The sequence below is a fragment of the Flavobacterium artemisiae genome (genome assembly GCF_042678225.1).
GTDB lineage: Bacteria > Bacteroidota > Bacteroidia > Flavobacteriales > Flavobacteriaceae > Flavobacterium > Flavobacterium artemisiae.
The window spans coordinates 57,672-115,342 of sequence record NZ_JBHUDZ010000003.1 but is presented as its reverse complement, the minus strand read 5'-3'; the positions used below and the strand labels follow the sequence as shown (position 1 = coordinate 115,342).

At 34.2% G+C, this 57,671-nt stretch carries 56 protein-coding genes (2 of these 56 cut by a window edge); 34 read left to right on the top strand and 22 right to left on the bottom strand.

Going from position 1 to position 57,671, the window contains the following annotated elements; all coding sequences use genetic code 11:
• The 8 genes from rsmA to ACFSC2_RS04705 all read right to left on the bottom strand — a co-directional run.
• A protein-coding gene (rsmA, locus tag ACFSC2_RS04740) for a 16S rRNA (adenine(1518)-N(6)/adenine(1519)-N(6))-dimethyltransferase RsmA (protein WP_379817559.1) crosses the window boundary here: on the bottom strand, positions 1-381 show its 5' end (the start). 405 nt of this gene lie to the left of the window's left edge; only the first 381 of its 786 coding nucleotides appear in the window; it begins with the start codon at positions 379-381; its stop codon lies beyond the left edge, outside the window.
• 104 nt (positions 382-485) lie between these two features.
• Positions 486-674, bottom strand: a complete 189-nt coding sequence (locus ACFSC2_RS04735; RefSeq protein WP_379817560.1) for a hypothetical protein — start codon at positions 672-674, stop codon at positions 486-488.
• A gap of 40 nt (positions 675-714) precedes the next feature.
• Entirely contained in the window at positions 715-1,026 is a 312-nt protein-coding gene (locus tag ACFSC2_RS04730; protein ID WP_289878987.1) for a DUF4286 family protein, read from the bottom strand.
• An 83-nt stretch (positions 1,027-1,109) separates the two neighbouring features.
• Positions 1,110-2,891 carry a tetratricopeptide repeat protein gene (locus ACFSC2_RS04725; protein ID WP_379817561.1) on the bottom strand — a complete coding sequence of 594 codons (1,782 nt, stop codon included), beginning with the start codon at positions 2,889-2,891 and terminating at the stop codon, positions 1,110-1,112.
• A gap of 55 nt (positions 2,892-2,946) precedes the next feature.
• Complete coding sequence (gene lgt / locus ACFSC2_RS04720) at positions 2,947-3,780, bottom strand: prolipoprotein diacylglyceryl transferase (RefSeq protein WP_379817562.1); 834 nt, start codon at positions 3,778-3,780, stop codon at positions 2,947-2,949.
• A 68-nt stretch (positions 3,781-3,848) separates the two neighbouring features.
• Entirely contained in the window at positions 3,849-5,120 is a 1,272-nt protein-coding gene (gene serS / locus ACFSC2_RS04715; protein ID WP_379817563.1) for a serine--tRNA ligase, read from the bottom strand.
• Between the two features lie 166 nt (positions 5,121-5,286).
• The gene (locus ACFSC2_RS04710) at positions 5,287-6,198 is read right to left on the bottom strand and encodes a hypothetical protein (protein WP_379817564.1); all 912 of its coding nucleotides are present in this window, start codon (positions 6,196-6,198) and stop codon (positions 5,287-5,289) included.
• 171 nt (positions 6,199-6,369) lie between these two features.
• Entirely contained in the window at positions 6,370-6,909 is a 540-nt protein-coding gene (locus ACFSC2_RS04705; protein ID WP_379817565.1) for a DMP19 family protein, read from the bottom strand.
• A gap of 167 nt (positions 6,910-7,076) precedes the next feature.
• Between ACFSC2_RS04705 and ACFSC2_RS04700 the strand changes: the two genes are divergently transcribed.
• Together ACFSC2_RS04700 and ACFSC2_RS04695 are read left to right on the top strand one after the other, a co-directional pair.
• Positions 7,077-7,466, top strand: coding sequence for a hypothetical protein (locus ACFSC2_RS04700; RefSeq protein WP_379817566.1), 390 nt, complete (start codon positions 7,077-7,079; stop codon positions 7,464-7,466).
• Between the two features lie 203 nt (positions 7,467-7,669).
• The gene (locus tag ACFSC2_RS04695) at positions 7,670-8,572 is read left to right on the top strand and encodes a PhzF family phenazine biosynthesis protein (protein ID WP_379817567.1); all 903 of its coding nucleotides are present in this window, start codon (positions 7,670-7,672) and stop codon (positions 8,570-8,572) included.
• A gap of 36 nt (positions 8,573-8,608) precedes the next feature.
• Here the strand turns inward: ACFSC2_RS04695 and ACFSC2_RS04690 are convergent, their stop codons facing one another.
• The 3 genes from ACFSC2_RS04690 to ACFSC2_RS04680 form a co-directional block, all read right to left on the bottom strand.
• Positions 8,609-9,742 carry a DinB family protein gene (locus tag ACFSC2_RS04690; protein WP_379817568.1) on the bottom strand — a complete coding sequence of 378 codons (1,134 nt, stop codon included), beginning with the start codon at positions 9,740-9,742 and terminating at the stop codon, positions 8,609-8,611.
• Positions 9,743-9,862: 120 nt separating this feature from the next.
• Entirely contained in the window at positions 9,863-10,090 is a 228-nt protein-coding gene (locus tag ACFSC2_RS04685) for a CDGSH iron-sulfur domain-containing protein (RefSeq protein WP_071635631.1), read from the bottom strand.
• A gap of 239 nt (positions 10,091-10,329) precedes the next feature.
• Complete coding sequence (locus ACFSC2_RS04680) at positions 10,330-11,829, bottom strand: family 43 glycosylhydrolase (RefSeq protein WP_379817569.1); 1,500 nt, start codon at positions 11,827-11,829, stop codon at positions 10,330-10,332.
• A gap of 501 nt (positions 11,830-12,330) precedes the next feature.
• On the opposite strand from ACFSC2_RS04680, the gene metG reads away from it, so the two are divergent.
• From metG to ACFSC2_RS04620, 12 genes are all read left to right on the top strand, one after another.
• Complete coding sequence (gene metG, locus ACFSC2_RS04675; RefSeq protein ID WP_379817570.1) at positions 12,331-14,394, top strand: methionine--tRNA ligase; 2,064 nt, start codon at positions 12,331-12,333, stop codon at positions 14,392-14,394.
• A 341-nt stretch (positions 14,395-14,735) separates the two neighbouring features.
• A complete protein-coding gene (locus ACFSC2_RS04670) occupies positions 14,736-15,011 on the top strand; it encodes a hypothetical protein (RefSeq protein WP_379817571.1) in 276 nt (91 codons plus the stop codon).
• 115 nt (positions 15,012-15,126) lie between these two features.
• Positions 15,127-15,702, top strand: a complete 576-nt coding sequence (locus ACFSC2_RS04665) for an NfeD family protein (RefSeq protein ID WP_379817572.1) — start codon at positions 15,127-15,129, stop codon at positions 15,700-15,702.
• Between the two features lie 138 nt (positions 15,703-15,840).
• Entirely contained in the window at positions 15,841-16,728 is an 888-nt protein-coding gene (locus tag ACFSC2_RS04660) for a DMT family transporter (RefSeq protein WP_379817573.1), read from the top strand.
• A 156-nt stretch (positions 16,729-16,884) separates the two neighbouring features.
• Entirely contained in the window at positions 16,885-17,592 is a 708-nt protein-coding gene (locus ACFSC2_RS04655; protein WP_379817574.1) for an HAD family hydrolase, read from the top strand.
• Entirely contained in the window at positions 17,592-18,224 is a 633-nt protein-coding gene (locus ACFSC2_RS04650; protein WP_379817575.1) for a CatA-like O-acetyltransferase, read from the top strand. The genes ACFSC2_RS04655 and ACFSC2_RS04650 overlap by 1 nt, the downstream gene beginning before the upstream one ends.
• Before the next feature lie 107 nt (positions 18,225-18,331).
• Positions 18,332-19,462 carry an OmpA family protein gene (locus ACFSC2_RS04645; protein ID WP_379817576.1) on the top strand — a complete coding sequence of 377 codons (1,131 nt, stop codon included), beginning with the start codon at positions 18,332-18,334 and terminating at the stop codon, positions 19,460-19,462.
• A 152-nt stretch (positions 19,463-19,614) separates the two neighbouring features.
• On the top strand, positions 19,615-21,069 hold the full coding sequence (locus ACFSC2_RS04640) for a hypothetical protein (protein ID WP_379817577.1): 1,455 nt from the start codon (positions 19,615-19,617) through the stop codon (positions 21,067-21,069).
• Positions 21,070-21,251: 182 nt separating this feature from the next.
• Positions 21,252-22,721: a hypothetical protein gene (locus ACFSC2_RS04635; RefSeq protein ID WP_379817578.1), complete on the top strand. Its 1,470-nt coding sequence runs from the start codon at positions 21,252-21,254 to the stop codon at positions 22,719-22,721.
• 95 nt (positions 22,722-22,816) lie between these two features.
• Positions 22,817-23,335: a ferritin gene (locus tag ACFSC2_RS04630; RefSeq protein WP_111284914.1), complete on the top strand. Its 519-nt coding sequence runs from the start codon at positions 22,817-22,819 to the stop codon at positions 23,333-23,335.
• Positions 23,336-23,416: 81 nt separating this feature from the next.
• Complete coding sequence (locus ACFSC2_RS04625; protein WP_379817579.1) at positions 23,417-23,602, top strand: hypothetical protein; 186 nt, start codon at positions 23,417-23,419, stop codon at positions 23,600-23,602.
• Positions 23,603-23,685: 83 nt separating this feature from the next.
• On the top strand, positions 23,686-24,378 hold the full coding sequence (locus ACFSC2_RS04620; RefSeq protein ID WP_379817580.1) for a DUF2461 domain-containing protein: 693 nt from the start codon (positions 23,686-23,688) through the stop codon (positions 24,376-24,378).
• Between the two features lie 78 nt (positions 24,379-24,456).
• On the opposite strand, the gene ACFSC2_RS04615 is transcribed toward ACFSC2_RS04620, so the two are convergent.
• Positions 24,457-24,783: a single-stranded DNA-binding protein gene (locus tag ACFSC2_RS04615; RefSeq protein ID WP_379817581.1), complete on the bottom strand. Its 327-nt coding sequence runs from the start codon at positions 24,781-24,783 to the stop codon at positions 24,457-24,459.
• 426 nt (positions 24,784-25,209) lie between these two features.
• Here ACFSC2_RS04615 and ACFSC2_RS04610 point away from each other — a divergent pair, with 426 nt between their 5' ends.
• From ACFSC2_RS04610 to ACFSC2_RS04595, 4 genes are read left to right on the top strand one after another with little or no spacing between them, the layout of a single operon-like run.
• A complete protein-coding gene (locus ACFSC2_RS04610; protein WP_379817582.1) occupies positions 25,210-26,739 on the top strand; it encodes a GNAT family N-acetyltransferase in 1,530 nt (509 codons plus the stop codon).
• Positions 26,736-27,083: a hypothetical protein gene (locus tag ACFSC2_RS04605; protein ID WP_379817583.1), complete on the top strand. Its 348-nt coding sequence runs from the start codon at positions 26,736-26,738 to the stop codon at positions 27,081-27,083. The genes ACFSC2_RS04610 and ACFSC2_RS04605 overlap by 4 nt, the downstream gene beginning before the upstream one ends.
• 12 nt (positions 27,084-27,095) lie before the next feature.
• A complete protein-coding gene (locus ACFSC2_RS04600) occupies positions 27,096-29,489 on the top strand; it encodes a M28 family peptidase (protein ID WP_379817584.1) in 2,394 nt (797 codons plus the stop codon).
• A gap of 11 nt (positions 29,490-29,500) precedes the next feature.
• A complete protein-coding gene (locus ACFSC2_RS04595; RefSeq protein WP_379817585.1) occupies positions 29,501-29,926 on the top strand; it encodes an SRPBCC family protein in 426 nt (141 codons plus the stop codon).
• Positions 29,927-30,115: 189 nt separating this feature from the next.
• Here the strand turns inward: ACFSC2_RS04595 and ACFSC2_RS04590 are convergent, their stop codons facing one another.
• On the bottom strand, positions 30,116-30,511 hold the full coding sequence (locus tag ACFSC2_RS04590; protein WP_379817586.1) for a rhodanese-like domain-containing protein: 396 nt from the start codon (positions 30,509-30,511) through the stop codon (positions 30,116-30,118).
• Positions 30,512-30,660: 149 nt separating this feature from the next.
• On the opposite strand from ACFSC2_RS04590, the gene ACFSC2_RS04585 reads away from it, so the two are divergent.
• The 9 genes from ACFSC2_RS04585 to ACFSC2_RS04545 all read left to right on the top strand — a co-directional run bounded on the left by ACFSC2_RS04585 (position 30,661) and on the right by ACFSC2_RS04545 (position 40,016).
• On the top strand, positions 30,661-31,560 hold the full coding sequence (locus ACFSC2_RS04585) for a LysR family transcriptional regulator (RefSeq protein WP_379817587.1): 900 nt from the start codon (positions 30,661-30,663) through the stop codon (positions 31,558-31,560).
• A complete protein-coding gene (locus ACFSC2_RS04580) occupies positions 31,548-31,997 on the top strand; it encodes a GNAT family N-acetyltransferase (protein ID WP_379817588.1) in 450 nt (149 codons plus the stop codon). Before ACFSC2_RS04585 ends, ACFSC2_RS04580 begins: the two co-directional genes overlap by 13 nt.
• A 149-nt stretch (positions 31,998-32,146) precedes the next feature.
• The gene (locus ACFSC2_RS04575) at positions 32,147-32,962 is read left to right on the top strand and encodes a Rossmann-fold NAD(P)-binding domain-containing protein (RefSeq protein ID WP_379817589.1); all 816 of its coding nucleotides are present in this window, start codon (positions 32,147-32,149) and stop codon (positions 32,960-32,962) included.
• Positions 32,963-33,271: 309 nt separating this feature from the next.
• Positions 33,272-33,748, top strand: a complete 477-nt coding sequence (locus tag ACFSC2_RS04570) for a methylated-DNA--[protein]-cysteine S-methyltransferase (protein WP_379817590.1) — start codon at positions 33,272-33,274, stop codon at positions 33,746-33,748.
• Between the two features lie 149 nt (positions 33,749-33,897).
• Positions 33,898-34,611, top strand: a complete 714-nt coding sequence (locus ACFSC2_RS04565; RefSeq protein ID WP_379817591.1) for a 3'-5' exonuclease — start codon at positions 33,898-33,900, stop codon at positions 34,609-34,611.
• 69 nt (positions 34,612-34,680) lie between these two features.
• Positions 34,681-35,751 (top strand): winged helix DNA-binding domain-containing protein, encoded by a 1,071-nt coding sequence (locus ACFSC2_RS04560; protein ID WP_379817592.1) that lies wholly within the window; start codon positions 34,681-34,683, stop codon positions 35,749-35,751.
• A 281-nt stretch (positions 35,752-36,032) separates the two neighbouring features.
• On the top strand, positions 36,033-37,472 hold the full coding sequence (locus tag ACFSC2_RS04555) for a nucleoside recognition domain-containing protein (RefSeq protein ID WP_379817593.1): 1,440 nt from the start codon (positions 36,033-36,035) through the stop codon (positions 37,470-37,472).
• A gap of 132 nt (positions 37,473-37,604) precedes the next feature.
• On the top strand, positions 37,605-38,342 hold the full coding sequence (locus tag ACFSC2_RS04550; RefSeq protein WP_379817594.1) for a hypothetical protein: 738 nt from the start codon (positions 37,605-37,607) through the stop codon (positions 38,340-38,342).
• 69 nt (positions 38,343-38,411) lie between these two features.
• A complete protein-coding gene (locus ACFSC2_RS04545; protein ID WP_379817595.1) occupies positions 38,412-40,016 on the top strand; it encodes a fumarate hydratase in 1,605 nt (534 codons plus the stop codon).
• A 177-nt stretch (positions 40,017-40,193) separates the two neighbouring features.
• Here the strand turns inward: ACFSC2_RS04545 and ACFSC2_RS04540 are convergent, their stop codons facing one another.
• Both ACFSC2_RS04540 and dinB read right to left on the bottom strand, forming a co-directional pair.
• Entirely contained in the window at positions 40,194-40,694 is a 501-nt protein-coding gene (locus ACFSC2_RS04540; RefSeq protein ID WP_379817597.1) for a PAS domain-containing protein, read from the bottom strand.
• Between the two features lie 99 nt (positions 40,695-40,793).
• Complete coding sequence (dinB, locus tag ACFSC2_RS04535; RefSeq protein WP_379817598.1) at positions 40,794-41,876, bottom strand: DNA polymerase IV; 1,083 nt, start codon at positions 41,874-41,876, stop codon at positions 40,794-40,796.
• A 139-nt stretch (positions 41,877-42,015) separates the two neighbouring features.
• Between dinB and ACFSC2_RS04530 the strand changes: the two genes are divergently transcribed.
• Both ACFSC2_RS04530 and ACFSC2_RS04525 read left to right on the top strand, forming a co-directional pair.
• The gene (locus tag ACFSC2_RS04530) at positions 42,016-42,750 is read left to right on the top strand and encodes a metallophosphoesterase family protein (RefSeq protein WP_379817599.1); all 735 of its coding nucleotides are present in this window, start codon (positions 42,016-42,018) and stop codon (positions 42,748-42,750) included.
• Positions 42,751-42,801: 51 nt separating this feature from the next.
• Entirely contained in the window at positions 42,802-43,329 is a 528-nt protein-coding gene (locus tag ACFSC2_RS04525; protein WP_379817600.1) for a DUF6646 family protein, read from the top strand.
• Positions 43,330-43,401: 72 nt separating this feature from the next.
• Here the strand turns inward: ACFSC2_RS04525 and ACFSC2_RS04520 are convergent, their stop codons facing one another.
• The 7 genes from ACFSC2_RS04520 to ACFSC2_RS04490 all read right to left on the bottom strand — a co-directional run bounded on the left by ACFSC2_RS04520 (position 43,402) and on the right by ACFSC2_RS04490 (position 53,332).
• Complete coding sequence (locus ACFSC2_RS04520; protein WP_379817601.1) at positions 43,402-46,179, bottom strand: M4 family metallopeptidase; 2,778 nt, start codon at positions 46,177-46,179, stop codon at positions 43,402-43,404.
• A 350-nt stretch (positions 46,180-46,529) separates the two neighbouring features.
• Complete coding sequence (locus tag ACFSC2_RS04515) at positions 46,530-47,183, bottom strand: CoA transferase subunit B (RefSeq protein WP_379817602.1); 654 nt, start codon at positions 47,181-47,183, stop codon at positions 46,530-46,532.
• Between the two features lie 107 nt (positions 47,184-47,290).
• On the bottom strand, positions 47,291-48,181 hold the full coding sequence (gene bla, locus ACFSC2_RS04510; RefSeq protein WP_379817603.1) for a class A beta-lactamase, subclass A2: 891 nt from the start codon (positions 48,179-48,181) through the stop codon (positions 47,291-47,293).
• A gap of 106 nt (positions 48,182-48,287) precedes the next feature.
• The gene (locus ACFSC2_RS04505) at positions 48,288-48,986 is read right to left on the bottom strand and encodes a CoA transferase subunit A (RefSeq protein WP_379817604.1); all 699 of its coding nucleotides are present in this window, start codon (positions 48,984-48,986) and stop codon (positions 48,288-48,290) included.
• 166 nt (positions 48,987-49,152) lie between these two features.
• Positions 49,153-51,459, bottom strand: coding sequence for a penicillin-binding protein 1A (locus ACFSC2_RS04500; protein ID WP_379817605.1), 2,307 nt, complete (start codon positions 51,457-51,459; stop codon positions 49,153-49,155).
• Positions 51,460-51,468: 9 nt separating this feature from the next.
• A complete protein-coding gene (locus ACFSC2_RS04495; protein WP_379817606.1) occupies positions 51,469-51,948 on the bottom strand; it encodes a gliding motility lipoprotein GldH in 480 nt (159 codons plus the stop codon).
• Positions 51,932-53,332 carry a PSP1 domain-containing protein gene (locus ACFSC2_RS04490; protein WP_379817607.1) on the bottom strand — a complete coding sequence of 467 codons (1,401 nt, stop codon included), beginning with the start codon at positions 53,330-53,332 and terminating at the stop codon, positions 51,932-51,934. The genes ACFSC2_RS04495 and ACFSC2_RS04490 overlap by 17 nt, the downstream gene beginning before the upstream one ends.
• 315 nt (positions 53,333-53,647) lie before the next feature.
• Here ACFSC2_RS04490 and ACFSC2_RS04485 point away from each other — a divergent pair, with 315 nt between their 5' ends.
• The 5 genes from ACFSC2_RS04485 to ACFSC2_RS04465 form a co-directional block, all read left to right on the top strand.
• Complete coding sequence (locus ACFSC2_RS04485) at positions 53,648-54,829, top strand: ankyrin repeat domain-containing protein (RefSeq protein WP_379817608.1); 1,182 nt, start codon at positions 53,648-53,650, stop codon at positions 54,827-54,829.
• Between the two features lie 33 nt (positions 54,830-54,862).
• Entirely contained in the window at positions 54,863-56,209 is a 1,347-nt protein-coding gene (locus tag ACFSC2_RS04480; RefSeq protein WP_379817609.1) for an ankyrin repeat domain-containing protein, read from the top strand.
• A gap of 20 nt (positions 56,210-56,229) precedes the next feature.
• Entirely contained in the window at positions 56,230-56,772 is a 543-nt protein-coding gene (locus ACFSC2_RS04475; RefSeq protein WP_379817610.1) for a hypothetical protein, read from the top strand.
• 86 nt (positions 56,773-56,858) lie between these two features.
• Positions 56,859-57,575 (top strand): hypothetical protein, encoded by a 717-nt coding sequence (locus ACFSC2_RS04470; protein WP_379817611.1) that lies wholly within the window; start codon positions 56,859-56,861, stop codon positions 57,573-57,575.
• A gap of 82 nt (positions 57,576-57,657) precedes the next feature.
• On the top strand, positions 57,658-57,671 hold the beginning of the coding sequence (locus ACFSC2_RS04465) for a hypothetical protein (RefSeq protein WP_379817612.1). 646 nt of this gene lie beyond the right edge of the window; 14 of the gene's 660 nt are visible here — the first part of the coding sequence; the start codon lies at positions 57,658-57,660; its stop codon lies beyond the right edge, outside the window.

Here is a 57,671-nt window from a genome sequence, read left to right as displayed (position 1 = left end):
CTCTGGAATCTGATCTCTAAATTCTAATGTTCTAAAAACAATTTGTGTAGAGATATTATAAGGGAAGTTACCAATAATAGCGAACTGCTTATTTTCGTAAACTTGGTTTATATCATATTTCAGGAAGTCTTCTGAAATAATTTTGTCTTTTAACTTTGGATAGTTAGCATCCAAATACGCAACAGATTCCGTATCAATCTCGATTACTCGAGTTATAATTGGCTTTTCAAGTAAGTATTTAGTAAGCACACCCATTCCTGGTCCTATTTCTAAAACCTCTTCATATCCTTTTAGACTTAAAGTATCTGCAATAGCTTTTGCGATACTTTCGTCTTTAAGAAAGTGCTGTCCTAAATGTTTTTTGGCTTTTACTTTTTCCATTTTCTTCCTTGTTTGCCACGAGGCTGCAAAAGTATTGTTTTTTATTGGAAAGGCTTGAAGACTTTTAATTTTTTTTGCCGCAAAGGCTCAAAGAGGCAAAGTTTTTATTCTTTTCTCTCGATTACAATAATAAAATTATCCTTATTCTTATCAACTCGATTCTTTACAGGAAATCTACTGATTCGCTCACTAAGCTTAAGAAAACTACGCACACGTTCAGCGCCAGACAACTTCAAAAAGTCTTCTTGTTGCTGTCTATTACTCTCTTCTTTTGTTTGAAATCGAATTTCCATAGATTTTCATTTTTTTAATTTAACGCTGAACGTTAAAAAATCAGTGTTCAGAAATAACCTCTAATTCCGTTCTAAAAGAAAGCATTTTATCAGCAAATAAACCTAAAGCTTCTCTGTGAAATTCTGGTTCGTCTTCAATATAAAACTTGTCTAAAGTTTCTTTGCTGTCTGTAACGTATTGTGTAGAATACGTAATCCCTCCCATTTCTTCTTCAACTAGAACTTTTACAATTCGTGCTGATGAAAATTTCTGAGTTGCCAGAATTTCTGGAATATGTTTTTCCTGCATCCATTTTAACCATTGGTCGTGAACGCTTTCGTGTATATTGGTGGTAACGTTGTATATAATCATTTTTTTTGATTTTAGATTTTAGATTTTAGATTTCAGACTTTAGATTTCAACAAGAATCTAAAATCTAAAGTCTGAAATCTGAATTATAAATTCTTATCCCCTCTCAATTCTCTGTATTTTTTTCTCGCATCCACAAAATAAATACTGTCTTGATGGTTGAAGATTACTTTTTCATAAAGTGGTTTTGCTTTTTCAACTTCTTTTAATTCGTCGTTGTAAATTTCTGCTGAGAAAAATAGTGCTTCATCTACATAAATTCCGTCACTGTGATGATCGATAATTTGTTGGTATTGGCTTAAAGCCGAAGCAAAATCCTTCTGGCTTTCGTACACTTTTCCTAAACGCAAGAATGTTACGGCTTCGATTTCCTGACCTTTATAAGTCTTCAAAATATTCTGAAACTGCGTAATTGCTTCTTGTTTTTTATTCTGATAAATTAAAAAATCACCTTTTGCAAATGCTTTCAAAGCAACTTGAGTCGAATCTGCTGCGGTATTATCATTAATTAATAAAAAATATTCCAGCGCATCATTCGCAATCAATTGGGTGTTTGCCGCTTTTAGTTCTTTAAACTGTTTGTTTGCCCATTCAAAATCGCCTTTGTAATAACTTGTTTTTGCCGCTTTTAAACTCGCTTCGTGTGCCATGACATCATTCTTCAAATCCAATTGAATCTGCGAATAATAAATAAGCGCCTGATTGAATTTTTCTTCCAAAAGCAAAATATCTGCCAATTCCATTTTTGCGTCGGCTTTTTGATATTCGTTTAAATTTAAGTCTAATGCTTTTTTCATAACCGCTTTTCCTTCTTCAATCTTTTTTAAATTGAAAGCCAGAAAATGAGCCTGAATGATTTGCAAAGATAAAGTATAGGGACTGATTTCGTAAGTGGTCAGCAATTGCTGTAATTCTTGACCAATCACAGGATAATCTTTTTCTTGTGCGTTTTTGATTTTAATTTCCATCAAATAAGCATTTGACTGAATCAGTAAATCTAAATCTTTAGTATTTTGAAGAATAAAATTCAGAATTTCAACAGCCGTTTCATCATCATCTTCGTTCATTGCAAACTGACTCAAATTGACAATGCTCATCAACGACTCCGGCTCACGTTTGTAAATCGCTTTTTCCTGAATAAAGGCTTTTCCGAATTCTTTTTGCTGTACATAAAACCAGCTCAAATAATGATTCCAGAAAACGTCTTGGTCTTTTTGTGTTTTTAAGATTAATGCTTTTCGCATCGCATCTTTAAAAGCAGTATTATCCGTTTCACCATTCATAAAACGAGATAATTGTGTTTGGATCAAATTCGTATTTTGCGGATTTTTGAACGATTCTGTCAAAAGAAGATCAATCATCAAATCGGTTTGCCCTAATTGACCGTACAACATTCCGATCTGGAAATTAAAATTGTAATTCGGCTGTACCTGCATTGCGGTTTGATACGATTTTAAAGCATATTCCAGCAATACTTTTTTCTCAAACGAATTGGCAACGCCGTAAACATCATTCGGATTTGTTTTTATTTTTTCGACCGCTTCTTCGTAATACTTTTTAGCTTTTGATTCTTCTTTTTGAAGTTGGAAATTATATCCCAATTCAACTAAAAAAACACCTTGTTTGTAGCGATTGTATCTTTCTTGAATTGCTTTTTCTGCGTTCGCAAATTGCTGTAACTGCTGATAACAATCTACCGTGCGTAAAAAATATTGTGTATTGGAAGGAGCACTTCTTAAAAGTTCTTCGTAGCTTATTTTTGCTTTTTCAAAATCACCTTTATCATAGTAATATTGCGCTAACTGCTCGTTTTGACTGAATGCAAAACCAGAAAATAAGAGAACGATACAGATTAATAGCTTTTTCATATTTTAGTTATAAAGTTGAAGTTTTGAATGCGGGTTAAAAAAACCAAATCAAATCTTATGAAATGCTGTATTCTTGCTTTTTTGTTTTCCAAATAATGAGCGCTAAGCCAATCAAAATAAACGGAATACTTAAAATTTGCCCCATATTAATCAACATATTATTTTCGAAGCTTTCTTGGTTTTCTTTGAAAAATTCGATTATAAAACGTGCTGAGAATAATAAAGTTAAGAAAGTTCCGAAAATTAATCCTTGTGCATTTCTATTTTTTTCTGATTTGTACATGTAAAACAAAATTCCGAAAATCAATAAATAGGCAAATGCTTCATACAATTGTGTTGGATGTCTTGGGATTAAATCGTCTCTTTGAAAAACAACGCCCCAATTTCCATTAGTCGGCTTTCCGTAGATTTCAGAATTCATAAAGTTTCCCATTCTAATAAATGCGCCCGTTACAGGAACTGCGACAGCCATTTTATCCAAAAGACCTAAAAAGTTTACTTTATATTTTCGACAGTATATTATCAATGCCGTAAGAACTCCTATTGAGCCTCCGTGACTTGCCAGACCTTGATAACCGACAAATTCATAAACACCTTTTATTTTCTGAATCGGCAAAAGAATCTCAATCGGATGTTTGAAGAAATAATCGGGTTCGTAAAAGAAACAATGTCCTAAACGCGCACCCAAAACGGTTCCGATGATTACGTAAATCAATAAAGAATCAAGATTTTCTAACGAAAGGTTTTCTCTTTTATAAATCCTTCTTACGATATAATAGCCGAGAAGAAGTCCGCAGGCAAACAGCGCTCCGTAATATTTTAACGGAAAACTTTTTGTGACCCAAAAAATAACTGGATCAACGTTCCAATTTAATATTCCGTTCTCCATCAGTTGAAGTATTATGTTTTTAAAGAAACCCGACAGTTTTTACAAAGCTGTCGGGTTTAACTTTAAATTTAATTTATAATATCAAATCCGCAGTAAGGACGTAAAACTTCTGGAATTACGATTCCTTCCGGAGTTTGGTAATTTTCGATAATTCCGGCCAAAACTCTAGGCAGCGCTAATGAACTTCCGTTTAATGTATGAGCCAATTGGTTCTTTCCGTCTTTGTCTTTGAAACGTAATTTTAAACGATTTGCCTGGAAAGTTTCAAAGTTAGAAACAGAACTGATTTCTAACCAACGATCTTGTGCCGTAGAAAACACTTCAAAATCGTACGTTAATGCAGATGTGAATCCCATGTCGCCTCCGCAAAGACGTAAAACTCTATAAGGTAATTTTAATTCTTGAAGAATCTCTTTTACATGTTCTACCATTCCGTCAAGAGCAGCATAAGAATTATCAGGATGCTCTACACGAACGATTTCTACTTTATCAAATTGGTGTAAACGGTTTAATCCGCGAACGTGAGCTCCGTAAGAACCTGCTTCACGACGGAAACATGGTGTGTAAGCTGTGTGTAAAACCGGCAGTTCGCTTTCGTTTAAAATTACATCGCGAAATAAATTCGTAACCGGAACCTCAGCCGTTGGAATTAAATACAAATCATCAACTCCAGCGTGGTACATTTGTCCTTCTTTATCTGGCAATTGTCCCGTTCCGTAACCAGAAGCTTCGTTTACCAAATGCGGCACCTGAACTTCATTATATCCCGCAGCTGTATTTTTGTCTAAAAAGTAGTTTATTAAAGCACGCTGTAACCGTGCTCCTTTTCCTTTATAAACAGGGAAACCAGCTCCCGTAATTTTCACACCCAATTCAAAATCGATGATATCGTATTTTTTCACCAATTCCCAGTGTGGCTGTGCGCCTTCGTGCAAAACTGGAATATCGCCTTCTTGAAAAACATTCAAATTGTCATCTGGAGTTTTTCCTTCAGGAACAATATCAGCCGGAAGATTTGGTAAAGTGTATAATTTATTGGTCAATTCGACAGCCAAAGCTTCTGCTTTTTCGCCCAATTCTTTGCTTTTTTCTTTTAGTGAAACTGTTTTTTCTTTTAAGATCGCTGCTTTAGCTTTCTCGCCAGCTTTCATCAATTCACCAATATCTTTGGACAATTTATTAGATTCGGATAAAGTATTGTCTAATTCTACCTGCGCAGCACGACGGTTTTCGTCTAATTGCACCACCTCTTCTACAACGCTTTTAGCATCAATATTTCGTTTTGCTAAAGCTTTGATTACTTTCTCTTGATTTTCTCTAATAAATGCGATTTGTAACATAGCTTGATTTTTGTAACTAATGTATTTTTTTTTATAATGGAAGCAAATTTAAGGAAATGTTTGTTAACAATTGAACAAACTTTGACCCGAAAGCCGAAATCTCCTAAAAACATCAAAAGCACTAAAAAAGTGCTTTTGATACTGTATTTTAAATGATAATCGAAGTTTATTCTAGAAAACGATGTCTATCGTCTCGATTAAAAGCATATTCTCTGCCATTGAAACGTAATTTTTGAGATTCTTTTTTGGTTTGAAGAGCAGTATTACCTTCTACTCCATTTTCAAGATCTTCTTCGACAGCCTCTTCGTATGAGAAATTCTTGGTTACGATTAAATCGAAAAATCCGTTGGTTTTCTGATCCGACAAACTCATTCCGGTTTCTAATGTTTCAAGCTGAAAAGTACCATTCCCGTTAGAATCTCCGTTGGTCAGTCTTATCGGATATTCGTACAAATATTTTTTGATTTCGTTATCGGCTAAAGCCAAAATCGTAAATTTTTGTTCCGAATACAAAACGATTCTGCTGCTTGCACTTACTTCTGTATAAAAGGCAATTCCAGAAGTGTTCTCATTCAGCTGCACCAAATCTTTTAAAATATGGGATTTTGAAAACCGAATGGCTTCATTGTCATAATATCCTAAATTATCATCAAACTCTTCGGCAATTATGTTTCCGCTTTCGCGATCGACAAATAAATATTTACGCTGAAAATAATCGCCCAATTGTTCTTCATCAGCAGCTTTCGAAATCTTTTTATTGTGCTCTGCTATTGTCAGCACAAAAAAAGCCGTTTTATCATTATAATTAATAGAAGTCGTTTCATCTATTTTGATTGCAGCATATCTAATGTTTAAGTTCGATGCTACTTTCGACAGTAATTCGCGATCAAGTTCTTCTCCAACTTCAATTTGATCTGTATTTTTAAAAATCAGTTTTTTAACTGGCTTTCTGGCACCGACCTCCGTTTGAGAAAAGAGTTCTTTTTCTTGTTCTTGAACCAATGTTTCGTTTTTACTTTTCTGGTTACAAGAAAATAAAAACATAACCATTCCGCTTAAAAGGATACATTTTTTCATTGGCATTTATTTGTTTAGAAATTTTGGACTTTCTGCTTAAAAGACGTAAAAGTTTTTCCAAATATATAATTTTCTTACAAAAAAATGCTAAAAATTTTAAAAACTCTAAATGTACTATGTTAAAACCTTGATTAGTCTGATGTTTCGTTTTTTAAAGTTTACTTCTAAAACCTATGCTCTTTTAATTTCGTGGCCGACAAATTCTTCTAAAACAGCAAACATTTCGTCAACCGAAAGTATTTCTGTGTCAGGATGCGACTTTAAAAATTCGGCATTTAGTACCGCCAGATTTTCTTCTAATTCGAAAAAAGTATCGTTGTTTAATAAATCTCTGGTTGGGTTTACACCTTCATATTTGCCTTTTAAAAATTTATCAATTTTGACACTGCTCAATAAACGAACTCTTTTTGCTTGTGCTTGAAATAATTCTAAATGCTTTTCGGCGCCAATCAAAGCCAGGCCTTCTTCTATTAATTCGTTTAATTCTTTATTCCATTTAGAATCATACACAAATTTTGAAAAGTTGCCTTCTGTATATTTTGAAGTATAGTAATCTAAATAGTAACTCATTAAAGCATCTTCGTGAATCAAATCATCATCTATTTTTTCTTCTCTCATTAAATTGATTACCGAAATATTAGAGTTTACTATATCTTGAGGATTTTCGCTCTTTGCTGCATTTTCTGAGATTATGATTTTTCCGAATTCCATTTTTATCTTTATTTAGTATTGAACTGCAAAGTTGAGGGAAAAATTAAAACATAACTTAATATTTTTAAAAAAACCGTATAAACCCTTAAACGCCTTTCTTAACTAATTCTTATCATTGCTATAAATCATTTAAACAAAAAATTTAGTTTTAATTTAATATCAAAAAAATGCCAAACGCAGGAGATAAATTTGTTACAACTCTAAAAAGAGCTCATCTCGAATGGGGTAATTTCAGACATACACGAACTAGAAAAATAACTTATGGAGAGGGATATTTACAAATTCCATCCATCTTTGCATATAATTATAATATAACAAACAATAAAACAATTGTAAGATCACCAGAATACGATTTTAGTACTTCAGACAATTTTATCACAAATGGTAAATTATTAGCTGCAGGAAATCAATATCTTCCTGAATATGCAAAACAATTTCAAGGGTCAGGGAGTTTAAAACTATTAGGTAGTTGGTTTAGTCATATTAATGCTCAGATTGGAGATCAAATAGAAATTAGATTTATTACTGCAACGGAGTTACTTCTAACTCCTTTATAATCTAATCGATTTATCTTCAATAAACATAATGCAAATACTTTGAAAATCTTCAAAACAGCAATAAAGTAGTTTTCAAATAAAATCTGAAAGTTCTTTTTTTTACTCTTAGCATAAAACAAATTACCCTAACTTTACGGTTTATTCATAAAAAGAAACTAAAACCAATTTTAAAAGATAAAAGTAAACTATTTTAAAAGTTGAAGATGAAAGAAAGAATGACCTTAGAATATTACGTTTTAGATGTGTTTTCAAACGAAAGCTACAAAGGAAATCCACTTTCTGTGGTTTTTACCAATGGAAATTTGAGACTAGAGACCTATCAGGATATTTCTAAAGAATTTCGTTACTCAGAAACCTCTTTTGTATATTATTCCACAAGAGACAAAGCGCTTATCGTTCGTTCTTTTACTCCAACGGGAATTGAAATCGACGGCGCTGGTCATAATTTATTAGGTGCAGTCTGCGGTGCTTTGCTAAAAGGAATGCCCATTTTTGATGAACAAAACGAAAGCGAGCCTTTTGTAATCATGAAACATTCTGCAATTCCGTTAACGGTAAGTTTTGATCCAGATACTTTGTATCCAGTAGTTCAAATGCATCAAAAATCGGCTGTCATCAAACAGGAAATTCCAACCTATAAAATTGCGGTAGCTCTCGGTTTAAAAATTGAAGATTTGGATGTAAATGCTTTTGTACCAACTGTCGTTAAAACAGAAGTAGCACACACAATGGTTCCGATAAAAAACAGCCAATTGCTAAACAGCTTTGTTCCAGACAACCAACTTTTAATAGAAATCTCAAAAGAATATAATTTTGAAGGTTTTTATTGTTTTAGTATTGCCGATGAAAACCAAGAACATATCGTTGAAACAAGATTTTTTAACCCAATAATCGGTATAAACGAAGATCCCGCAACAGGAACTGCAGCCGGACCATTGATTGGATTTTTAACAGAGAAAAAATTCACAAAATCTGAGAAGGAATACAAAATTCTTCAAGGCGTAAAATTAAAACAGGCTTCGATAATTGAAGTCATGAATCGAGAAGAAGATATTTTAGTCGGAGGTTCTTCGATAATTACAATGAAAGGTGAATTGTATATATAAACAAAAAAGCCGCATTTAGAAAAATGCGGCTTTCTGTTATTTTTTAAGTTCTTGTGGTAATGTCTTTTTTTGCTCTGGCGGAATACGTTTCTTTAAAAACAAGATCTGCCCCAAATGGCTCGATTGGTGTTCCATAACGTGAAACCAGCAATATTGGTTTGTCCAATCATATCTTGTTTGCACTTCAGCAAACCAAGCATCGTCTCTTTTCTTTAACTCTGCAATGGTTTTCGCACGTACTTCATTATAAATATCAAGGTAATATTGAATAGGATGCCCTTTAAAATCATCTCGTCCGCCTTGATCAAGATTTAAAGCGTTGTTCCATATTTTCTTTTCTTCTTCGTTAAATTCTCTATTTTCGAAAGTAAAAACCTGATAATATTTTTCGGCAGCAGCCAAATGCATTACTAAAGCTCCAATTCGGTTTGCTTCTTCGTCGTGAAGATAATCGATTTCATACTGACTCATGTTTTTTACGGTTCTTTCAACACGAGCTTTAAGGTCTTCAAGCATCGAAATCATATCTCCAATTTTTGGAGAAGCCCCTTCAACATTTCCAATTTTAGCATCTAATCTTGGTTTTATTCCTTTTCCTTCAATAAGCAAACTCTGTTTTCCATCGATACTAGATTTGTCCGAAGTAATTTTATATTCTTTTACTTTAACAATAGCGTCGCTTCTTATTCCTTGAATCCATTTCGGAACCTCTCCATTATTTATCGGACTTTCAAAACTTGAATTCAAAACAGTTACAGCTTCGTAAACACCTTTATCATTTTCAATCCAAAGCTCAAATTTATCAAAGTAAAATTTTCCATCGAACAAACATAAACCTCCAAAATTTAAAGATTTGCTATTTTTATCAATTGTTCCTTCAACAGTATAAGATTTCCATTCTTTAGATTTTATAGGTCTGTCACGCATATTGTCAAAAAAGCCATCTTCTTCATCGTTTTTGGTATCAACACGAGCCCAAACTCCTGCCCATGCTTTTGGCTCAGCAGTTTCTACTTTTACATAAGCAGTTACCTTAAATTTTTTCTTTACAGAAGTCTGAATAGCAATGGTCTGACTTACAGATGTCCAATCTGTAGAAATTGTTTTCACAGTCTGAGCCTGACTCATGCTAAAAAATAAAATTAATAGTGGTAATATTAGTTTTTTCATTTTTGGAAAATTAAAGTTGCCGTAAAAGTAATAAGTAATAACTTACTTTATAAAAAAATTGCAAAAAAAAACCGCATCCAAAAGAATGCGGTTTTTAAAGTATTTTTAAACTTAAAAATCTTAGTTTGTTTTCATTGGCGGTAAATCAAAAGCAACAGAATCGTGCTCGAAATTATTTCTGTGCCCTCCGTCGCAAAATGGTTTGTTTGCAGACAATCCGCAACGGCAAAGACCTAATGCAGCTCTTCCTTGCAATCCGTAAAGAGTTCCTTCTGGATCCATGATCTCAAAATCTCCTTCAATTTTAATAGATCCGTTTTTATTGATAATAAGTTTAGTCTTGCTCATAAATTTTGTTTTTTTCGGCTGCAAAGGTTGCGAAATATATTGGTATTTATGAGCGATGAACGTAGTTTAAACTGGTTCTATTTTAAGACTGTCTGCCACGAAGGCGCTAAGGCGCAAAGTTTGTTTTTTCACGCACAGATTAAAAAGTTTTTTTGCAACGAATTACACCAATTAACACAAATTATTTTTGTTTAGTAAAAAGAAAATTAGCGAAAATTTGTGTAATTCGTGGCAAAAAACTACAACGGCTGATAGACAAAATTTCTAAACTTCACGCTTCCTTTTCCGATAGAGCAAAGACCGATTCTTAAACCAAGAAAACCACTTAAAACATTATGGTTGTAACCTGAAACCTCAACGGAGTTTTCGATTTTTTTCCAATCTTTTCCATCAATGCTGTAAAACATATCGACTGTATTTTTTATGTTTTTTAAACGAAGAAAGACTTTGCGCGTATGCGTATTTTTTTCTGTTGGAAACTGCCAGCCTCTCAAATTTGCTAAAATGTTATTTTGATCGGCTAAGATCCCCGAATAATATTGTTTATCATAAAAAAGAACCAATCCTCCAGTGGCATCGCCTTCGATTTCCATTTCAACTTCGGCAGAATATGAGTGTCCGCCCGGAACAACAACAAGTGGAGAACTGCTTCCAACTCCATCCCCTTTTCCTTGAATCGTTAAAGTATTATTGGCCACTTTAAATCTAGGATCTTCCACACCATTATAAAACTTCCATTGTGGTTTTAATTTCGTTCCCGAAAAATTATCACTTAAAGAAAATTCTGGAAGCGTCTTTCCTTCAGACTTTGCAATAGGTTTATCGGTTTCAATACCATTTGGAATTTTATACCAACCGTCTTTTGTCCATTCTACAGGCTGCAATAAAGTCTGGCGTCCGAGATTGTAATAGCCATTTTCATAACCATGAAAAATCATCCACCATTTTCCGTTGGTATCTTCAAAAATAGTACTGTGACCTTTAGACCACCAAGTTTCAGAATTGCTGTTGGTTCTCAAAACAGGATTATAAGGCGAATTTTCCCAAGGGCCAAGAGGTGATTTTGATCTTGCCGAAATTACCATATGACTTGTTGCGGGTCCGGCCGTTCCGCCTTCGGCAACCGTTAGATAATAATATTCGCCTCTTTTAAAAAGTTTCGGTCCTTCCATACAAAAACATTCAATACTCCATTCGCGCGGAATTTTCCACCCGTCATAAACATGTTTTAATTCGCTTGTTACCGAAAGTCCGTCTTTTGATAACGCCACATAACCGCCATTGCTGAAATACAAAAATCGGTTTCCTTTATCGTCAGTAATATGTCCAGGATCAATATTTCCGATTTTCAAATCTACAGGTTCACTCCAAGGGCCGTTTATAGAATCGGCTGTTACGACAAAATTGGTATTATTTGCCGGAAAATAGATGTAGTATTTGTTGTTATACTTAATTAAATCGGGCGCCCAAACGGCTCCAACGTATTTATGAAGCGCATTCGTAACGGGTTCCCAATTCATTAAATCGGTCGAATGCCAGATTAAAAGTCCGGGATAATAATCAAAAGAAGAATGCACAACATAATAATCTTTTCCGTCACGAAGTAAACTCGGATCGGGATAATCGCCTGCAAAAATCGGATTGGAATATTTTCCTTGCTTTAAACTTTCTGCCGATTGCGATTGAGAATAACCGCAATACGTTAACAATACTAAAAAGGTTAGATATATTTTTTTCATGTTTTGATATTTTTTTCAAATATAGTCAAAAAGACCATAAGGTTTGTTGTAGGAGAAAATTTGTTGGGTGTTACGCGGAGGATTTCGCAGAAATGCGCATTTTTTTTATGAAAGAAGTTAAAATTAATCTCGCAAAGACGCAGAGGCGCAAAGTTTTTTTTGAATTGCGTCCAGCTTTAGCTGGATGTAATTATGATGTTTGTCAAATATTGGCTTTAGCCGAAAATCTAGATTTGTTTGGCTAAAGCTCTAAAGATAAACCTCACAACCTCCAGCTAAAGCTGTAGGTAATTGAAAAAATCCCTTTAATCCTTTTAATCTGTGGCTAAAAAAACTTTGCGACCTTGCGTCTTTGCGAGATTAATTTCACTTTCTTCAAAAAAAATCTTAGCGAATCTCTGCGCTTTTCTTTGTGAATCTCCGTGAAAATAACAGCGAATCTCTGCGCAATAACAAAATCTCAATTCTATTGCTTATTTTTGCACTCAATAAAATTGAATTATGATAGAGAATCCAAAAAGATATACGATCACAGCGGCGCTTCCATATACTAATGGACCAATTCATATTGGACATTTGGCTGGGGTTTATGTGCCTGCAGATATATATTCTAGATATTTAAGATTACAGGGAAAAGATGTAGCATTTATCTGCGGAAGCGATGAACACGGTGTTGCAATCTCAATGAAAGCCAAAAAAGAAGGTATTACGCCACAGGAAGTTATTGATAAATACGATGGAATCATCCGTAAATCGTTTGAAGATTTCGGAATTTCATTTAATAATTATTCTAGAACTTCGGCAAAAATCCATCACGATACGGCATCTGAATTCTTTAGGACTTTATATGATAAAGGCGATTTTATTGAAGAAGTAACCGAGCAATTGTACGATGCAAAAGCAAATCAGTTTTTAGCAGACCGTTTTGTTGTTGGAACTTGTCCTAAATGTGACAATCCAGAAGCTTACGGTGATCAGTGCGAAAAATGCGGATCTACTTTGAATGCAACTGATTTGATCAATCCAAAATCGACCATTACCGGAGAAACTCCTATTTTAAAAGAAACAAAACACTGGTTTTTACCTTTAGATAGATATTCTGATTTCTTAACCAAATGGATTTTAATCGGACATAAAAATGATTGGAAACCGAATGTTTATGGGCAAGTTAAATCTTGGATCGACGCAGGATTAGAGCCTCGTGCGGTAACCCGTGACTTGGATTGGGGAATTGACGTTCCTGTTGAAGGTGCAGAAGGTAAAAAATTATACGTTTGGTTTGATGCTCCGATTGGATACATTTCATCAACAAAAGAATGGGCGGCACGTGAAGGAAAAGATTGGGAACCGTATTGGAAAGATCAGGATACGAAATTGGTTCACTTTATCGGAAAAGACAATATTGTTTTTCACTGTATTATTTTCCCAGCGATGTTAAAAGCGGAAGGAAGCTATATTTTACCAGACAACGTTCCGGCAAATGAGTTTTTAAATTTGGAAGGAAACAAACTTTCGACTTCTAAAAACTGGGCGGTTTGGTTACACGAATATTTAGAAGATTTTCCAGAGAAACAAGATGTTTTGCGTTACGCATTAACTTCAAACGCACCAGAAACAAAAGACAACGATTTTACTTGGAAAGATTTTCAATCTAGAAATAATAATGAATTAGCAGATAACTTAGGGAATTTTGTAAATCGTGTTATTGTTCTGACTCAGAAATATTACGAAGGAGTAATTCCTCAGCCTAATGACTTTAATGAAATTGATGAAAAGACTTTATCAGAATTAAAAGCATATCCGGCAGTTATTGCAAGTTCTATAGAAAGATATAGATTCCGTGAAGCCTTAAATGAACTGATGAATCTATCTCGTTTAGGAAATAAATATTTAGCTGACGAAGAGCCTTGGAAATTAATAAAAACAGATGCTGAAAGAGTTAAAACGCAAATGTATGTGGCATTGCAAATCACAACAGCTTTAAGTGTTTTAGCAGAGCCTTTTCTGCCATTTACAGCAAAAAAAATAAATGCTCTTTTAAAATTAGATGGTAATTTGAAATGGAATGAAATTGCTGATTCTTCAGAATTAATTGCTCCAGGTCATATCATTCAAACTGAAAAAGCAGATGTTCTTTTTAACAAAATTGAAGATTCAGAAATACAAAAACAAATAGATAAATTGGAAGCAACAAAAACAGCTAATCTTGCAGAAAGCAAACAGCCAGAACCTCAAAAAGATTTAATTCAGTTTGAAGATTTTGCGAAAATGGATATCCGTGTAGGAACTATTTTGGAAGCTGAAAAAATGCCAAAAGCAAACAAACTTTTAGTGCTAAAAGTTGACACAGGAATTGATGTTCGTACTATTGTTTCTGGAATTGCAGAGAGTTTTTCTCCAGAAGAAATCATCGGAAAACGTGTTTCTGTATTGGCAAACTTAGCGCCGAGAGCTTTACGCGGTGTAGAAAGTCAAGGAATGATTTTGATGACAACCAATGCAGAAGGAAAATTAGTTTTCATCAATCCAGATGCTGATGCTCCGAATGGTGAGACTGTAAACTAATAGATTCAGATAATAAGCATATTCTTGTCATTTCGACAGAGGAGAAATCGCACACGAGATTCACGCACTGTTGTTGAGTTTCTAGTGCGATTTCTCGTTCCTCGAAATGACAAAGTGCAGAATAAAAAATAAATAAAATTCCTACATTTTATTGTTTCTTTCAATTTTATATTTGTAAGTTTGTTCTGCAAAAATATCTAAGGATTTATCCTGAAACTTAATAAAGTTAACATAAGCGAATCCCTCGTCATGATGTCCCTGCGGAAACAATGGGAATTCTATCCTTACAGATATTTTTGCACATCTAAAACGAGGGTTTCGTGCGTTTAATATTTTCGAATATGCAAAGAGAAAATCAAAAACCGACACACCACGATGTAATGCCATCGATGGCCAATTTCCTTTCCGAGTTATGGTTTGAAGGAGATTTTAGAGAACAGCCCATTTATCTGTCTGAAATTTTCAAGCGAATTCTTGAAACAGACTTGGGAGATGACAAAGAGCTGAGATCAAAAATGATGGAATGCATCAAAACCAGCGAAATGCTTGCCAAAGCACTGGAGCCGTTTTCGGACAAACAAATTGAAAAAGCCTGCGGCAAAACAATTAAAGCTTAACATTTTAAACGCGCGACTCTTTTGTTCGCGCGTTTAAATTTCGAAAAAATAATTTCTCATAAAAACATGTTTTATTCAAAATAAAATAAGACATTGGTCCTAAAATATTTATCAAATGCAGTTCTTACATAATTCGTCTCTTTTACTAAAATCTTTTTGGTTTATAGCGGTTCCGATAAGCTTAATGTTTTTGGTTCAAACACTAGTATTTTTAACGGGTTTAGATGTTATGGATCAATCAGAAAATTACAATTCTATATTGAATGAAGAAGACAGTGCTTTTCACTTTTTTTCGCTGAAAAGTCTAATCCATTTTCTGTTTTCTTTTAGCTGGACTGGTATTTTTCTATATAGTTTCATAGAAGAACCTCTTTCTCTTTTCATTTTATCAGTTACTTCGGGTATTTTATTTGTTTTTTTATGTGCGTACATTATCAAAAAAGTACAGCTTTTAAGGATCGATAATTCTTTTAAAATACAACATGCTGTCAACCAAAATGCAGAAGTTTATTTGACAATTCCAGAAAACAAAAACGGAAAAGGTAAAATCAAAGTTGCTGTAAAAGGCTTCATACACGAATTGGAAGCGATAACTGAGAATAATCAAATTGAATCGGGAACACTTGTAAAGGTTGAAAAAATAGCGGATAATACTTTGGTTGTAAAATCTTTAAAAGGACAAAACCTTTAAAAAATTGTACAGACAATAAAAGCATAATCTGTTTGTGTCCTGAACCAGAATAGATCAACATCACACGGGAATATTTATTTATCAAAAACTAAGTTCCTGAAGTAAACTCGTATTTTTGCAAAAAAATACTTTTATAAAATGAAAATTACCAAACCAAGATTAGCCTTAATTACCGGAATACTTTGCATTTCTATATTCCCAATCTTGGTCAAACTTAAATTAACGCCGGGATTGATTTCAGCATTTTACAGAATGGCTTTTGCAGTCACTTTGCTTTTGCCGTATGTAATTATTACCGGAAATTTTAAACTGCCTAAACCAAAATTTCTGCTTTTAGCTATACTTTGCGGTGTTTTGTTTTCTTCTGATGTTGCCGTTTGGAATATCGCTATTCAGGAATCAAGCGCGACTCAGGCCTCATTACTTACCAACTTGTCCCCTGTTTGGGTAGGTATCGGTTCTTTTTTCTTTTTAAAAACAAAACCTGCCGCCAATTTCTGGATCGGAACTGTGGTTTCTCTTTTCGGAATGGTGACTTTGGTTGGATTTAGTTTTTTTATGGAACTGAATTTTGACAAGGCATTTCTTTTTGCCGTTTTATCTGGAATCCTGTATTCGATTTACCTTCTAATAAGCAAAAAAGTTTTGTCTCAGGTCGATGTTTTATCTTTCATGACCATTAGTCTTATCGCTTCAAGTATTTATTTAGGCATTCTTTGCTATTCGCTAAACGAACCTTTTACAGGTTTCGCGAATACTGGTTGGTTTGTTTTGGTTTTACAAGCTGTAATCTGTCAATTGTGTGCTTGGCTTTCGATTAGTTATGCCACACAGCACATGCGCGCGACTAGAGTTTCGTTAAGTTTATTAAGTCAGGCAATTATTACCTCTATTTTGGCTTGGTTGTTTTTAGAAGAAAAAATAACTTTACAAATGGTTTTCGGCGGAATAATATTGCTTTTCGGAATCCGAATCACTTTTTATGATAAAACTATTTCTTTGAAAAGACTATTTTCTAAGAACTAATTAAACGTTTCTCGCTCCCGATAGCTATCGGGATTGCAGATGGAGCAGATTTATTTTTTATCTTAACGGAAATTAATCCGAAACAAAGAAATTAGTGAATTCGTGGCTAATAAAACTTGAATCATTTAACCTGAAACAAACAAAACTAAAAACATCATGTTACATAAAACTAAAATACCAAACTTAAAAGTAATTGCATTTGATGCCGATGATACTTTGTTTGTAAACGAACCTTATTTTCAAGAAACCGAACATAAATTCTGTGCTTTGATGGAAGATTATCTTTCGCATCAAGGAATTTCTCAGGAATTATTCAAAATAGAAATTGCCAATCTGCCTTTGTACGGTTACGGAATCAAAGGATATATACTTTCGATGATTGAGGCTGCAATGAATATTTCGAACAAAACGATTCCTGTTGAAGTAATTGAAAAAATCATTCAATACGGAAAAGAATTACTAGAAAAACCAATCGAACTTCTAGACGGAATCGAAGAAACTTTACAAGCTTTACACGGAAAATACAAATTGGTTGTGGCTACAAAAGGCGACTTAAAAGACCAGCACAGCAAATTGCATCGTTCTGGACTTGGCCATTATTTTCACCATATCGAAGTAATGTCAGACAAACAAGAAATTGATTACGAAAAATTGTTGGGCCGTTTAGAAATTAAGCCAAGCGAATTTTTAATGATCGGAAATTCGTTAAAATCAGACGTGCTTCCTGTTTTAGGAATTGGAGGTTACGCTGTTCATATTCCGTTTCATACCACTTGGGAACATGAAAAAATCAATCATAAAGTAGAGCATGAACATTTTAGTTCATTCGAAAAAATCACAGAAGTGGTACATAATTTACTATAATGAAAACACTTTTAGACTTAGAAAACTGGAATCGAAAAGAACATTTTGAACATTTCAGCAGAATGGAAGAGCCTTTTTTTGGTGCAACTGTAGAAATTGACTGTACAAAAGCATACGAAAATGCCAAAGAACTCAAAGTTTCTTTTTTCATTTATTACCTTCATCAGACTTTGACGGCTGTAAATGCTATAGAAAATTTTAGATACAGAATTTCAGAAGACAAAATTTATAGTAACGATCGTATCGATGCTTCGGCAACCATTGGGCGTGAAGACGGCACTTTTGGTTTTTCGCTGATTGAATACAATCCTGATTTAAAGGTTTTTGAAAAAATTGCTTTAACAGAAATTGAACGAATCCAAAACACAACAGGACTTTTTACAAGATCTTTTGATGATGATAATCTGATTCATTTCTCGGCGATTCCGTGGTTAAATTTTACTTCACTTTCGCATGCAAGAAGTTTTACTTTTCCAGACAGCTGCCCAAAAATTTCTTTCGGAAAAATGATAACATCAGAAAACGATAAAAAAACGATGGCAATGTCGGTGCACGTACATCATGGCTTGATGGACGGATTGCACGTAGGACAGTTTGTAGATTTGCTTCAAAATTTAATGAATTCGAAATAGTCTTTACCTTACATAATGCCTTATTTTGACATTCTAATATCTTAGAGCGGCCGTACTGAGCGACAATAAATTCGTTGGTTTGGGGAAAATTTTAAACTCAAATTACAATGAAAAAAATTGTTATTACTCTAGCGTTTGCTTTAGGGTTAATTAATGCAAATGCGCAAACAGAAAAGCCTGCAGATAACTATAACAAATGGTCTGTAGAATTAGCAGGAGGATTAACGAAACCTCAACGACCATTTTCTGCTGGTTACACTACCGATACTCCAAGTCCATGGGTTGGCGATTTTGGTGTTCGTTACATGTTTAACAACAAATTTGGTTTGAAAGCTGATTTTGGATACAATAGTTTTACATCAAAAAGCAATTCTATTGATTTTGATTCAAAATACTATAGAGTAGATTTACAAGCAGTTGCCAATTTAGGTCGTATCATGAATTTTGAAACTTGGACTAATACTCTAGGTTTATTAGGGCACGTTGGTTTAGGTTATTCTCAACTAAGAAGCGATAATTTTAAAGGCGCTGATGAAATGGGAAATTTTATTGCTGGTGTAACTGGGCAAATAAGATTATCAAACAGAGTCGCTTTAACTGGAGATTTATCTACTATTGTAAACGCATCTCAAGATCGTACTTTTGACGGCGCTTATCTTGAAGGTAACAGAGGTTTTTCTGGATTGATTTTTAACGGAACAATTGGTTTAAATGTTTACTTAGGAAAAAACACAAAACATGCTGACTGGACTGTAATTTCTGAAAATGTAGACCTTAGAGCTTACGACAACAAAATTGCTGAACTTGAAAACCAAATCAAGAACATACCTCAGCCAAAACAAGTTATTGTAGAAAAACCAGTAACTACAAATGTTGTAAATGACAAAGATCTTGTAAAAGAAATGATCAACGACAAGTATTACAGCGTTTATTTTGATTTCAACAAAGCAACTCCAATTGAAAACTCAACTGCTGCGATTGATGTTGTTTTAACGTACTTAAGAAAAAATCCTTCTGCATCTCTTGACATTATTGGTTATGCTGATCAAGTTGGAAAAGCTGAGTACAACGAAAAATTATCAAACACAAGAGCAACAAATGTGAAAACTATCTTTGAAAAAGCTGGAATCGCATCTTCAAGATTAAATGTAGTTGCTTCTGGAGCTGATACTTCAATCCAAAAAGATTCTGAAGAAGCTAGAAGATTAGCTAGAAGAGTTACTTTTAAAGTAAAATAATTATTTTAAAATAAAAGGTTAAACGGCCTGAAAGATAAATTTCTTTCAGGCTTTTTTATTGTTTTAAATATAATTTTCTAAAGTCTTTTCATCCCTTATATGGATAACGGATATTTCATTAAATTTGGAATAATCTTTGTGCATCGAATTTTATGAAAAAACTATTCTTTATCTGCTTATTATTCTGTAAATCAATATCATTCAGTCAGACGATATTGAATTCTTTTCCTTTAAATCTAAATGAGCCCTCTTTCTCGCAATTACTAAATGTTCAAGATGTAAAGACCAAAGACGTTTATGTTTTTGCTTCAGACAATAAAGACATCAAAATATTAAAATACAACCAATCACTTTTTCTCACCCAGCAGTTTACAGATTCCATAAAATTTGCCAAAGACCGCAATCTGATTGGTTACAGTATCGGCGAAGATCAAAGTCCGCTTTTGTATTGGAGTACGAAGAACTACAACAATCTTCGTATTATTAAATACAACCTCAACAGCAAAACAACAAAATCTTTAAATTTTGATTTTCCTTCCAATCATGATTACATCGTGACTACTTTTCAGAAGGAAAATGTATTTTATATTTTGGCAAAAGAAAAACAACAGCCGCATTTACTTTTATACAAATTTGAAAATGGAAACTGCGAAATAAAAATGTTCGATTTTTCTGCTTTTGCATTTCAAAATGGAGCTGGTAAAAACTTTTCTTTTAGTTTGCTTATTCTCCGTTATCCAATTCAAAAAGCAGATACAGATAGTTACAATCCTTTGGATAAAACGGCAGCGATTAACAAAATGTATGTTGTTGACAATCATATCATTTTAACATTAGACTACAGCCCAAAAAAAACTCAGGTTTTTGATCTTAACATTGAAACTGCTGAGATAAAAGAAAAAACGTTTAATCTGCCAGTTTCAACAACTGCAATCAAAGCAGCAAATTCTTTTTACAGTGACAAAAAGTTATTTCAAATTGCAGCAAATAAAGACGTCTTTCTATTTGATGTAAAAGATTATGAGTCGGGTGAAACCATCAAAAGTCTTTCGGTTACAAAAAACGATTCGATTACTTTTAAAAATTCACCATTTTTTCTTCAAATGAATGACAACAAGCCTCAAGAATTAAAAACCACTGCCAAATTCCTAAAGAGTTTATCCGATTTGGGCGCTGGAATTTCTGTTCTTAAAAGCAGGAAAAACAGTTTTATCACTTTTGGCGGTTTTGTAGAATTTCGAGATTACTATTACGGAGCATATGCCGATGATATTCTAGCAGCAGCTCCAATCGAGTATTCGCAAAGCAAAATGGTTTATTTTGAATCTTTGTTTGATGAAAATTTCAATTTTGTAAAAAGCAGACAATCAGAACCATTGGCTCTTGATAATCTTTTCTACTTTTTAAGCATTAGTAAAAATATAGCGCTTCAAAATATTTTAAAACTGGATGATTATTATATCTTAACTTATTACGACACTAGTTCTAAACAGCTCTTCATTCGAAGATTTACAGATGGTTATATTAATCTGGATCCAGGAAATCCGATTATGAACAAATCCTTGTTTTCACAGCCTTTTAGTTTTGAAAAAATTAAATCGCGCTAATTTCTAAAAATTTCCTTGTTTTTGAACTTTCACAAAAAGAAGCTGTAATAGTTGGTTTTCCTGTAAATCAAAGTCCTTAAGAAACATACTTAAGGACTTTTTTTATTTTTCAAATTTAAAACGCTGTAAATACGGCATAAAATTTGACCAAAAAATAGAATCCATCTTTAAGAAACACATTTATGAAAAAACTTCTACTTCTTTTTCTTTTGTTTTCTAAAACAGCTTTGTTTTCTAAAACAGCTTTGTTTAGCCAAACAGTCTTAAATTCTTTGCCATTAAATCTAAATTTCCTGAGTAAAACTCAGATTTTAAACGCAGAGGATGAAAAAACAAAGGATATTTATGTTTTTACTTGGGACGATAAAAACATAAATATTTTAAAATACAATCAGTCTTTATTTCTCTCAAATCGTTTTACAGATTCCATAAAACATGAGAAGAGTCGGAATTTAATTGGCTATAGTATCAGCGACGATAAAAAACCCACTTTGTATTGGAGTTCAAGTGATAATAGAAATATTTTAATGACAACCTATAATACAATTGATAGGTCTTCAGAATTATTACACTTCGATTTTCCAGAAAACCACGATTATATTATCAGCAGTTTTCAGCAGCTTAATGGTTTTTATATTTTGGCTAAAGAAAGAGATCAGGATCACCTTCTTCTTTACAAATTAGAAAACGGAAAATGTGGTGTTAAAAGGTTTGATTTTTCCAATTTTACATTTGAAAACAACAAGGATGTACAAATATCTTTCAGTAAGTTTATTGAACAATATCCCATAAAGAAAATAGATCCTGATATTTATACACCAATAGATCTGGCTTTAAGCATAAGCAAAATGTTTACTGCTAAAGACCATATCATCCTGACATTCGATGACTCTTTTATAAAAACGCAAGCGTACGACCTTAATATTAAAACTGGCGATATACAAGAAAAAACGTTTAATTTTCCGGCTTCTGAAAGGCAGTCTCAAACAACGAATTCATTTTATAGCGACAACAAACTATTTCAAATGAAGGCAGATAGAGATTTCTTTCTATTTGAAATCAAAGATTTTAATTCTGGAAACAGCATTAAGAATTATTCATTTTCGAAAAATGATACTATTCCGTTTAAAAATTCCCCTTTCGTTATGCAGGTTGAAAACAGCAAACCGCGTGAATTAAAAACGACTGAAAAATTCCTGAAAAATATAAACGGATTAGCGGGTGGTATTTCTGTTTTTGAAAACAATAAGAACAGTTTTATTACTTTTAGCGGTATTGGAGATTACTCTGATTATTATTTTTCTTATGATATTTATGATGATTTTGGAGAGCGCATTTCTTATTCATTGAATAAATCTGTTTATTTTGATGCGATGTTAAATGAGAATTTAAATTTCGCAAAAGACTTTCAGACAAGGCCGTTGGCAATTGAAAACTTATTTTACTTTTTAAAAAATAATAAAGACATTAAATTGTACGATGCGCTGCGATTAAGGGATTATTACATTTTAAGTTATTATGACAGCACTTCCCAACAATTTAAAATGCGAAAATTTACCGATGGTTTTATGATAGAGGATAATGGAAACCCGATTACGAACAAGGCACAATTTTCAAAACCTGCTGCTTTTAGCAATATTAAACCTCGTTAAATTTATTGGGATTATGTCCCACTGTATAATGTTTTAGCGGTTTTCAAAAAATGATTTGAATTATTTTTTTTAATTTTACAAAAAAGACACACATTATGTTATCAAAAAATATTGAATCAGCTTTAAACAAGCAAATCCGCATAGAAGCAGAATCTTCGCAAACTTATCTTTCAATGGCTTGTTGGGCTGAAGTGCAAGGATTAGAGGGAATCGCTCAATTCATGTATACACAGTCTGATGAAGAGCGTGCACATATGCTTAAATTGGTAAAATACGTAAACGAACGTGGCGGACACGCTCAGGTTACAGATCTAAAAGCGCCTAAAACGACATATTCTACTTTTAAAGAAATGTTTGAGGAACTTTATAATCATGAACTTTTTGTTTCTAAATCGATCAACGAATTGGTACATATTACTTTTGAAGAAAGAGATTACGCAACTCATAATTTCTTACAATGGTATGTTTCTGAACAAATCGAAGAAGAAGCTACTGCTAAATCTATTTTAGATAAAATCAACTTAATTGGAGATGACAAAGGTGGACTTTACTTGTTTGACCGTGATATTCAGCAATTAACGGTTACAAGTTCAATTGCAATCAACCCTAAATAAAAATAGTTAAATTTTATTTAGAACATTTAAAAATAACTTTTTTCGTTTATATTTGTCTCTGTTTTTATAATACAGAGGAAATTGGGCAAGAAAGAAAAAGACAAGGACAAGAAAAAGGATAAAAAGAAAAAGAAAAATTCTGAGATCCTTGATAAGATTAAGAAGATGGAAAATTGCAAATCTTCTTGCTGTGAGAAATACAAAAAGAGTGAAAAGAAACGTTGCTCTCGTTGTCCTATGTTTGATTTAATCAAAAAAACTGCTTAACGAAATATAGAAAAACCCATCAGATTTCTCTGGTGGGTTTTTTAGTTTTAAATTGCAGTCCACTTCTGATTTTAAAATCCATTATGAAAAACGATATTACAATACCAAAATCCAGCCTTGATTTTTTGGTTCAATTAAAAGAAAACAACAATAAACCGTGGTTTGAAGCCAATAAAGCACAATATTTAGTCGAATTAAATCATATTGAAACTTTTGCAGGGGCTTTACTAAAGGAACTTTCTAAAAGCGATGTTTTAGAAAATACCTCGGGCAAAAAAAGCGTTTATAGAATTTACCGTGATATTCGTTTTTCTAAAGACAAAACGCCTTTTAAACATTACTGGGGAGGAAGTTATACGCGTGCAACTGCAGCGAGACGCGGCGGTTATTATTTTCATCTCGAAAAAGGAAATAGTTTTTTTGCCGGCGGTTTCTGGGGACCAAATGCAGGGGATTTAAAAAGAATAAGAACTGAATTTGCTCAAGATCCTGAAACTTTTCAGAAAATCTTAAATTCAAAATCATTCGTTAGCAATTTTGGAACTTTGCAGGGCGAACAACTCAAAACAAAACCAAAAGGGTTTGACGCAGATCATCCAGCAATTGATTTACTTCGTTTTAAACAGTTTTTAGTCATTAAACGTTTTACAGATGAAGAAGTATTGAGCTCCAATTTTCTGGAATTATCTTTGGATGCATTCAAAAACATGAGGCCCTTTTTTGATTATATGAGTGAAGTACTTACAACCGATGCCAACGGGGTTTCTATTTTATAATAGAACTTTTAATTTAAAATTAAACCCGACAGGTTTTTAAAACCTGTGGGGTTTGGTTTACTACTCATCTAAAACTTATTAAAGAAGCAGAATTTCATTTACAACAACTTCGGTAATGTATTTTTTATCCCCATTTTTATCGTCGTAACTTCTGTGAGTCAATTTACCTTCAACGGCGATTTCTTTTCCTTTTACAACAAACTTTTCGATAATTTCGGCTGTTTTGCCCCAGGCTGTAACGCGGTGCCATTCAGTCTGCTCTACTTTATCACCTTTATCATTTCTGTAAATTTCGTTTGTAGCGATGGTCAGGTGAGCTAATTTTTTACCGCTTTCTAATGTTTTAATTTCAGGATCGTTACCAACATTACCGATTAATTGTACTCTGTTTTTCATTGCATTCATGGCGTATACTATTTAAATGTTCATATAAAAAAATCGTTGATTCAATTCAACACTGCAAAGATGCGTCGATCAAGAAATAATAATCGACTGTTAACTGTTTACTTTCGACTGTAAGTGTTTGTAAGCGTTTGTAAATGGAAATTATTTTTATTACATTTGAAAGTATTATCCCACCTGAACATTAATAAAATTAAGATTTAAAACAAAAATCGATCTTTAGATTTTTAGCAATTATAACTCAGGAATAGTAGGATCATTTGATTACTAAATACTACACTGCTTTTCTGTTTTATATATAAAGATCTAGAGATAATATATAACAATACTTAATTTTCCTTTATTAGCTTTAATAGCAATTAGTAATAAAATTGTGGTTTGCGCTTCGGCATTTATTCGAACGCAAATCAAAACAAAATCAAAATAGAAATGCAGACAAAAATCAATAAAGTAGAATTAAGAAATTTAGAAATCGAAGACTACAAACAACTGAAAAAATCGATGATTGAATCGTATCCAGAAATGGCCGATTCGTATTGGGGATCTGATGATATTGAAAGACTGCTTTCTATTTTCCCAGAAGGACAGCTGGTGATTTTAGTTGACGGTAAAGTGGTTGGTTCTGCATTGTCTCTTATTGTTGATGAAAAATTGGTAGATAAGAAACATAATTATCAACAGATTAGTGGTGATTATACTTTTTCTACCCATAATGATAATGCCGAAATTTTATACGGAATTGATGTTTTTATTCATCCCAATTATAGAGGTTTACGACTTGGGCGCCGATTGTATGATGCGAGAAAAGAGCTTTGCGAACAGCTTAACCTTAAGGCTATTGTTTTTGCAGGTAGAATTCCAAACTACAGAGATCATGCAAAAAAGATGTCTCCGAAAACATACATTGAAAAGGTTCGAACTAAAGAATTATACGATCCTGTTCTTTCTTTCCAGTTGAGCAATGATTTTCACGTTTTACGAATCATCAAAAATTATTTGGAAGGCGACGAAGAATCTAAAGAATTTGCCGTTTTATTAGAATGGAACAATATTTATTATGATGATAGTCCGAAGCTGATTAACCTTAAAAAGAACATTATTCGTTTAGGATTGATTCAATGGCAGATGCGTCCGCTTAACAATGTTGAAGCATTATTTGAGCAGGCGGAATTTTTTATTGATGTAGTTTCCGGCTACGGAAGTGATTTTGCACTTTTTCCCGAACTGTTCATTGCGCCTTTGATGGCCGATTACAATCATCTTTCTGAAGCAGAAGCGATTCGTGAATTGGCGCGTCACTCCGACCCTATCAGGAAACGTTTTCAGGAATTTGCGATTTCATACAACATCAATATTATTACAGGAAGTATGCCTTATCTGGAAAATGGTAATCTGTACAATGTTGGTTTCTTGTGCAAAAGAGACGGAACTTCAGAAATGTATACCAAAATTCATATTACGCCAAATGAAGTAATTCATTGGGGAATGAAAGGTGGTTCGCAATTTAAAACTTTTGATACCGACTGCGGTAAAATTGGAATTTTGATTTGTTATGATGTGGAGTTTCCAGAGCTTCCAAGACTTCTTGCTGACGAAGGAATGAATATACTTTTTGTACCGTTTTTAACCGATACGCAAAATGGATATACGCGTGTTAAACATTGCTCTCAGGCGCGAGCTATCGAAAACGAATGTTATGTTGCTATCGCCGGTTGTGTAGGAAATCTTCCAAAAGTAAATAATATGGACATTCAATATGCACAAGCTTCTGTGTTTACACCTTCTGATTTTGCTTTTCCGAGTAACGGAATCAAAGCGGAGGCTACTCCAAATACAGAAATGACGTTAATTGTAGATGTCGATTTGAATCTTTTAAAAGAACTTCATGAACATGGAAGTGTAAAAACATTAAAAGATAGAAGAACAGATCTTTATGAGATTAAAAAATTGAATTCATGAGAACCTGCCTAGAATGCTCTGAGAAAATTGTAGGTCGTGAAGACAAGAAATTCTGTTCTGATAATTGTCGAAATGCCTACAATAACAAAATAAATAAAGATAGCACAAATTTCATGCGTAATGTGAACAACAAGTTACGCAAAAATTACCGTATTTTGGCAGAATTAAATACAGAAGGAAAATCAAAAGCTACTCGAGAGAAAATGATCACAAAAGGTTTTGACTTTGAGTACTTTACAAATATTTTGCAAACCAAAACAGGCAATACATATTATTTTTTATACGATCAAGGTTACCGTTCGTTAGACAATGATTATTATATGCTTGTCAAAAAAGAAATTTAGCAGCTGCCCACCATGAGAAAAAACCAGAACTCCATTCTAGCCATAATCGGTATTTTAGCGATTTTAGCTTTAATCTACACCACTATGATGCCTCAAAGCATCTCTAAAGATGAAGAAGCTTTAGCTGAGTTTTCGACCGAAAGAGCATTTAGCCAAGTCGAAATCATTGCACAAAAACCGCATTATGTAGGTTCGACCAATCATGAATTGGTTGCCAATTACTTAAAGCTCGAACTTAACAGAATTGGTTTAGAAACAAGTGTTCAAGAAGGTTTTACTTTAAATGACAGAGGTTTATTAGTTAAATCTAAAAACATTTTGGCTCGAATTAAGGGGACGCAAAACTCCAAAGCGCTTTTATTACTTTCTCATTATGACAGCGCGCCTCACTCTTTTTCAAAAGGCGCAAGTGATGATGCTTCTGGAGTAGCAACGATTTTAGAAGGAATTAGAGCTTTTCTTTATGCAAAACAACCGCAGAAAAATGACATCATTATTTTATTTTCTGATGCTGAAGAATTAGGATTAAACGGTGCTGCATTATTTGTAAACAAACATCCTTGGGCAAAAGATGTTGGTTTGGTACTAAATTTTGAAGCAAGAGGAACTTCTGGACCAAGTTATATGTTGATGGAAACCAATAAAGGAAACGAAACGTTGGTTAAAGAATTCTCGAATGCCAAAACTTCTTATCCGGTTTCAAACTCCTTGATGTACAGCATTTATAAAATGCTTCCTAATGACACCGATTTAACTGTTTTTAGAGAGCAAGGCAATATTCAAGGTTTTAATTTTGCTTTTATCGACGGTCATTTCAATTATCATACACAGCAGGATGACGTTCAGCATTTAAACAAAACTACTTTAGCACATCAAGGTACTTATTTGATGCCTTTGTTAAAATACTTCGCAAATGCCGACCTTAACAAAATCGAATCTACGGAGGATAATGTATATTTCAGTGTTCCGTTTTCGTTCATCACTTATCCGTTTTCTTGGGTATTTCCAATGACATTTATTGCTTTTGGTCTTTTAGTTCTTTTACTTTTCATCGGAAAAGCAAAACGCATTATTTCGTTTAGAGAAATCTTCAAAGGTTTTGTGCCGCTTTTAGGTTCATTAGTTATATCTGGTCTTGTAACTTTCTTAGGATGGAAAATTATATTAGAAGTATATCCTCAATATTCAGATCTTTTAAATGGATTTACTTATAACGGCCACGCCTACATTGGTGCTTTTGTAACTTTAAGCATTGCGATCTGCTTTGCTTTTTACCATCATTTTTCTGAAGCAAAGATCACAATGAATCATTTTGTAGCGCCGCTTTTACTTTGGATTATCATAAATGCTTTCTTAGCAAACAGCTTAACTGGCGCAGGTTTCTTAATTGTTCCTGTATATTTCGGAATCCTTCTTTTTGCAATATTTGTTTTCACACAGCATTTTAGTTTAGGACTCAATTTACTTTTCAGTATTCCGGCTTTAGCTATCATTGCTCCGTTTATTGTGATGTTTCCAATTGGTTTAGGACTTAAAATTCTTTACGGAAGTGCTATTCTAACCGTTTTATTATTCGGATTGTTATTGCCTGTATTTGGAGCATTCGCCAAAAAAGGGGCATGGATAATGGTTTTCTTTGCAGCATCTATCGGATTTTTTATATATGCTGGATATCATTCTGGTTATGAATATGGAAAAGCAAAATCGAACAGTCTGCTGTATGTTTACAACGCTGATACTAATTCTGCCGCTTGGACAACTTACGACACCAATTTAGACGAATGGACAAAAAGTTATTTGGGCGAAAAAAGCCAAAAAGCTGTTGGTTTAAACGCACTTCCAATTGCAAGTAAATATAATACCAGCTTTACTTACAGTGCTGTTGCGCCCGTTGTAGATGTACCAAAACCAACTATTGCGTTTTTAAAAGACAGCGTTGTTGGGAATAACAGGTATTTAAAAATCAGAATTACGCCAAATAGAAAAGTAAATCGCTACGATATTTACGCAAATCCAAAAATGACATTCTATAACTTCAAAGCAAATGGCGTTTCTACTTCTGACCAAAAAGGAAATCGCTTAGAACGCGAAGGAACCAAAATAATCTGCTATTATGTAGTTGCAAATGAACCTCTTGAAATGCAATTTTACATTAATAAATCATCTATCTTTGATATGGATTTAATCGAGAGTTCTTTTGATTTAATGTCAAATCCGCTTTTAAATGTAAAACCACGAAGCGACTGGATGATGCCGACACCTTTTGTTTTAAACGATGCCGTAATGATTCAGCAAAAAATAAAACGATATACCGCTCCTGTTAACGTGCCACTTGAAGCTGTTCCTGCAAAAGATAGCATAAAAGCAGTTACCGACACTATAAAACCTGCGGTTACACCCGAATAAAAACATATACTATGGCTACGAATATTTCTACAATTTTACTCAATGCCCCGACAGAAAAAGTCTGGAACGCACTTACACAGCCAGAATTGGTAAAACAATGGCAATACGGAAGCGATTTAATTACCGATTGGAAAGTAAATAGCGAAATCCGTTTTAGGAACGAATGGGAAGGCCAGGTTTTTGAACAATGGGGAAAAATTTTAGAAGTAATTCCGAATCAAAAAATAAGATATTCTTTGTTTTTTCCAAGACCTGGTTTAGAAGATAAGCCAGAGAATTATTTCATTATGAGCTATGTTTTATCTGAAGAAAATCAGAAAACAAAACTAGAAATCATTCAGGAAGACAATCGTCCAGAAGCAAAACAGGAAGAACCGCAAGGAGAAGAGAATCCGATTCTTCAGGCTCTTAAAGCTGTGGTAGAATCTTTAAATTAGGTCCAAAGGTACAAAGGTACAGAGGTACAAAGATTAAAAAAGAGGCTGTCTCACTTTTGAGACAGCCTCTTTTGTTTTTTTTAAATATGCTGGAAAACCTTTGAGCCTTTGCTCCTCTGCACCTCTGAACCTTTGCTCCTCTGAACCTTTGAGCCTTTGTTTCTCTAAACCTTTGTACCTAAAAAAAATCTAACACGCACATTCAATTTTTAAACCTTCAGCTTTTCCTTTTGTGCCTTCGGTGGCATAACCATCAAACTTCCACCACTCTATTCCGCCGATTAGTTCTTTTACTTTAAAACCTAATTTAGCCATATTTAGTGCACCTTTTGTTGAGGCATTACAACCAATTCCGTCACAATAAGTAACGTACAAAATATCGCGATCTAAATGTTTTGTCGTTTCAACAGTCATTTCTCGATGCGGAATATTAATCGCATTTGGAATATGTTCTGCTTCAAATCCAAATGCTTTTCTCGCATCGAGAGCAATTACTTTGTCGCCATTATTAAGCGCATCAAACAAATCGGATGGATCCATTTCAAAGGCTAGTTTATTTTCGTAATGTTTAATTTGCGTTTCCATTTTTAATTGTGTTTTAATGATTTTGTTTTTTCAAAAGTATACCAACGGTTTACACCATAAAAACGAAAAGAATTCATCAACTTGATTACTTTTTTTCATGTAAAACCCAATTCAAAATTTTGTTCCTTTGTAAAAACCACCAACAAAAAATGGAAATTCGTCATTTAAAATTAATAAAAGCAATTGTCGAAGAAGGAAGTATTACAAAAGCAATTGACAAACTTCATTTGACACAATCGGCTTTGAGCCATCAACTCAAAGAAGCTGAATATCAATTGGGAACTGCCATTTTTTTAAGAACTAATAAAAAACTGGTCTTGACAAAAGCGGGAGAAAAAATCTACGAAACTGCCAATGAAATCCTCGACAAACTCTCGCAGACCGAATCTCAAATCAAACAAATGGTTTTTGGCGAATATGGCGAAATTAGAATCAGTACCGAATGTTACTCGAGTTATCACTGGCTTCCTTCGGTTTTAAAGCAGTTTCATCTTTTATATCCGAATGTAGAATTAAAAATTGTAACCGAAGCGACACATTATCCTTTACAGAAACTATTAGAAAATACGATTGATATTGCCATCATCAGCGATCAGATCAAAGACAACAACATCAAATATCTGGAACTTTTTCAAGACGAAGTTGTCATGGTCATTTCTGAAAATCATTTATGGGCAGATAAAAAGTTTGTAACGGCAGAAGATTTTGTAAATGAACATCTGCTGATTCATTCACTTCCTTTGGAAACCGTTACCATACATCAATTTGTTTTGGCTCCAGCCAAAGTTTCACCCCGAAAAATTACGCCGCTTCCTTTAACCGAAGCTTCAATAGAAATGGTAAAAGCTGATATGGGCGTTATGTCTATGGCAAAATGGGCATTACAGCCGTATCTAAAAAACAGTTCGCTTAAGTCTGTAAAAATTGGGAAAAACGGTTTAAAAAGAAAACACTTTATTGCCATTCGTGAAAACGAAAATTATCCCGATTATTTTCATCATTTTATTTCTTTTCTACAAACCGAAATTCATCTTCAATGGAATATTTAATACGAAATTGCAAAATAGCTGATTTACCAAAATTGGTTGTTTTATGTCAAAAACATGCCGAATTCGAGAAAGCTGCATTCTGTAGCAAAGGAAAAGAAGAAGGTTTAAAGCATGCATTATTTACAGAGAATCCAAAATTGCATTGTTTGGTTGTTGAAGCAAATAGTACAATTGTGGGTTACGTTTCCTATACTTTTGATTACTCCACTTGGGACGCTGCCGATTTTATGTACATGGATTGTTTGTTTCTGGAAGAAGAAGCCAGAAGTTTTGGAATCGGAGAAGTATTGATTGAAAAGCTAAAAGAAATAGCAATCCAAAAAAACTGCGTCAATGTACAATGGCAGACACCTCATTTTAACGAAAGAGCTATTAAGTTTTACAACAGAATTGGTGCAAAAGGCAAAGAGAAAGTGCGATTTACTTTAACTTTGTAAACCATAACATTTTTGTTTCACGCAGATAAGGCAGATTTATACAGATTTTTTAAATAGATAGCTGTTTCGATCAGCTTAAATCTCTTTAAATCTGCGTGAAACAAACCTTTGTAGCTTTGAACCTCTAAATCTTTGAATCTTTAAAAAAAATGACAAAAATAAGTATCCTTGGCTGTGGCTGGTTAGGATTTCCTCTGGCAAAAAATTTAATTGCGAAAGGACATTCGATAAATGGCTCTACAACTTCAGAAAACAAACTTACTATTTTAAAAGAAGTCGGAATAAATCGTTTTTTAGTGGCGCTTGAAAGCGAAAGTGTTTCTGAAACTATCTGTGATTTTTTAGCGGAAAGCGAAATCTTAATCATTGATATACCGCCAAAATTAAGAGCAGTTGACCCCTATTCTGAAAAAAAGGTTTTTGTCGATAAAATCAACAATCTGATTCCGTTTATAGAAAAATCAACCGTTAAGAACGTTCTTTTTGTGAGTTCGACTTCTGTTTACAGTGACGAAAACGACTTTATAACCGAAGAAACATTTCCAGATCCTGAAACCGAAAGCGGTAAACAATTGTTTTTGGCAGAACAGCTTTTGCAGCAAAACCATAATTTCGAAACCACAATTCTTCGTTTTGGCGGATTAATTGGCGAAGATCGCCATCCAGTAAAACATTTAGCCGGAAAAGAAAATCTTGAAAATCCTGATGCTCCAATAAATTTGATTCATCAAAACGATTGCATCGGCGTAATTGACGCAATCATAAATCAATCTAAATGGAATGAGGTTTTTAATGCTGTTGCGCCTTTTCATCCAACAAGAGAGGAATATTATACTCAAAAAGCAAAAGAACAAAATCTGGATTTGCCAAAATTCGATTCTAAAAAATCAAATATTAAAAAGGTTATTTCAAGTGAAAAAATCGAAACCATTTTAAATTATCAATTTAAGCTGGATCAATATTAAACCATATAAGTTATATAAGTAATTTAAGTTTTGACGCTTTGATTTAAATGAGCTTAACTTATTTGTTGGGTATAATTATATTAAAAATGCAGCTTTGAATAAAATAGCACGCGGACAAAAACGGATTTGTGTAAAGAATCAAAAAAATCCGTTTTTATCCGCGTTTTCGTGATAACGAATCTGTGTAATCCGCGTCAAAATTTATACTATTTTAATTACACCCAACGGATATTAACTTTTATAACTTATAAGGTTCAAAATTATTTGCGAACTTTGTGTAAATCTTAGCGCCTTTGCGGTGAAAAAAATATGGAAACAGTTTACATCAATTCACCTTTAGGAATCACCAAAATTGTTGGCGATGAAGATGGTATTGCTGTAATTTCTGTTTCTGATGTCGGCAGTAATGAAATTTCAAAAACAATTCCGAAAGTTTTAAAAGACGCCGTTTCACAGTTAAATGAATATTTTGAAGGCAAAAGAACGGACTTTGATCTAAAACTGAATCCGCAGGGAACCGAATTTCAGCAAAAAGTCTGGAAAGCTTTATTGGAAATTCCATACGGAAAAACGGCGAGTTATATGGATCAGACCAAAAAATTGGGCGACGTAAAAGCCATTCGTGCTGTAGCTTCGGCAAATGGTAAAAACCCGCTTTGGATTGTCGTTCCTTGTCACCGCGTTATCGGCACAAACGGATCATTGACTGGATACGCCGGAGGATTGTCTCGTAAAAAATGGCTTTTGGAACATGAATCTCCCTCTCCTCAGCAAACTTTGTTTTAATTTTTGCCACCAATTTCACTAATTTACACTAATTTTAAATTCTTTCGAGAAAACAACAGAAAGAAAAATCTTTCATTTTTATTTTAAATGTTTAAATTTAGCCAAAAGAGAATTCGCGACAATTCGTGAAATTCGTGGCAACCTATAAAATGATTGAAAAAATAAATCTCAACAATATTTTATTTCTAGACATAGAAACCGTTCCAGAAGAAGAAAATTTCAATTCGCTTGACGCGGAAATGCAATCACTCTGGGATTTGAAAACACAATATCAGCGAAAAGACGAGTTTTCTCCTGAAGAATTTTACGAACGCGCCGGAATCTGGGCTGAATTTGGAAAGATCATCTGCATTTCGGTTGGTTTTTTTATCATCAAAGGAGATGTTCGCAATTTTAGAGTGACTTCTTTTTTTGGTGAAGAAAAGAAAATCCTTAAGGACTTTTCGAATCTGATTAACAATCATTTCAATCAGCCACAACATTTGATGTGCGGACATAATTCCAAAGAATTTGATATTCCGTTTATCGCCCGAAGAATGATTATCAATCAAATGCCAATTCCAGACAAACTGAATTTATTCGGCAAAAAACCTTGGGAGATTCCGCATTTAGATACTTTAGAGTTATGGAAATTTGGCGATTACAAACATTTTACTTCGCTAAAATTGCTAACCAAAATTTTGGGTATTCCATCGCCAAAAGGTGATATCGACGGAAGTCAAGTCGCACATGTCTATTATGTTGAAAAAGACATTGACCGAATCATTACGTATTGCGAAAAAGACACAATCGCCGTAGCACAGATTTTCCTGCGCTTACGCCGAGAAGATTTGCTAATTGAAGATGAAATTATTCACGTGTAACTTGAGGCACAAAGGGTTAGAGTTGCAAAGGGACAAAGGTTTAAACCTATAATCTTTATTTTTTTTTAAATGATTCATTCCGAAATTTCACACCATCGAATGGCTTCTCAGAAGCTTTATCAGGAAAATCAGTGTTCTCCTCAGGAAATTGTACATCATTTTGGTGCCATGCAAGCGCAAGATTATGCCATGGCAAAATGGGCTATTGGTTCACGCTGTAATTCCAGCGAAAAAGAAATCGAAGAAGCGGTTAATTCGGGAAAAATTATTAGAACTCATATTTTACGCCCGACCTGGCATTTTGTTTCCCCAGACGATATTTATTGGATGCTCGAACTTTCAGCACCACAGGTAAAACGTCTATTTGCTACAATGGCTAAACAACATGGTTTTGATGAAAAGAAATTTGGTCAGGTCAACTCAGCAATTGAAAAACTTCTAGCTGGAAATAATCATCTAACTCGAGATGAAATTATGAAAGAGCTTAACATCGAAAAAAGCACAGGCGATTTATCTCCTGTTATTGTAATGATGAATGCCGAATTAGATGGTTTAGTCTGCAACGGAAAAATGAAAGGCAAACAAATTACTTATGCTTTGCTCGAAGAAAGAGTTCCGAGACCAAAAACTAAATTATCGAAAGAAGAAGCTTTAGCAAAACTCGCTCTACGTTATTTTGAAAGTCATGGTCCCGCAACTGTATCTGATTTTTCATGGTGGTCAGGATTTCCCGTTACTATTTGCAAGAAAACATTAAACGCAATAGAGTTGCAATTAAACCAAATAACCATTGATAATCAGCAATATTGGTTAAAAAAAGGGCTTTTAGATGAGGATAACTTTCGCGAAAGCGTACATTTTCTTCCAGCCTTCGATGAAATTTTAATTTCGTATAAAACACGTGAAGCTTCTTTTAACACAGAACATCAATCGAAAGTTTTTACCAATAATGGCATTTTTAAACCCATAATTTTAGAAAACGGAAAGGTCATCGGGATCTGGAAAAGAACTTTCAAAAAAGATCACGCTAAAATTGAAACGGAGTTTTTTAATGAAACTGAGATAAGCAAAAAGCATATTATTTTTGAAGGAATTAAATCTTTTGAGAAGTATTTAGAAACCAAAATTATTATTGAATAGATTTATTTTTTAATTAAAAATTACCAGAATTTATATGTCGCTCCGCTGGAGCTTTTTACAAAATAAATAAATTCATTTCTATAAATATATCGCTCTTCCAGAGCTATTGCTAAATCTTTTTAAAGCTCTGGAAGAGCGATATATTTATAGCCCCAGAGGGACGGCATCTAAATTCAATATTCATCATTCTTTCAATATTTAAAAGCATCAAATTATTCTTCAGAAACAGAATCTTTATGCTTATTATTGCTAAATAATTACATTTACAAAAAATTACAATTATGGTATTAAGCAGATTTTGGTTAGCGATTTTCATTTCGTCAATTGTTTTTATTGTAGTAAGCTTATTTACTAGCAACAGTTATACGATTGATTATGTTTTGAACGGAAAAAAAGACGATCCGATTCTCGTTTCCGAAAAGTATGCTGAACAACTTCCTGCTTTTATCAAAGACAGCATCAAAAACGCGCCGGAACAAACCATGATTGTCAATCGTGATACGTTAAATGCCGACACGACTTATGTTTACAAAAACAAAACGGTTAAAATTTACAGCGGCGTTCAAAAATCTGATGGTTTACTGCCAACTTGTAAAAGTACTTTACTAGATCTTATTATTCCGCTTATAGCTTATCTGGCATTTTTCTGTGGATTAATGGAACTTCTAATCATTTCTGGTGCTTCGGGAAAATTAGCCAAAGCTTTGAGTCCGGTATTTGTAAAAGTGTTTCCGAGTATTCCTAAAAATCACCCTTCGATATCGTACATGACTTTAAATTTTGCTGCCAATTTTCTGGGATTAGATTCGGCTGCAACACCATTTGGATTAAAGGCCATGGAAAGTCTCCAGGAAATAAATCCCGATAAAGACAAAGCCAGCGACGCACAAATTATGTTTATGTGCCTGCACGCTTCTGGATTAACTTTGATTGCAACTTCGATTATTGGTTATCGTGCTGCAGCAAATGCAAGCAATCCGGCCGATGTAATGCTTCCGTGTATCATTACGTCGTTTATCGGAACTATTGCTGCATTTCTTATTGTCGGAATCAAGCAAAAAATAAACTTCAAAAGTGCTTCTTTGGTTTTAGCTTTAATACTTTTAATTGCTGGAATTATTGGTTTATTGATGTACGTCAATCATTTAGATTTAATCGGAAAAAACCTTTTTACTTCTAATCTTTCTGCATTAATCTTAATTGCGATTATCGCCTTCACATTGATTTTCTCTTTCATTCATGAAAAAAAATTCACTGAAGCTAATACAACCGTTTTTGAGTCTTTTGTAGTAGGAGCCAATAACGGAGTTAAAACAGGAGTTACTATCTTTCCTTATGTAATGGGGATGCTTGTAGCCATTTCACTATTCAGAAACAGCGGTTTGTTCGAAATCATCAGCGACGGAATCGCTTTTGTATTCTCAAATATGGGCGTGAGTAAAGAAATTACAAATGCATTGCCTGTTGCGATGCTGCGTCCGTTTAGTTCTGCAGGTTCTAGAGGATTTTTAATTGATTCTATGAATACCTTTGGTGCCGATTCTTTAACGGCAAGATTGAGCAGTATTTTTCAATGCAGCGCCGAAAGTACATTTTACGTAATTGCCGTTTATTTTGGTTCTGTAAATATCAAAAATACGCGTTACGCTTTAGGCACAATGCTTTTGGTTGATTTGATCTGCGTGATTACTGCTATTTTTGTGGCGACTTGGTTCTTTTAATATTCAAGCCTTCAACCCATAATATTTTCTTCTTTAAAATGCGTAAGAATTTTATTGATGTTATTGTTTTTTAATTAATTTTACTTTTTAGACACCAGATATATATTTTTGAATCGTTTATAATCTAATTCCATGAAAATCCACGCCTTTCTCCTTTTATTCGTTTTAATTGGATGTCAAAAAACAAATTCAGAAGCTTCACAAACCGCAACAGAATTACCCGTTCCTCAACAAACCGGAGTTGCTGCTGCAGACGAAAAAATCATTAAAACCGATACCATTTCAATGTATTCTGACGGAAAAGAGTCTTCTGATGATTATATTTTAGCAAATCTAATAGAGCAAAAAGCAGACAAAGACAGTATTGTAACGGCAAAATACAGATTAGATTTTTATCAAAATAAAACGAAAGCTACGTCTTCAAAAATTACCATCAAAGGTTTTCAAAAAGGTTCTGAATGGGTTGCCTCTTACGGATTAAACTCTGAAGGTTCTTCAAAATCTCCTTTTATACAAGTTTCTGTTGGATATCCTGCTTGCGGCTATTCGCATGATAATTACTTGTATTACTTTAAAAACAGCACTTTACAATTAGTACATCAATGGGCTACTATGACAGACAGCGGTTGGGGAAGCTGGGTTGAAATCGTAAGCACAGAAAGCGATCCTAACCCTAAATCCTTTTATTGCAAAACTGTTGCATTTGAGCCGACAGACGATGACAACATGGACATGGGCATCGTAACCTATTCAGATTCAATATCATTTGAATTAAAAGATGATCGTTGGAAAAAGATGCTTCTTTCTTCAAAAGACAAACCCTATTTTGAAAAGAAGATGACTTTTGATGAATTTCATAACCAGCAATAAAACGCGTTCAAGGCCTTATTCAAAATCTTTCTAAAATAAATAATTTCTAACTTTGTAAAAAACAAAGTAATGATTGATTTTATATACCAAGATCCTTATCCGATCTTAAAGGATGATACGCAGTACCGCAAAATCACCTCAGATTTTGTGAAAGTGGAACAATTTGGAGAACGCGAAGTTTTAACCGTTGATCCGAAAGGTTTAGAATTATTGGCTGAAGAAGCTTTAACAGATGTTTCGTTTATGTTGAGAACGACACATTTACAAAAACTAAGAAAAATTCTAGACGATCCTGAAGCGACCGATAATGATCGTTTTGTTGCTTACAATTTGCTTCAAAATGCTTCTGTTGCTGCTGAGGGTCAGCTGCCAAGCTGCCAGGATACAGGAACAGCAATTGTAATGGCTAAAAAAGGCGAAAGCATCTTTACAGGTGTGGATGATGCAGAATGGTTAAGCCGCGGTATTTTCAATACGTACCAAAAACGTAACTTACGTTATTCTCAAATTGTGCCGATTTCGATGTTTGAAGAAAAAAATTCAGGATCAAATCTTCCGGCACAAATTGACATTTATGCTAAAAAAGGAACTTCATACGACTTTTTATTTATGGCAAAAGGCGGTGGTTCTGCCAATAAAACCTACTTATACCAACAGACTAAATCTTTGCTGAATGAAAAATCACTAGATGAATTCATTAAAACAAAAATCAAAGATTTAGGAACTTCGGCTTGTCCTCCATACCATTTAGCTCTGGTTATCGGCGGTACTTCTGCCGAGGCCAACTTAAGCGCTGTTAAAAAAGCATCTGCTGGATATTACGACAATCTTCCAACTACAGGAAACATGGCTGGTCAGGCTTTCCGCGACCACGAATGGGAAGAACGCGTTCAGAAAATCTGTCAGGAAAGTGCTATTGGAGCGCAGTTTGGCGGAAAATATTTTACTCATGATGTACGTGTAATTCGTCTTCCGCGCCACGCGGCTTCTTGTCCTGTTGGATTAGGGGTTTCTTGTTCTGCAGATAGAAACATCAAAGGGAAAATTACGAAAGACGGAATCTTTGTTGAGCAATTAGAAACAAATCCAAAACAGTTTTTACCAGAAACAGCGCCGCATTTAGAAGCGCCAGTAGAAATTGATTTAAATCAGCCAATGGCAGACATGCTTGCAGAGCTTTCTAAATATCCGGTTAAAACACGTTTAAAACTGAACGGAACTGTAATTGTTGCCAGAGATATTGCTCACGCAAAAATTAAAGAAATGCTGGACGCTGGAAAACCAATGCCAGATTACTTTAAAAATCACCCGGTTTATTATGCAGGTCCTGCAAAAACTCCAGACGGAATGGCTTCTGGAAGTTTTGGCCCAACAACTGCTGGCCGTATGGATGTTTATGTTGATGAATTCCAGAAAAACGGAGGAAGTATGATTATGCTGGCAAAAGGAAACCGTACCAAACAAGTTACAGATGCCTGCAACAAATACGGCGGCTTCTACTTGGGTTCTATCGGAGGTCCTGCAGCAATTTTGGCGCAAGACAATATTCTTAAAGTTGAAGTTGTTGATTTTGAAGAATTAGGAATGGAAGCTGTTCGAAAAATTACTGTAAAAGATTTCCCGGCTTTTATTATTACAGATGATAAAGGGAATGATTTTTTCGCAAATTTATAGGCCTAAGACTCTAAGATTCTAAGCACTAAGATCCTAAATTATTTAGATAATAAAAAAACCGCTCTTGGGCGGTTTTTTTATTAATATCTATAAACTTTGAACTTATAGCCTAGAGCCTATGCCCCTTTGTAGCTTAGTAGCTCAAAAACTTAGAGTCTTAGAAACTTTGGACTCAACTTACGCACTCATGTCTTGTTTTTCAAAAGCAATAAAATGCGTTAGAATCCCTTTTCGGTTATAGACAGGAAAAGCATTTATTTTGCACTTATAGGTTTGTCCATTTTTTCTGTAGTTATCTAGGGTTTTCTCAAAAGGAATTTGAAGTTTTACCGCTCTTCTAATTTCACTAAGCGTTTTTTTAGACGTTTCAGGACCTTGAAACATTTTAGGCGTTTTGCCTAAAACCTCATCTTCTTTATAACCGGTCATTTTTTTGATTCCGCTGGAGGCAAAAACAATTGTCAGATCTAAATCGGTTATCAAAACCACTTCATCTTTAATTCTTTCTTTGATGTTGAGTTGTTTTTCGTCCCAAGTAAAATGATTCGAAATTTGATTTACTTTTTTAAGGTCGTTCGTTAGTGCTTTCAATTCATTTACATATTCGTAATGAAAATCCCAAGCGAGAATCGGAACCGAATTTCGCTGCGTAAAGTCCTCAGATTTAATGTTTTTCATACAAAGAGATTTAAATGATCAACAATCCTTCACTCAAAGATACACCGAAAATTTCTGCATCGTTTACGGTTTTCCACATTCTGTGTGTTAAAATCGTTATCAAAATGTAAACTTTAACTGCACTACAACGGCTTTCTTTTCTTCCGTATTCAAATTACTTAAAGAAATTCCGAGTAATCGAACAGAATCTTTCATTTTTTCCTGATATAATAATTCTTCCACCGTTTCCATAATCAGACTTTTATCCGAAATAAAATACGGCAGCGTTTTGCTTCTTGTCTGCTGCGTAAAATCGCTGTATTTAATTTTAAGGGTTACTGTTTTCCCAGAGATAGTGTGCCTTTTTAACCTTTTTTCTAATGAAGTTGCAATTCTTTCCAACTGTTCGAGCATAAATATCTCCGAAGATAAATTGACATCAAAAGTATGTTCTGCCGCAACAGATTTGGTTGTTCGCGAAGGTTTAACTTCACTATTGTGAATGCCTCGAACCACATGATAATAGAAAACACCCGATTTACCAAAGTGTTTTTCTAAAAAATCCAAAGACCTGGCTTTTAAATCTGTTCCGGTAAAAATTCCCAACTGATACATTTTCTCCGTGGTTACTTTTCCAACACCATAAAACTTACGAATAGGCAAATCTTCCAAAAAAGACTCGACTTCATCTGGATTTACCGTTTTCTGTCCATTGGGTTTGTTATAATCACTGGCAATTTTTGCCACAAATTTATTAACAGAAATTCCGGCAGAAGCTGTCAAACCCACTTCATTCAAAATTCGCTGTCTAATTTCCTGAGCAATTAGACTTGCGCTCGGATTTCCTTTTTTATTTTGAGTAACATCCAAATAAGCTTCGTCAAGCGAAAGAGGTTCAACTAAGTCTGTATAATCATGGAAAATTTTATGAATTTTGGATGAAATCTCTTTATAACGATCGAATCTTGGTCTTACGAAAATAATGTGTGGACAGTATTTCTTTGCCAAAACACCGCTGATCGCACTTCGAACACCAAATTTTCTGGCTTCATAACTTGCCGCAGAAACTACTCCTCTATTTTCAGAACCGCCAACTGCAACCGGTTTGCCACGCAATGAAGGATTATCCATCTGCTCGACCGACGCGTAAAATGCGTCCATATCAATATGGATAATCTTGCGATATGTTGGCGTTTCAGACATTTTACAAATTTAAAAAGTAAAGCAATAAAAAAGCATTGCAGATAGTTATAAATAATATCAATTTTTAAAGAATAGAAATTCGATGAGTGCAAACCGATTATTCTTTCTATTTTTGTTGTTCTACACGAAAAATTAAATAATGCGAACATTTGTTATAGGTGACATTCACGGCGGATTACTTGCTCTTGAACAAGTGCTAAAAAGAGCCGAAGTTACTACTGAAGATACTCTAATCTTTTTGGGCGATTATGTTGACGGCTGGAGCCAGTCGGTCGAAGTAATTGATTTTCTAATTGATTTGAAACGTAAACAAAACTGCATCTGCATTAGAGGGAATCACGATCAGCTGGCATTGGACTGGCTTGAAGAAAGACACGATGATTTTGATGAAGAAATGTGGTACAAACATGGCGGTAAGGCAACTGTTGAGGGCTATGCTAAAATTTCTGCAGACAAAAAGAAAGCACATATAGAATTTCTAGAAAACCTTCAGGATTATTATCTTGATGATAAAAACCGTTTGTTTGTTCATGCGGGTTTTACAAATCTCAATGGCGTTAAATGGGAATATTTTTCAAAATTATTCTATTGGGACAGAACGCTTTGGGAAACTGCTTTGTCATTAGACCCAAAATTAAAACCCGATGATGTGAAATATCCTAAGCGATTTACCGTTTATGATGAAGTCTACATTGGCCATACTCCTGTAACAAGAATTGGAAAAACTGTACCGGTACAAAAGGCCTGCGTATGGAATGTTGACACTGGAGCAGCGTTTAGAGGTCCGCTTACTATTTTGAATGTTGATACTAAGGAATATTGGCAGAGCGAACCGTTAAATGAGCTGTATTTTAATGAAAAAGGTAGGAATTAAATTATTTAAAATTTACATTTGCGCCGCAAAATAATTAATATTTAAAATTTTATGAAAAAGGTTATTACACTTTTGTTCTTAGTTTCATTTGGATTTATTAATGCTCAAAAAGCTTTTAGCGGTAAAGGAGACATTAAAGTAAATGTTGGTGCTAATCTTCAGGATGGCGGTTCTGGAATTCAAGGTTCAGTAGATTTTGGTTTAGGAGAAAATTTCTCTTTTGGTTTTGTTTCAACTTACCTATTAGGAGTAGATAATTTTAACGGTTATTATCGTAATGTTCCTACAGAAATTTACGATCAAAAACCAGATTTTATCGATCGTTTTGATGCTAAAGCAAGAATTAGTGCTAATTTATCAAGCGTAATTGGTATTGAGCAATTAGATGTTTATCCTGGATTAAATTTAGGTTTACATAATTTTGGTGCTCATGTTGGGGGACGTTATTTCTTTACTGACGGTTTTGGAGTTTTCACAGAACTTGGATTTCCAATCGCTAAATATGGCTCTAATAATGATCCTTTCTATCATTTAAATAATCAAGTAACTTTTAGTTTAGGAGCTTCATTTAACTTGTAGTACTTTGGCGCAAGGCACAAAGACGCAAAGTTTCAATAATAAAAAAACCGCCTTATAGGCGGTTTTTATTTTTTACAGCTTAACAAATTTCTTAATTATTTTTTTAGCACCATTATTCACTTCGATCAGATAAATTCCTGTACTCAGATTGCTTACATCAATAGGTCCTGAAATTTGTCCAGATCCCAACTGCTGTCCTAGTGTATTAATAATTTTATAAGAATAGCCGTTTACTTCTGAAACTAAAATGTTTAATTCACTTTCCACTGGATTTGGATACAAAGCAAAACTCTCTTTTTCAGTAGTTTCAATGATTCCTGCCGTTATTGGTTCTGCTTCAATTGTTCCCGAATCCGTAATATTTATGGTATAATCTTCTACTTGTCCATATGAAAATGATTCACAAGATGTTGGAATCGCATTATATTTCATAGAAACTCTCATTCTAGTTGCTCCTAATACCGCAGTTGCCGGAATTGTAATTGTTCCTGTTACCGGAGTAGTTTTTGATGCCGTTTTTGTCCACACTGTTTCACCAGAATCAGCAAAATCACCATCTTGGTTATAGTCAATAAACACCGCATAACCTTCATTGTAAGTTGTTGATGTCCAAACCGGAGTTATTGTGATCGTGTAAGCGCTTCCTCTGGCAGCATTCGTAGAAAGTGAAGTATAATTTTCATAACCTGTTGTTCCTGTTGAAGTATTATTAATTGTTCCAAAAACAACCTTGCTTATTCTTTCATCAGCAGTACTATTTCCTTGAGATGTACAGTAAGAAACGGTAACTGCTGTAGTAGTTACACTTACTGCATTGCTCGCAGCAGAAACATTTCCAGCCGCATCTTTTGCTTTTACAGTAAAACTGTAAGTGGTTAAAGCTGTTAATCCAGTTACATTATACGAAGTTGTAGTTGATGAACCTTTAAGGACAGTACCTTGGTAAATATCATATCCTGTGACAGCAACATTATCTGTTGAAGCTGTCCATGTTAAATTTGTAGTAGTTCCTGTTGTTCCAGAAGCTGCTAAAGCTGTTGGTGCAGATGGAGCCGTAGTATCTGTTGATCCTGTATATGCAGCTCCAACACCGATAGCATAAAATGCATTTGTAGTCGCAATAACCTCTGCAGATCCTGCTCCATATAAGTCAATTGCAGACTGAATACCAGATGTTCTTGCATTTGCAAAAGTCGAGTTGGATGTTAAATAAACATCTTCTAATCGAAATGCAATTTTTGCTGCTTTATCAATTCCAATTCCTGTTACGTTGTATGAACTTCCTATGTCATTTGTACCTGTTTTACCCACAGCCAAAATATAAAACCAATGGTTAAAAACTCCTGAATTAGTATGTACACCACAATAATCATTACTGCTTGTTGGTGTACAGTTTACATTAATCCAGTTTGTTCCGCCGTAAGTATCCGGCTGTCCTTCTGATTTTGGGTTACTCATTGAGCGAAGCGCTACGTGTCCGCTTCTTCTTTCAATATCTTCCCCTACTAACCAAGTCGATTTCGTTGGCGCAGCACGATATTCGATACAAGCCGCCCAAATATCTGAGAAAGCTTCGTTCATCGCTCCAGATTCTTTTTGATAGGCCAAGTTTGCAGTATAAGTACAAATAGCATGTCCAATTTCATGTCCAGCAACATCCAAAGAAGTTAAAATATCAAATCCACCTGTTCCGCTTCCGTCGCCATATGTCATAACACTTCCATTCCAGAAAGCATTGTTATTGCTTGAGTATCCAGCCGCAATTAAATTGTAATGTACATAGCTTCTAATTTTTGCTCCAGCGTCGTCAAAACTATTTCTGCCATGCACTGCAGACCAATAATCGTAAGTCATTTCAGCCCCCCAATGTGCATCAAGAGCGCCGTTGTCTTTGTTGGTATTATTATATTCTGCCGCTGTCCAGTTATTATCAGCATCTGTAAAGTTTGTGGTTGGATAGGTTGCTGTCCTCGCAGAATTATAAGTTTGAATTCCGTTACCGCGCGTTCCATCCAAAAGTATATAAGATGAACCGCTCAAAGTGGTTTCTATAGTCTGTGTCCCGCTGTAACGTGTTGCAGCATTTGCAGCCACAATTGCTTTTTTAGCCGAAGCTGTTTCTGCATTATTGCTTTTTGATGAAGATAATTTCCTTGTGTGAACATTATCATTTAAATGTTTTATAGTTGCATTATAAAACAATGCTTTTCCTGTTTGGGCATCTATATACAAATCCCCGCGGCTTAACGGTTTTGTTGCATAAATATCAAACTTGTAAGCTAGACGAACTTGATCTGTAGTTCTTTGTTGTCCCTGTTGTTCCATATCTGGAAGCAGCACCAGTTCGCCAGCAGGTTTTTCATATCCTATCTCTTTTGCATCTTGCGGTTTTTCCCAAAGATATTCTGATGCATTGGTATGACTAAGAGCTCTGTTAAAAGCTTCTTGCTTAGAAAGAGCTGGAGTTAGTTTTACATTTTCGATATTGTAGTATTCCCCATTCATCGAAACTAACTTTCCGTTTTGAGAATGCAGTGTATAATTAGCAAATTCTACTTTGATTCCCTGTTCATACAATTGAAATTTTTCATGTACATAACCTTGTTTGTCCGTTTCAGTTCTTACTATTCTAAAAGTCTGATTGTCTTTTAGTCCAAGTTGTTCTTTAAAAACTTTTTGAGAATCTGTTCCTTTGTAGGTCGACTCTTTGCTAAACGTAATTAAACTCGGCTGTCCGTTTTCAGATACATTTTTCTGGCTTACCCGTTTATCAGCAACCTGTGCTGCGGCAGAAAATGATAATGTCATCACAACAATTGTTGCGATAATTCTAGGTAATTTTCTTTTCATAATAATTTGGGTTTTTAATTTTGGTTAAATAATTACAAACAAATCCATTAAAGTAAGTAAATACTTAAATTTTAAATAAAAGTATTTTAATTTTGTTAGATTGTCGATGAAATTTGCCGTTAATCGATAAAATGCAACAATTTTTACTTTAAATTCACTTTTATTTAACAAAGCGTATAAAATCCATAAATAAAAGTGCGAATTTTTGTATATTTTAAATATTTAACGAGCTGAAAAACAGTACAAAAGCCAAAAAAGTATTTTCTTTAAACCTTGAATATTAATTTATACCTACAAAAAAGCCGGCTTATTAAGCCGGCTTTCAATTTTTTATGATTTTGTGTAATTCTTTAAATCGACATTTCAGGAATTTCGTCTTCAATTATCAAATCCGCTTCGGTCGAAGCAATAATGTGCTCGACTGAGACACCTGGCGCTCGTTCTAAGAGCTTAAAACCTTTTTCTGTCACTTCGAGAACCGCAAGTTCCGTTACGACCTTTTTAACACATCCTACGCCCGTAAGTGGCAAAGTACATTTTTTAAGGATTTTAGATTCTCCTGCTTTATTCACATGCATCATAGCAACGATAATATTTTCAGCAGAAGCTACCAAATCCATTGCTCCTCCCATTCCTTTTACCATTTTGCCTGGAATTTTCCAATTGGCAATATCTCCGTTTTCCGAAACTTCCATTGCGCCCAAAATTGTTAAATCTACTTTCTGGCTGCGAATCATTCCGAAACTAAAAGCCGAATCAAAGAAACTCGCTCCCGGAAGTGTTGTAATGGTTTGTTTTCCTGCATTAATAATATCAGCATCTTCTTCGCCTGCAAACGGAAAAGGTCCCATGCCAAGAACTCCGTTCTCACTTTGAAATTCAACCGAAATATCTTCACGAACATAATTTGCCACCAAAGTCGGAATCCCGATCCCAAGGTTTACAAAATAACGGTCTTTAACTTCCTTTGCAATTCGTTTTGCTATATCTTCTTTTGTTAACATATTTTCTAATGTGTCAATTTGTTAATGTCTTAATTAGTCAATTAGATAATTTCCCAATTGCTCGAAGCATTATCTAATTTTCTAATTATCTCAATTGTCCAATTTTTCTAATTTTTTCTAATAAAATAACCCCAAGTTGCCTTCGCAATATCTGCGATTATCTTTTCTGTATCTTTTTGACTTTCTGTTATTTCTTTTAAATAAACCGAAAGAATAAAATGTTTCCCGTTCGGAAGTTTTACAATTCCAATGTCGTTCAATGCTACTCTCAAATTATTATCATTGGTTCCAGACATCCCTGTTCTGTGTGCCAATTCTGTATTTTCAGGAAGTCCAGCTTTCATCCAAGTCAAACCTCTGGATGTTTCAACCATAATTTGATACAGATATTTTGTTGTATTTTCTTTTAGGATTTCACCTTTAAAGAACTTTTCCAACAATTCTGTTGTCGCCAAAGGTGTTGTGGTATTCACATACAAGTTTTTCCAGATTTTCATTTGCTCTTCGTTAACCTTAATCACGAAGTCCTTAATTCCCTGTTTGTTTATAAACTTCTGTATAACACTAGCACCACCAACTAAATCGATCAGAATATCACAGCCATTATTATCACTATGCGAAACGGTGTATCTCAAAAGTTTATCCAAAGTCAGGTACATATTCCCATTCGGATATTCTTCCTTCATCGGACTCCAAGTATTTTCATGAAGATCTTTCTTCTTAATAAATATTTTTTGTTCTAATGAAAGCTCACCTTTGTCTATTTTATCTAAAACCGTTAAAGCGATATGAAACTTAAAAACACTCATCAGGGGCGCTTTCAAATTTCCGTTAATGCTTAACGTATCTTTATCTTCAATTCCCTTTATAGAAATTCCGACTGTCGCATTTTTTGTTTTTATAATTTGATTTAATTCCTGCCTAAGTTCATTGATTGTTTGAGCAAAAGTCTGAAACGAAGCCAATGAAAACAGCATTACATAAAAAAGTTTTCTCATTTTTGAATGTGTCAATTTTTAATGTGTTAATTAGTCAATTTGATAATTAGATAATTTCCAATTACTCAAAGCATTATCTAATTGACAAATTATCTCATTATCTAATTTATCGCTGGCGCACAGTGCGTTGTTCAATACGTTTTTCGAATTCTTCTCCTTGAAAGATTCTCTGCACCATAATTCCAGGAATATGAATTTGATTTGGATCTAATGTACCAACCGGCACCAATTCCTCAACTTCAGCAATTGTAATTTTTCCTGCTCCTGCCATACACGCGTTGAAGTTTCTGGCAGTTCCTTTAAAAATCAGATTTCCGGCTTCATCGCCTTTCCAAGCTTTTACAATCGCGAAATCTGCTTTAAAAGCTTCTTCCATAATATGCATTTTACCATTGAATTCACGAACCTCTTTTCCTTCTGCAACTTCAGTCCCAAAACCAGCTGGTGTAAAGAAAGCCGGAATTCCAGCTTGAGCGGCGCGACAACGTTCTGCCAAAGTTCCTTGTGGTGTAAGTTCGACTTCTAATTCTCCAGAAAGCATCTGTCGCTCGAATTCAGCATTTTCCCCCACATAAGACGAAATCATTTTCTTGATTTGCTTTTTCTGCAAAAGCAATCCCAAACCAAAATCATCAACTCCTGCATTGTTTGAAATACAGGTTAAATCTGAGATTGACGTATTAACTAATGCTGCAATTGTATTTTCTGGAATGCCGCATAATCCGAAACCTCCAAACATAATTGTCATGCTGCTTTGAATTCCTTCAATTGCTTCATGAACGTTATTTACTTTTTTTGTTATCATAACAAACTGTCTTTATAGCCTAATATTTTTGATAAAAATAAGATTTTTAGATGGAATTATAACGATTTCGTAAAAATAAAACCCAAATAAAAATCCCTTTACTAAGCTTTAAAAAAGAATCGTAAAGGGATTGAAATATAGTTAGATAAGTTTTATTGCAACAATGTTACAATTCAAATTCATCGGTATTTTGTTCTGTTTGTGTTGTATCTTTTACAACTGCTGGTCTTTGGTAACAATCTACTTTTATCGAAAGGTTTGCCGGACGCTCAAATTCTGCTTTAGAAATCTGAAGATCTTTATCAGCATAACAAAGTTTCATGAAATACCCCCAAACCGGAAGTGCTGCAGTTGCTCCTTGTCCGTAAGTTAAACTTTTGAAACGAGCAGAACGGTCTTCACATCCAACCCAAACTCCAGTTACTAAGTTTGGAACCATTCCCATAAACCAACCGTCTGATTGATTTTGTGTTGTTCCTGTTTTACCCGCAATCGGATTTGTAAACATATATGGATATCCTGTCCAGCGATTATCACCGCTTCCTCCGCCTTGTGTACGTAAACGAGATCCAGAACCACTTTCTGTTACCCCTTGAAGCAATTTGATTACTGCGAAAGCAATATCTTTATTTAATACATCATGAGATTCAGGAATTGGTTCATAAATAACTTCACCGCTTTTGTTCTCAATTCGGCTTAAGAACTGAGGTTTAACATATACACCTTGATTTGCAAATGTACTGTATGCAGCGACCATGTCTTCAACCGTAATATCTACCGCTCCAAGCGCAATAGAAGGCTGAACTGGAATTTCTGTTTTTACTCCTAATTTTTTAGTCAATTCTACAACAGCTTCTGGACCTGTTCTATCAATTAATTTAGCCGAAACAGTGTTAATAGAACCAGCCAAAGCTTGTTTTAAAGTTACCATACCACGGTAAGTGTGGTTTGAGTTTCTTGGTTCCCAATCTTCTGTTACGTGGTGACGTCCTTTATGAATCATGAAAGGTCCGTCAAGAATAGAATCGCAAGGAGACATATTCAACTGTTCGATTGCTGTTGCGTACACAAAAGGTTTAAAAGTAGAACCTACTTGTCTTGCTCCCTGCCCTACGTGATCGTATTGGAAATATTTATAATTGATACCTCCAACCCAAGCTTTAATAGCTCCTGTCTGTGGCTCCATTGCCATCAAACCAGATTGTAAAAAGTGTTTGTAGTAACGAATAGAATCTAGAGGTGTCATTACAGTATCACGCTCTCCTTTCCAAGTAAATACACGCATTTTTGTTTTTACTTTGAATGACGCAATAATATCGTCTTCGCTTTTGTCCATTTCTTTCATCTGAGCCCAACGAACTGAGTTTTTCATGGCTTGTGTCATGATACGATCCGTTTCTGCTTGTGTGATGTTTACGAACGGTGCATTTTTATTGTTTTTCATATCAATAAAAAACTGCTGTTGTAAATTTTTCATATGGGCAGAAACCGCTTCTTCTGCATACGACTGCATTCTAGAATCTATAGTTGTATATATTTTAAGACCGTCTTTGTAAATATCGTAATCAGATCCATCTGGTTTTTTGTTCTCCGTAACCCATTTTTTCATGTAATCACGAAGATATTCTCTAAAGTATGTTGCCATACCTTCACGGTGGCTTTCTAATTTAAATTTTAAAGCAATTGGCAAAGCCTGTAATCTTAATTTTTCAGATTCTGAAATCATTTTCGCTTTTGCCATTTGTGCCAAAACTACATTACGGCGATTTTTTACACCTTCTGGATTACGAACTGGATTGTATAATCCTGAGTTTTTAAACATTCCTACCAAAATAGCCGATTCATCCATCGTTAAATCTTTAGGAACTTTTGAGAAATAAGTCTGCGCCGCAGAACTTACTCCAACAGAATAATTCCCAAAATCATACACGTTGCAGTACATTGCCAGGATTTCGTTTTTAGTATATTGTCTTTCTAAACGAATAGCAATAATCCATTCTTTTATTTTCTGTACAATCCTGAAAGGCAAAAACTTAGACCCTTCACCATGAAACAATTGTTTAGCAAGCTGTTGTGACAAAGTACTCGCTCCTCCGTTTGTTCCAAGACTGAAAACAGCTCTTAAAGTTCCTCGTCCGTCAATTCCTGAATGCTCATAAAAACGAGCATCTTCGGTAGCAACCAAAGCTTCGACTAAACTTTTTGGAAGATCTGAATATTTAAGCTGTGATCTATTAGTTTTGAAGTATTTACCGATTACAACTCCATCCGAAGAAATGATTTCTGTTGCCAGGTTCGAATCTGGATTTTCTAAATCTTCAAAAGAAGGCATAGAACCAAATAATCCCCATGAAGCAAACAAGAAGAAAGCTAAAACGCCTAATAAACCAAAGGTAAAAAACCTCCAGTATTTCTTTTTGTAATAATTAATATCCTTATTACTAGCTGTTTTATTGTTTTTTTTAATAGCCATAAATTATGATTAATCTTTTTGTTCAATTCTAAAACCAACGTCTGTAATACCTTCTAGAGCATCAACACCCGAAATTTTTCCAGATTGTCTTACTGCTTGTTTGATATTTACTTTATATTTCCCTCTAAATTTTACATTTTCTTTGTAAAACAGTTTACTTTCTTTAATATCAGTAAACCCATTTCCAAGTAGATTTCCTTCGGCATCAGCCATTTCATATTCTAACGTATCTACTTTTGTAAAGCCATTTGGCATTTCAAGAGCCACAATTAAAAACAGATTTTTAAACGGATAATTGTTGTTATCTCTCAGATTTACAAACAGATTGTATTTTTTAGTAGAATCTAAAACTGGCAGATCAAAAGTAACAATACTGTCTTTGTGCCAAGCGCTTCCAACAGATTTATACTGGTCAAATACTCTTTTTTTGTCGCACGAAAAAAGGAGTATCGCTGCCAAGAGAAGAATGCCGCTATTTTTTATTCTCATTTTTAGTAATAATTATTGGTTTTCTAGGTTCAGCAGATTTATTTTCATTTGAATTTTGCTTGTTCGAATTGTTTTGTTTGTTCGGATTAGGCTTGTTCTTATGATTTTGTTTGTTCGGATTACCTTGTTTGTTCTGCTGATTCGGATTTCCGCCAGAAGGTTTGTTATTATTATTATTCCCTGATGGCTTCGGATTATTATTCGTGTTTTTTTCCTGCTGCGGTTTTGGCTGTGTCGCAACACCCGCAGGTTCAGCATTTTTACGTTTTCTGTTTGGTTTTTTCTTCTTTTTAGGCTGGTCAAAACGAGTTAAACTCTCTTGTCCCATTGCGTTATTAAAGTCTTTTTCTGGTTCTGAAGTTACTTCAATAGCAAAATCTTCTAACGAAGAAACTTTGTTTTTCTGCTTATTCTCGGCAATAATTTCTTTTACCTGATCAATTTTTAAAACGTGCCAGTTTGCAAAATTATTCGTGTAAGCAAACCACATCAAACCTTTAAAGATATCTTGTTTTTGGCATACTGCATCTCCTTTTTCGGTTACTAATTTAGTATCGTAATCTGGAAAATCTTTCAAAGCATCCATGTAAGTGTCTAATTCATAGTTCAGACAACATTTCAGCTTTCCGCATTGTCCCGCCAATTTCTGCGGATTCAATGATAATTGCTGATAACGTGCTGCTGAAGTATTTACACTTCTGAAGTCTGTTAACCAAGTCGAACAGCAAAGTTCACGTCCGCAAGAACCAACGCCGCCTAAACGAGCCGCTTCCTGACGGAAACCAACTTGTTTCATCTCTACTCTGGTGCTGAATTCTTTAGCAAAATCTTTAATCAGCATTCTAAAATCGACACGATCATTTGCTGTATAATAAAATGTTGCTTTAGAACCGTCGCCTTGAAATTCGATATCCGAAATTTTCATTTCCAATTTGTGCTGAATCGCCAATTCACGCGCACGAACTTTCATTGGTTCTTCGCGATCGCGGGCCACAGACCAAATATCAATATCTTTTTGAGACGCTTTTCTATAAATTTTTGGAACATCATTACTTTCGTAATTTACCCCTTTTTTCTTCATTTGAATTTTTACCAATTCGCCTGTAAGAGTAACAATTCCAATATCATGTCCTGGTGATGCCACAGTTGCAACAATATCACCAATACTTAAAGTTAATTTCTCTGTATTTCTAAAAAATTCCTTACGTCCGTTTTTAAAACGAACCTCAACACAATCAAAAATCGCTTCTCCATTGGACGGACTCATGTTAGAAAGCCAGTCAAAAACCGTCAATTTATTGCAGCTATCGGTGCCGCAAGTCCCATTATTTTTACAACCTTTTGGCGCGCCGCCATCTGAGGTTGAACAACTTGTACATGCCATAATTATATATGTAGTGCTGCCAAAACGCAGCTTAAGTTCATAAACGTTTGATCGGTAAAGATAGTATTTTTTTTATTTTGCTTTTTATGGATTACTTCTAAAGGGTTGTTAAATAAAAAACAGATCAAATTTAGCTCCAAAAAATCGCGAAAAACCTTATTCTGTCAGTTTTATTTCCTAAAAAGTAACATTAAGTTTTTATTCTGAAATATATTTATCATTTTTATGTTTTATCTTACAACACAATTGTTATGGTTAGAATTCTGATTTCTGAACCCGTATAAAACTTAAACTTCAATATAAATATCAATTCAAATGCAAACACAAAACCAGATTGAAAATTTCCTTTTTCAAGGAAAATTTGACGAGGCCAGAGAATGCCTAAATAACGGAGAAAATTTTAACGATCAATATCTTAAAAACAATTTTTCTCAAATCGCCGCCAAAATTATAGAAGCTAAAGAAATTGATTTTATTGAAAAATTAATAAAAGCTGGATTTATCGAAACTGATATTTACGAACTGGACAGTTTTGATAAATCTATTTTTAGTCCGTTGACGCGATCTTTGAAAGATGACGAAGAATCGATTGCTTTTTTCAAAGAATTAATGTCAAAAATGGACAACCTGAATGATGAAATCAGTGATCAGACTTTATTAGGCTATTTTCTTGAAAAAGGTGTTTCTCCAAAAATCATAAAAACGCTGATTGAAGATTTTGGTGCTAACATTCAGTATAAAAATAATGCTGGAGAAAATTTCATTTACAAAGTATTGAATACTTACGGTTTAGAAACCGAAAAGGTTAAAGAATATATTTCGATACTTGTAGATAACGGACTAGATATCAATGAGAAAAACATTGTCGGAACTACTCCGTTAATGTGCGCTGTAAAAAGAAACAGAAAAGATCTTCTAACTTTCTTGCTGGAAAACGGTGCCGATGCCAACGAAACGGATAATCTAAACAATACTGCCTATTATTATGCAGTTGCAGAGCAGTTTTCGTTTGATATGTATGATTCTCTGGCCTCTGTTTCTACTCCCGATTTTAATATCGTAAACAAAGACGGACGCACTTTGCTGACTAATTTTATCAGTTCTGTTTCGGGTTCTCCAAGCGATATTACCTTTTTAGAAAGATTATTGTCTGATGGTGCCGATGTAAATTTCTGTGCAGAATATTACGGACAGCCAAAATCTGGGATTGATTTTATCGTCGAAAAGAAATCGGATATTTTAAAATCGGTTTTGGAGAATGTTTCTTTGGATGTGAATGAACAAGACAATAGCGGTAATACTATTTTGCATAAAGTCTGTGCATACAATGTCAATTACGATGCTGAAATGGCAAAAGAAACTTATAGAAAAGTAAAATTACTGCTGGATCAAGGTGCTGATATTTCGATTACAAATGATAAAGACGAAACTGCCTTAATGCTTGCATCAGGAGATAATTTAAAGATCAAAACGGTCGAACTTTTGATGAAACAATAAAAAGATCAATTACTTAAAACAGAAAACATGTCAATGTCATTTATAATTGCCTGTGAAAACGGGAACAGAAAAATTGCCGAATTACTGCTTCAAAACAAAGAAGTAGATGTAAAATATACAGACGAAAGAGGAAGAACTGCTTTGCATTATGCCGCACACAGAGGTTATCTCGATATCGTAAAAATTTTAACTGAAGACGGAGCTGATATTAACTACGAAGATCATCAGGGAGAAACGCCTTTGTACTTTGCTTGTCTTCAAAAACAAAAACAAACGGCTTTATATCTTCTTGAAAGTGGAGCCGAGATTACTAAAAACGACAAACTCGGAAACAGCCTCTTACATTTGGTAGTTCAGACGGCTCAAATAGAAATTGCAACAAAGTTGCTTAAAGAAGGAATCGATGTTAATTTACTGAATAACAACGGACAAAGTCCGCTTATATTAGCTTCTACAAAACTGAACAGAGAAATTATTCAATTGCTTTTAGACAATGGCGCCGATATAAACATAACCGACAAACAAGGAAATACGCCTTTATTGTATGCTTGTTATACCAAATCGATTCCGATGGTAACTTTGCTTCTTGATAACGGAGCAGACATTAATCACACCAATCATTCGGGTGAAAATGCATTATTAATTGCCTGCTACGAAACGAATAGAATGCTCGCAAAATTATTGGTCGAAAGAGGTGCAGATGTTTTTACTTCAAACAGTAACGGTCATTCGCCAATTTGGTACGCTTGCGCGAATAATCAAAAGGAGATTGTGAGTTTGTTTTTAGAAAATGGAGTTGATGTAAACTTCAGCAAACCGGTTGCTCACGACACCTCATCTATGAACGATTATCTGGATTGGATTGTAAGCGCCGCTAATATCGCCAACGAATCTAGTTTTACATTAGACAGCTCTTATAGTTACGGCGGTGAAAGTCTTTTGCACGTTGCGACTAAAAAAGGCAATTTGAGCATGGTAAAATTACTGATTGACGCTGGAGCTAATATCAACATTCAGGACGAATCTGGAAATACGCCTTTGCATTACAGTGCTGCAAACGGAAAGAAAGATGTTGTAAAATATTTATTGGAGAACAAAGCCGATGCTTCAATTGTCAATGTGAAAGAACAAAAAGCAATTGATTATTCCAACGTAAAAGGTTTTAACGAAATTACAGAACTGATTCTAAAATTTGCGCCTTCAGGAACGGTTGTAAATCCGATTCAAACTCCGGAAAAGAACGAAACTTCAAACTCAGGTTCAGGAAATTCGATGGAAGAAAAGAAAAAAGCATTAATGGATTTAAAAGAACTTCTAGATGCAGGCATTTTGACTTCAGAAGAATTTGATGCTGAGAAAAGTAAAATTTTAAAAGGATAAATAATAATCAAACTTAAAAAATGAAAAGAATCTTAAATGCCACAACACTATTTTTAGTATTAATCGCCACAAGTCTAACTTTTACTTCTTGCAATAGCGTTTCACCACAAAAAACCTTTGAAATTGCTGTTTTAAATTCGAATTTATTATCTCGTTTTGGAAGTAAAGAAATCAATGAAAAATTGCAGTCAGAGGCTATGGTTTATGATCAAAGCCAAAAAAAGATGATTCCTTCTTCTTACCATGATGCTTTTAAATATGATATCACCAACTTAGAAACGCGTTTTCAAACTATTAAAGATATACCAGAAGATGAAGATAACAAAGAACTTCTTCAAGCATCAAAAGACTTATTTTCGTATGTCATTACAAAACAAAAAGAAGGTTATTTGCCAATTGCTAAAATGAAAGACGAAAAAGCTCCAGATGAACAAATACAAAAAGCAATGTCCGATTTTGATGCTTCAACCCAAACTGAAGCTGATGCTAAATTTACCAAATTAATGAATGTTGGAAAAGCATATGCCGAAAAGCATAATATCGACGCCACATTTGGGATTTAATGGTTTTCCATTTTCTTCTTAACTAAAAGTAAAGCCGTGTTTCTATTGTGAAATATGGCTTTTACTAAATAACTATCAATATATTAATGAAATATCTGTTATTAATTTTTCTACTTTTTTCTAACTTCATTTTCTCGCAAATAGAAACAGATTCTGTAAGGAGAATCATTTTTGAAGTCAATTTTCCTGCAAATGTTTCAAGTGTTGACGAAATAGATTTTGCTAAAGAAAAACCAAAAGGCGAATTTACATTGAAAGGAAAAACACCGCTGAAATATTCTTTTCATTTAGAAAATGATTCAATAGTTTCTCTTTATCAATTTAAAAACGATGAATTTAAGTTTATTGAAAAGCTAAACTACCAGCCCATTTACTGGTCTTTCGATAATAACGAACTCTATTCGAACTTTAAAATATATGATTTCGATAATGATGGCGATGAAGATCTTGTCTGCTGGTTATTCTCAAATATTAATGGAAATGAATGGACAGTTGTATACCTAAATGATCAAACTCAGCAAAAACTGGTAAAATTATACAATACAGCTGATGATACAGATATTTGGAATAAGCCTGAATTTAACAAAAAGACCCACACTATAAACACGGAACTCTATGGAAGTCCTTATGGCATTTCGGAAGAAGGCAGTTATAAATTAAATAATGATCTGACTATTACTCCTCTAAAAAAACATTTTCAAGATCGGACTGCAGAAAAGATGTACGATTATTTCTATGTGGGACAAAATGGAAAATGGAAATTAAAATCTAAAAAGAGAGTAGAAAATTGGAAAACATATTGATGATCGTTACATTTTAGTATTTTTATCCCCTAAAATTAACAAACCTTTTCTATTATAAAATTCACCAATTTAAATTACACTAATGAACTACTCAAA

Excerpts from the sequence above, each read along its gene's own strand:
- ACFSC2_RS04735 (WP_379817560.1), bottom strand. The coding sequence starts at position 674 with ATGGAAATTCGATTTCAAACAAAAGAAGAGAGTAATAGACAGCAACAA.
- ACFSC2_RS04730 (WP_289878987.1), bottom strand. The coding sequence starts at position 1,026 with ATGATTATATACAACGTTACCACCAATATACACGAAAGCGTTCACGAC.
- ACFSC2_RS04725 (WP_379817561.1), bottom strand. The coding sequence starts at position 2,891 with ATGAAAAAGCTATTAATCTGTATCGTTCTCTTATTTTCTGGTTTTGCA.
- lgt (WP_379817562.1), bottom strand. The coding sequence starts at position 3,780 with ATGGAGAACGGAATATTAAATTGGAACGTTGATCCAGTTATTTTTTGG.
- serS (WP_379817563.1), bottom strand. The coding sequence starts at position 5,120 with ATGTTACAAATCGCATTTATTAGAGAAAATCAAGAGAAAGTAATCAAA.
- ACFSC2_RS04710 (WP_379817564.1), bottom strand. The coding sequence starts at position 6,198 with ATGAAAAAATGTATCCTTTTAAGCGGAATGGTTATGTTTTTATTTTCT.
- ACFSC2_RS04705 (WP_379817565.1), bottom strand. The coding sequence starts at position 6,909 with ATGGAATTCGGAAAAATCATAATCTCAGAAAATGCAGCAAAGAGCGAA.
- ACFSC2_RS04700 (WP_379817566.1), top strand. The coding sequence starts at position 7,077 with ATGCCAAACGCAGGAGATAAATTTGTTACAACTCTAAAAAGAGCTCAT.
- ACFSC2_RS04695 (WP_379817567.1), top strand. The coding sequence starts at position 7,670 with ATGAAAGAAAGAATGACCTTAGAATATTACGTTTTAGATGTGTTTTCA.
- ACFSC2_RS04690 (WP_379817568.1), bottom strand. The coding sequence starts at position 9,742 with ATGAAAAAACTAATATTACCACTATTAATTTTATTTTTTAGCATGAGT.
- ACFSC2_RS04685 (WP_071635631.1), bottom strand. The coding sequence starts at position 10,090 with ATGAGCAAGACTAAACTTATTATCAATAAAAACGGATCTATTAAAATT.
- ACFSC2_RS04680 (WP_379817569.1), bottom strand. The coding sequence starts at position 11,829 with ATGAAAAAAATATATCTAACCTTTTTAGTATTGTTAACGTATTGCGGT.
- metG (WP_379817570.1), top strand. The coding sequence starts at position 12,331 with ATGATAGAGAATCCAAAAAGATATACGATCACAGCGGCGCTTCCATAT.
- ACFSC2_RS04670 (WP_379817571.1), top strand. The coding sequence starts at position 14,736 with ATGCAAAGAGAAAATCAAAAACCGACACACCACGATGTAATGCCATCG.
- ACFSC2_RS04665 (WP_379817572.1), top strand. The coding sequence starts at position 15,127 with ATGCAGTTCTTACATAATTCGTCTCTTTTACTAAAATCTTTTTGGTTT.
- ACFSC2_RS04660 (WP_379817573.1), top strand. The coding sequence starts at position 15,841 with ATGAAAATTACCAAACCAAGATTAGCCTTAATTACCGGAATACTTTGC.
- ACFSC2_RS04655 (WP_379817574.1), top strand. The coding sequence starts at position 16,885 with ATGTTACATAAAACTAAAATACCAAACTTAAAAGTAATTGCATTTGAT.
- ACFSC2_RS04650 (WP_379817575.1), top strand. The coding sequence starts at position 17,592 with ATGAAAACACTTTTAGACTTAGAAAACTGGAATCGAAAAGAACATTTT.
- ACFSC2_RS04645 (WP_379817576.1), top strand. The coding sequence starts at position 18,332 with ATGAAAAAAATTGTTATTACTCTAGCGTTTGCTTTAGGGTTAATTAAT.
- ACFSC2_RS04640 (WP_379817577.1), top strand. The coding sequence starts at position 19,615 with ATGAAAAAACTATTCTTTATCTGCTTATTATTCTGTAAATCAATATCA.
- ACFSC2_RS04635 (WP_379817578.1), top strand. The coding sequence starts at position 21,252 with ATGAAAAAACTTCTACTTCTTTTTCTTTTGTTTTCTAAAACAGCTTTG.
- ACFSC2_RS04630 (WP_111284914.1), top strand. The coding sequence starts at position 22,817 with ATGTTATCAAAAAATATTGAATCAGCTTTAAACAAGCAAATCCGCATA.
- ACFSC2_RS04620 (WP_379817580.1), top strand. The coding sequence starts at position 23,686 with ATGAAAAACGATATTACAATACCAAAATCCAGCCTTGATTTTTTGGTT.
- ACFSC2_RS04615 (WP_379817581.1), bottom strand. The coding sequence starts at position 24,783 with ATGAATGCAATGAAAAACAGAGTACAATTAATCGGTAATGTTGGTAAC.
- ACFSC2_RS04610 (WP_379817582.1), top strand. The coding sequence starts at position 25,210 with ATGCAGACAAAAATCAATAAAGTAGAATTAAGAAATTTAGAAATCGAA.
- ACFSC2_RS04605 (WP_379817583.1), top strand. The coding sequence starts at position 26,736 with ATGAGAACCTGCCTAGAATGCTCTGAGAAAATTGTAGGTCGTGAAGAC.
- ACFSC2_RS04600 (WP_379817584.1), top strand. The coding sequence starts at position 27,096 with ATGAGAAAAAACCAGAACTCCATTCTAGCCATAATCGGTATTTTAGCG.
- ACFSC2_RS04595 (WP_379817585.1), top strand. The coding sequence starts at position 29,501 with ATGGCTACGAATATTTCTACAATTTTACTCAATGCCCCGACAGAAAAA.
- ACFSC2_RS04590 (WP_379817586.1), bottom strand. The coding sequence starts at position 30,511 with ATGGAAACGCAAATTAAACATTACGAAAATAAACTAGCCTTTGAAATG.
- ACFSC2_RS04585 (WP_379817587.1), top strand. The coding sequence starts at position 30,661 with ATGGAAATTCGTCATTTAAAATTAATAAAAGCAATTGTCGAAGAAGGA.
- ACFSC2_RS04580 (WP_379817588.1), top strand. The coding sequence starts at position 31,548 with ATGGAATATTTAATACGAAATTGCAAAATAGCTGATTTACCAAAATTG.
- ACFSC2_RS04575 (WP_379817589.1), top strand. The coding sequence starts at position 32,147 with ATGACAAAAATAAGTATCCTTGGCTGTGGCTGGTTAGGATTTCCTCTG.
- ACFSC2_RS04570 (WP_379817590.1), top strand. The coding sequence starts at position 33,272 with ATGGAAACAGTTTACATCAATTCACCTTTAGGAATCACCAAAATTGTT.
- ACFSC2_RS04565 (WP_379817591.1), top strand. The coding sequence starts at position 33,898 with ATGATTGAAAAAATAAATCTCAACAATATTTTATTTCTAGACATAGAA.
- ACFSC2_RS04560 (WP_379817592.1), top strand. The coding sequence starts at position 34,681 with ATGATTCATTCCGAAATTTCACACCATCGAATGGCTTCTCAGAAGCTT.
- ACFSC2_RS04555 (WP_379817593.1), top strand. The coding sequence starts at position 36,033 with ATGGTATTAAGCAGATTTTGGTTAGCGATTTTCATTTCGTCAATTGTT.
- ACFSC2_RS04550 (WP_379817594.1), top strand. The coding sequence starts at position 37,605 with ATGAAAATCCACGCCTTTCTCCTTTTATTCGTTTTAATTGGATGTCAA.
- ACFSC2_RS04545 (WP_379817595.1), top strand. The coding sequence starts at position 38,412 with ATGATTGATTTTATATACCAAGATCCTTATCCGATCTTAAAGGATGAT.
- ACFSC2_RS04540 (WP_379817597.1), bottom strand. The coding sequence starts at position 40,694 with ATGAAAAACATTAAATCTGAGGACTTTACGCAGCGAAATTCGGTTCCG.
- dinB (WP_379817598.1), bottom strand. The coding sequence starts at position 41,876 with ATGTCTGAAACGCCAACATATCGCAAGATTATCCATATTGATATGGAC.
- ACFSC2_RS04530 (WP_379817599.1), top strand. The coding sequence starts at position 42,016 with ATGCGAACATTTGTTATAGGTGACATTCACGGCGGATTACTTGCTCTT.
- ACFSC2_RS04525 (WP_379817600.1), top strand. The coding sequence starts at position 42,802 with ATGAAAAAGGTTATTACACTTTTGTTCTTAGTTTCATTTGGATTTATT.
- ACFSC2_RS04520 (WP_379817601.1), bottom strand. The coding sequence starts at position 46,179 with ATGAAAAGAAAATTACCTAGAATTATCGCAACAATTGTTGTGATGACA.
- ACFSC2_RS04515 (WP_379817602.1), bottom strand. The coding sequence starts at position 47,183 with ATGTTAACAAAAGAAGATATAGCAAAACGAATTGCAAAGGAAGTTAAA.
- bla (WP_379817603.1), bottom strand. The coding sequence starts at position 48,181 with ATGAGAAAACTTTTTTATGTAATGCTGTTTTCATTGGCTTCGTTTCAG.
- ACFSC2_RS04505 (WP_379817604.1), bottom strand. The coding sequence starts at position 48,986 with ATGATAACAAAAAAAGTAAATAACGTTCATGAAGCAATTGAAGGAATT.
- ACFSC2_RS04500 (WP_379817605.1), bottom strand. The coding sequence starts at position 51,459 with ATGGCTATTAAAAAAAACAATAAAACAGCTAGTAATAAGGATATTAAT.
- ACFSC2_RS04495 (WP_379817606.1), bottom strand. The coding sequence starts at position 51,948 with ATGAGAATAAAAAATAGCGGCATTCTTCTCTTGGCAGCGATACTCCTT.
- ACFSC2_RS04490 (WP_379817607.1), bottom strand. The coding sequence starts at position 53,332 with ATGGCATGTACAAGTTGTTCAACCTCAGATGGCGGCGCGCCAAAAGGT.
- ACFSC2_RS04485 (WP_379817608.1), top strand. The coding sequence starts at position 53,648 with ATGCAAACACAAAACCAGATTGAAAATTTCCTTTTTCAAGGAAAATTT.
- ACFSC2_RS04480 (WP_379817609.1), top strand. The coding sequence starts at position 54,863 with ATGTCATTTATAATTGCCTGTGAAAACGGGAACAGAAAAATTGCCGAA.
- ACFSC2_RS04475 (WP_379817610.1), top strand. The coding sequence starts at position 56,230 with ATGAAAAGAATCTTAAATGCCACAACACTATTTTTAGTATTAATCGCC.
- ACFSC2_RS04470 (WP_379817611.1), top strand. The coding sequence starts at position 56,859 with ATGAAATATCTGTTATTAATTTTTCTACTTTTTTCTAACTTCATTTTC.